This window comes from Phenylobacterium sp. LH3H17 (assembly GCF_024298925.1).
Lineage (GTDB): Bacteria > Pseudomonadota > Alphaproteobacteria > Caulobacterales > Caulobacteraceae > Phenylobacterium.
The window spans coordinates 667,457-723,786 of record NZ_CP101283.1 but is presented as its reverse complement, the minus strand read 5'-3'; the positions used below and the strand labels follow the sequence as shown (position 1 = coordinate 723,786).

Below are 56,330 nucleotides of genomic sequence, written 5' to 3'. Positions count from 1 at the left end.
GCTCCATCTTCATGGCTTCCATGACGAACAGCGGCTGACCGGCCAGCACCGTGTCGCCCACCGCCACCGACAGGCCGATCACCGTGCCCTGGAGCGGCGCGCGCAGGGCCTGGGTGCCCGCGGGACCTTCCGGTTCCTCTTCGTCATCCTCGGTGACGGCCTCGGCCTTGCCGTGGTGCAGGACCGCCAGGGGATCGCTGGCGTCCACCGCCGCCCCGGCGCGCTTGGTTTGGCCCGCCCCCGCGGCCCCCTCGAAATAGAGTTTGGGCGCCTCGCCCGCCGCCGCGAGCCCGCCCATGGCTTCCTCGATGAAGCGGGTATGGACCTCCCCGGCGGCGACGGCGGGGTGAGCCAGCAGGCCTTGCAGGAAGCCGATATTGGTCGCCGCCCCGACGATCTTGAATTCCGACAGGGCCCGGCGCGCCTTGGCCACGGCGACCGGCAGGCCGCCGGATCTTGCATGGACGATCAGCTTGGCCAGCAGGCTGTCGAACCGGGCGCTGGTGCGGTAGCCCGCATAGCCGAAGCCGTCGACCCGGACCCCCGGCCCCGAGGGCGGCTCGAAGGCCGAGAGCGTCCCGCCGGACGGCTTTGCCGAGCCGTCGGCGGACATGGTCTCGAGATTGACCCGCGCCTGGACCGCCACGCCGCGCGGGCTCGGCACCTGCGCCTGGGTCAGGCCCAGGTCGGCCAGCGAGATGCCCCGCGCAACTTCGATCTGTATACGGACAAGATCGAGGCCCGTGACCTCCTCGGTGACCGTGTGTTCGACCTGCAGGCGTGGATTGGCCTCGATGAAGACGATGCGATCGCCCTCCACCAGGAACTCCACGGTGCCGAGGTTTCGGTAGTGGGCGGCGCGGCCCAGGACCACGGCGGCCTCGAACAGCCGCTCGCGGGTCTCCATCGGCAGGGTGTCGGCCGGGGCGATCTCGACGACCTTCTGGCGCTGACGCTGCAGGCTGCATTCGCGGTCCCAGAGGTGGGAGACCACCTGGCCGTCGCCGACGATCTGCACCTCGATGTGGCGGGCGCGGGCCATGAAGGCCTCGACATAGAGCGAGCCGTCGCCGAACGCAGCCTGGGCCTCCGAGGCGCAGCGCTCAAAAGCTTCGCCCAGTTCCGCCGCCGACCGGGCCGGACGCATGCCCCGCCCGCCGCCGCCGGACACCGCCTTGACCATCACCGCCCCGCCCTCGCCCAGTCCGGCCAGGAAGTCCTGGGCCTCGACGAGCGTCGTGCCGCCCGATGTCCCGGGCAGGATCGGCACGTCGCAGCGCGTCGCCAGCGCCCGGGCCGCCCCCTTGTCGCCGAACAGCTCCAGGGTCTCGGGGCTCGGCCCGACGAAGATCACGCCGGCTTCGGCGCAGGCGCGCGCGAAGGCGGCGTTCTCCGACAGGAAGCCGTAGCCGGGATGGATGGCGTCGCATCCCGCCGCCTGGGCCGCCGCCAGGATCTGGGCGCCGTCGAGATAGGCAGCTGGGCCTGAGCCGTTGAGCGCCAGGGCCTCGTCGGTCTTGCGGGTGTGCAGGGAGGCCGCGTCATCCTGCGAATAGACCGCCGCCGTGGCGATCCCCATCTCGGCGGCGGTGCGGGCGATCCGGACGGCGATCTCGCCACGATTGGCGATCAGAAGCTTCTTCACGGAGTCATCCCTGGCGAACGTTTGTTTGATACTGCCCGCCGCCAGGCGTCTCCGTCTATGGCCGTCTAGACGCTCTTAAGCAGCCCCGTGTCGATGGGCAGCTGGCGGATGCGCTTCCCCGTCGCCGCGAAGATCGCGTTGCACAGGGCCGGAATCACCGGCGGCAGGGCCGGCTCGCCCAGGCCGGTCGGCGAGTTGTCCGACTTGATGAAGTGTGTCTCGATCGGCGGCGCGGCGTCGATCCGCATCAGCGGATAGTCGTTGAAATTGGCCTGCACGGCCGCGCCGTTCTCGATCGTGATCTGCTGGGTCAGGGCCCCGGAGAGCCCGTCCAGGACCGAGCCCTCGATCTGATTCAGCGCCCCGAAGGGATTGATGATCTGGCGGCCCACGTCGCAGCCCACCCAGACCTTGACCAGCTCGACGGCGCCGTCGTCGGCCACCTTCACCTCCACGACCTCGGCGAAGTAGCCCAGGTGGCTGAAGTGGAAGCCGACGCCCAGGCCCGAGCCCTTCGGCAGCTTGCGGCCCCAGCCGGACTTCTCGGCGACCAGCTTCAGCACCCCGGCCATGCGGCCGGCGTCATAGGCGTCGCGGCCCAGGGTCCCGACCAGGCCTTTGTCGCCCAGCAGCTTGAGGCGGAAGGCCACGGGGTCCGCGCCGGCCGCATGAGCCAGCTCGTCGATGAAGCTCTGAACCACGAAGGCGATGGCGTTGGAGCCCGGCGCCCTAAGCGGCCCGGTCGGCACGCCGCAGGGCATCAGCGACAGGTCGTAGCGGTAGTTGGGGACGAAGCGGGCGGGGAACTCGTGCGCCGCCATGCCGGCCGATCGGGCGAACTGGCCGTTCTCGCCCAGCGACACGAAGTGGTTCTTCCAGCCGACGATATCGCCCTTGGCGTCGACGCCGCCCTGCAGGAAGTGCCAGCCGGCCGGGCGGTAGAAGTCGTGGCGCATGTCGTCTTCGCGCGTCCAGATCAGCTTCACCGGCGCGCCGACCTGCTTGGCGATCCAGGCCGCCTCGACCATGTAGTCGTTCATCAGCCGCCGGCCGAAGCCCCCGCCACAACGGATCATGTGGATGTGGACGTCGTCGTTGGTTACGCCGAGCGTCTTGGCCACCAGCTCGCGGCCCGGCTGAGGATTCTGGGTCGGCGCCCAGATCTCCACCTTGCCGTCCTTCACCACGGCCGTGCAGTTCTGGGGCTCCAGGTTGGCGTGGGAGATGAAGGGATAGGCGTAGGCCGCCTCCACCGTCTTGACCGCGCCCTTCAGGGCGCCGTCGACGTCGCCGTCATTGCGCTCGGTGCGCAGCGGCGCGCCCTTGGACAGCTCCACGGCCTTGGCCGCGAACCCCGCCGAGGACTGGCCCGAGGTCGGATGCTCGGCCCACTTGATGTCGAGCTTGTCGCGGCCCTTGCGGGCGGCCCACCAGCTATCGGCCACCACCGCCACGCCCGGCAGCAGGCCGTCGAGCGCCGTCCCGCCCTCGACCACGAAGGCGTGGCGCACGCCCTTGACCGCCTTGGCGGCCTCAAGGTTGGCGCTGGCCACCTTGGCGCCGAACACCGGCGCCTTCTCGAAGGTGGCGAACAGCATGCCGGGCACGACCACGTCGATGCCGAACAGCGGCTTGCCGGTGACGATGGCCGGGGTGTCGACCTGGGCGATCGAGCGCCCGATGATCTTGTAGTCCTTGGGGTCCTTGAGGATCAGGGTCTTCAGGTCCGGCGCCGGCAGGGTCGCGGCCTTGGCGGCCAGCGATCCGTAAGTCGCCTTGCGCCCCGAGGCCTTGTGATGCACCACGCCCGAAGCGGTCGTGCAGTCGGCGGCGGGCACGCCCCAGCCCTGGGCCGCGGCGGCCACGAGCATGGCCCGGCCCGCGGCGCCGACCCGGCGCAGCTCATCCCAGTGCAGCGGGGTGGCCGCGCTGCCGCCGGCGAACTGACGGCCATAGAGCGCCGGGTCGGAGGGCGCCTGGACGCTCTTCACCTGGCTCCAGTCGACGTCCAGTTCCTCGGCGATGATCATCGGCAGCGAGGTCTTGATGCCCTGCCCGATCTCGGGGTTCTTGGCCATGATCGACACGGCGCCGTCAGGGGCGATGGAGACGTAGGTGTTGAGCTTGGCGGTGGCAGTCTGGGCGGCGCCCTTGCCGGCCATGGAAAAGCCGAGCAGCAGCCCGCCGCCGGCCGCGACGCTGGTCCTGAGGACTTCGCGCCGAGAGGCGGAGGGGAGGAAGGTTCCGTCGGCCATGACTACGCCTGCGCCTTCTGGCCGGAGGCCTGTTTGATAGCGGCCCGGATGCGGACATAGGTGGCGCAGCGACAGATGTTGCCGCTCATGGCGGCGTCGATGTCCTCGTCATTGGGCTTGGCGTTGCCCTTCAGCAGGGCGGTGGCCGACATGATCTGGCCGGGCTGGCAGTAGCCGCATTGGGCGACGTCCAGCTCGCTCCAGGCGGCCTGCACCTTCTTGCCCACCGGGTCGGCGCCGATGCCCTCGATGGTCACCACCTTGCCGGCGCCGACGCTCTCGACCGGCACGGAACAGGAGCGCACCGGCGCCCCGTCCACATGCACGGTGCAGGCGCCGCACTGGCCGATCCCACAGCCGTACTTGGGCCCCAGGATGCCCAGGCTGTCGCGCAGCACCCAGAGCAGCGGCGTGTCGCCGTCCACATCGGCCGACAGCGACTTGCCGTTGACGTTGAGCTTGAAGGCCATCAAGCGCCCTCCCCTATCTGTTGGGCGAATCCTAGAGGGTCGGCTGGTCCCGCCGCAAGCGGAGGAATTCTATCGCTCCGGGGCCTTCGCCATGGCCGAGACCTCGGCGACGGCCGCCACGATGGCGTCGGGCTGGTCAAACATCATCATGTGCGAGGACTTCGCCACCGGCCGCTGCACGCCGCGGGACGAGCGCGCGGCGACCTCCTGGTGCAGGCCCGTCCAGAAGGCCCGGACCATCCCGCGCCCCGGCTCGGGCAGCTCGTCATAGGCGTCGCCCGCCGTCAGTACGATCAGGGGCATGTCGCCGAACGACGCGCGACCGGCCTCCACCGCCCGCGAGGTCGTGGTCCACAGGCTGTCGAGCTCCGATACCTGGGTGCGCCAGTTGGCCGGGTTCACCGCCTCGGCCATGCGTGCGTCAGCGGCTTGTCCGCTCCGGGGCTTGGGCGTGCAGCGAGCCAAGGCGGGATCATCTGACGGCAGGGCTTTGCGCTCGGCGGCCTCCAGGCAACGGGCGGCGCGCTGGCGGATGGCGGCCAGACTGCCCGCGCCGGGCCCGAAGGCCCCTGCGAACCTCTGCTCCTGGAACTCGACGGAGGTGTCGACCAGCACCATGCCCACCACGTCGCGCGGTCGGCGATCGGCGAGCAGGCGCACATAGAGGCCGCCGGCGGAGTGGCCGACCAGGATGAAGGGACCGCGGATCTTGGCGCGCCTTAAGGCGTGGTCGAGGTCCCGCGCCGTCGCCGCGCCGTCGCGCGGCGCGGGGCCCTCGTCGCTGAAGCCGTACCCCGCGCGATCGTAGGAACAGACGCGATTGGTCCGGGCGATCTTCGGCTGGACCTTCCACCAGGCGAGCGAGGTCGCCGCGAACCCGCTCTCCAGCAGGACGGTGGGGGCGCCCTTGCCCGTACAGCGCAGATTCAGCCGCCGGCCATCGGCCAACCGCACGAGCTGGCCGGGATGGGCCTCCGGGTCCCGCGCCGGGGCGGCGGCCTTGCAGCCGGTGACCGCCAGGCTGGCGAGGCCGGCGACAAGGACCAGGATCAGGCGGGAGCGGGCGGCCATCGGGTCAGACTAGCGTGAAAAGGGCGTGACGCCCGTCGCGATCGCGGCGACGAGCAGGACCAGGCTCAGCGCCACCGCCCAAGGCAGGGTGAACCTCTGATGCTGCGCGAGCTCGACCCGCACCAGTCCCACCAGCAGATAGGTCGAGGGCACCAGGGGCGAGAGCAGGTGCACGGCCTGGCTGGTGAGCGCCGCCCGCGCCATCTCCTCGGGCGCGATCCCATAGGCGCCGGCCGCCTGGCTGAGGATCGGCAGGATGCCGAAGAAGAAGGCGTCGTTGGAGATGAAGAAAGTGAAGGGCATCGAGATCAGGGCGGTGATCGGCGCCATGTAGGGACCGAGGCCCGGCGGGATGGCGCCCACCACGCTGGCGGCCATCGCCTGCGTCATGCCCGTACCGTTCAGGACACCGGTGAAGATCCCTGCAGCGAAGATCAGCACGATCACCGGCAGGATGTTCGGCGCATGGGCGGCGATCCGCGCCTTCTGGGCCTCCACCGACGGATAGTTCAGCAGCAGGGCCAGCGCACTGGCGATCATGAACAGCACCGGCAGAGGCAGCAGGCCGGCCACCAGGGCGGCGAGCAGGCCGAGCGTCAGGGCGGCGTTCAGCCAGATCAGCCTCGGCCGCTCGGTCAGGTCGTTGGCGCGGACCAGATCCTGCGCCAGCTCGGCGTCACCCGGGGCATGGATCCGTCCGTCGGCGGAGAGATGCCGCAGCCGCCGGCGCTCGCCGCGCCCCAGCATCCAGGCCACCAGCAGGACGAAGGCCGCCCCGGCCAGCATGGCCGGGATCATCGGGACGAAGATGGCGGACGGCTCCAGGCCCAGGGCGCTGGCCGCCCGCGCGGTGGGGCCGCCCCAGGGCGTGATATTGGTCACCCCGCAGGCCAGCATCAGCAGGCAGGCCAGGATCAATGGATTGAGTCCCATTCGCCGGTAGAGCGGGAACATCGCCGTGCAGCAGATCAGGTAGGTGGTCGAGCCGTCGCCATCCATGGAGACCAGGAGGGCGAGAACGGCCGAGCCGACCACGATCCGCACCGGGTCGCCGTGCACCACCCGCACGATCAGCCGAACCAGCGGATCGAACAGGCCTGCGTCGGTCATCAGGCCGAAATAGAGGATGGCGAAGGCCAGCATGACCCCGGTGGGCGCCAGGCTCCTGACTCCCTCCAGCATCATCGGCCCCAACGCCGTCCCGAACCCCGCCATCAGGCCGAAGGCCACGGGGGTGACGATCAGGGCCACCAGGGCCGAGACCCGGCCGGTCATGATCAGGATCATGAAGCTCGCCACCATGGCGAAGGCGAGCAGGGTCAGCATCGCCGGGTCATCCGGCGACGGTGGGGAATTCCAGCAGGGCCTGGAAGCCCTCGGGTGCGTAGCGCGGCTCCACCTTGCCGCCCTGGTTGCGCAGGGCCGCCTGCATCAGCCGCGTGCCGAAGCCGGGCTTGCTGGAAACCCCCGGCGCCGGCCCGCCGGCCTCGCGCCATTCGATCCGGGCCACGCCGCCCTCGAGAGCCGACCGGCGCACGCTCACTCGGCCGGCCTCGACGCTGAGGGCCCCATACTTCACCGCGTTGGTGGCCATCTCATGGACCAGCAAGGCCGCGCCGGCCCCCACCTCGGCGCTGATCACCACGGCGTCCAGGTCGGGGGCGAGGTCGAAACGCGCCAGGCCGAAAGGGGCCAGGACCTTGCGCAGCAGGTCTGCGAAGCGCAGCGGCCCGCCGCCGCTCTCGGTGATCAGGTCCTGGGACTGGGCCATGGCCGATAGGCGGGCGTTCAGCAGGTCCGCGTATTGCTCGACGGAGGTCGCGTTGCGGGCCGTCTGGCTGGCGATGGCCATGACGATGGCCAGGCCGTTCTTCGCGCGGTGGGCCATCTCTCGCGTCAACAGGGCCTGGCGTTCCTCGGCGGCGCGGCGTTCGGTGACATCCAGAGACGTGCCGACCACCAGCGCCGAGCCATCCGGCCTCGGCGCGACCCGGGCGTGGGCCAGGATCCATCGGATCCGGCCGTCCGGCGCCACCGCTCGGTACTCCATCGAGAAATCCCCGCCTTCCGGCCGGTCGCGCGCTCCGCGATAGGCCTGGCGGATCTGTTCCCGGTCGTCGGGATGCACGGCCTCCATATAGCCTGCAACGTCGTTCGGCGCGTCGGGCGGCAGGCCGAAGAGGGCCCGGTTGCGGTCCGACCAGAGCAGTTGCTCGCTGCCGGCCTCCCACCGCCAGAAGCCCAGACCGGTCGCCTCCACGGCCAGGGCCAGGTGGTTGCGTTGCTGCTCCAGCTCCAACTCCGCGCGCTTCCGCTCGGTGATGTCGATCTGGATACCGTCCCAGAGGACCGAACCGTCCGGCCACGGAACGATGCGGCGGGTCGCGGCGATACGGTTCCAGCGAACCTCCCCGTTCGGCAGCTTGAAGGTCAACTCGACGTCGAAGGTGCCGCCCCGCGCCGAGGCCTGGGTTTCCGCCAGGGTCATGCGTTCGCGCGACTCCGGCGTGATCAGCCGATAGAGCGCGTTGGGATCGGCCAGGGCCTCGGCCGCGCTCACCCCATTCAGGGCCTGACAGCTCTCGGACACGAAGATGAAGCGTCGCGTGGCGCCACCGGGCGCCACCAGCATCTGGAACGCCATGCCGAGCGACATTGTGTCAGCGAGCGCCCGGAACGGCGGATCGGCCATGGGGGGCGACGTCTCGGCCTTGCCCAACGCTGACACGCTCCCGTCGCCCAATCCTGCCCGATCTTAGGCGCTGCGAACGCCGACGTAACACGAAATGTGATCAGCGATGGCGCGGCTACCGCGAGCCGGCCGCCAGCATGATCTTGTCCGACGAAGGACGGCCGGCGAGGCCGTCGGCGGCCGAGACAGTGATGCGCATCTCGTTGCCGTGCAGCACGGCCGACGGCTTGCGGCCTTCCACCAGCTTCACCTTCTTGAGCCTGGCCAGCAGGCCTTTGCCGTCGGGGCGGCGCGAGATGCGAACCACGGCCTCGGCGGCCACCATGGCGGCGTCGGCCACAACCGCCGAGGAGGCCGGCGAGGCGTCGGCCTCGAAGGGGATCAGGCGCCGCGCGGCGCGGGTGGCCTTGGCGCTGGCCTGGGCAAGACGCTCCAGCAGGGCTTGCGGGCCCATCGCCGGCAGCCGCAGGGTCGGACCGCCGCCCGACAGGGCCGCTGGCGAACCGCCGGGCCGTTCCGGCGTGAAGATGGTGAGGCCGCCCAGGCGGGTGGCCCGCAGCATCGGCTCACCCAGGTCGTTCTTGTAGATGACGTCGCCGCGCGGGGCCGGCTGGGGGTGCAGGGCCCAGACCTCGGGACTGTCGTCGAACTTCAGGTAGGCGCGGGGCTGGCTGCGGTCCAGGACGAAGCCGTCGCCGTCCTGGCTGACATACCGCGCCACAGGCGGAATCGAGCGGCGGCCAGGCGACGGGCGATCACCGAAGAGACCCTCACGCAGAACCTCGGGGCCTGCCAGGGCGGGCGAGGCGCATGCGAGACTTCCCGCCGCGGCGAGCGCCGCGACGAAAAAGGGCAGGTACGCATGCGCCGGTCTTTCGCTCGCCATCACGGGAAGCAGATGCTCCGCGACTGCGGCTCTTTTTGGACTAGGACCGCCAAGCTTTAGCCCGCCATGTACTGGCCGCCGTTGAGCGAGAGGGTCGAACCCGTCACATAGCCGGCGTGCTCGCCGGCCAGAAAAGCCACCATGTCGGCGATTTCCTCACCCTTGCCCAGGCGTCCCACCGGGATCTGGGCGATGATGCTGGCCAGCACGTTTTCCGGCACCGCCTGCACCATTTCGGTGTCGATATAGCCGGGCGCGATGCAGTTCACGGTGACGCCCTTGCGGGCGTTCTCCAGGGCGAGCGCCTTGGTGAAGCCGATCACCCCGGCCTTGGCGGCGGAGTAGTTGGTCTGGCCCATCTGGCCCTTCTGGCCGTTGATCGACGAGATGTTGATGATCCGGCCCCAGGACCGCTCGCGCATCCCCTCGATCACCTGGCGGGTCATGTTGAAGACCGAGTCCATGTTGACCCGGACCACGTCCGACCACTGGTCCGGCGACATCTTGTGGAACACCCCGTCGCGGGTGATTCCGGCGTTGTTGACCAGGATGTCGATGGGTCCGAGCTCGGCGGTGACGTCGTCGACCGCGCGTTTGCAGTCCTCGAACACCCCGACATTGCCCTTCACGACCATGACGCCGAGTTCCTTGGCGCAGGCGGCCGCCGCCTCCTCATTGCCGGAATAACCGGCGGCGACCTTCATGCCATCGGCCTTGAGCCGTTCGCAGATCGCCCTGCCGATACCGCGTGTTCCGCCCGTGACGAACGCCACTCTGGCCATAGTCGCCTCCCGCTTTCAAAAACGACGCCGGTTGATCCGGCGCTCAAGTCAAACCGCTTCGACGCACATGGCCACGCCCATGCCCCCGCCGACACACAACGTGGCCAAGCCCTTCTTAGCTCCCGAACGCCTCATCTCGTGGACGAGCGTGGTCAGGATCCGCGCGCCCGAGGCGCCGATGGGATGGCCGATGGCGATGGCGCCGCCGTTCACATTCACTTTCGCGGGGTCGAGGCCCAGGTCGCGCACCACGCAGATCGACTGGGCGGCGAAGGCCTCGTTGGACTCGATGAGGTCCAGGTCGCTGACCGCCCACCCCGCCTTCTCCAGCGCCTTGCGGCTGGCGGGGATGGGGCCGGTGCCCATGATCTCCGGGTCCACCCCGGCCGAGGCCCAGGAGGCGATGCGGGCCAGCGGCTTCAGGCCGCGCTTCTTGGCCTCGTCCGCACTCATCAGCACCAGGGCCGCGGCCCCGTCATTGAGGCCCGAGGCGTTGGCGGCGGTGACCGAGCCTTCCTTGTTGAAGGCAGGGCGCAGGCCCGAGACGCTCTCCAGCGTCGCGCCGTGGCGGATGTATTCGTCCTGATCGACCACGGTGTCGCCCTTGCGGCCCTTGATGGTGACGGGCGCGATTTCGCCGGTGAACTTGCCGGCCTTCTGGGCGGCCTCGGCCTTGTTCTGGCTCGCCACGGCGAACTCGTCCTGGTCGGCGCGGGTGATCTGCCAGCGGGCGGCGATGTTCTCGGCGGTCTGGCCCATGTGATAGCCGTGGAAGGCGTCGATCAGGCCGTCCTTGGTCATGGTGTCGGTGAACGACATGTCGCCCATCTTGGTCCCGTTGCGCAGGTGGGCGGCGTGCGGAGCCTGGCTCATGCTCTCCTGGCCGCCGGCGATGACGATCCCCACCGAACCGTCGGCGATCTGCTGGGCGCCGAGCGCCACGGCCCGCAGGCCCGAGCCGCAGAGCTGGTTCAGGCTCCAGGCTGGGCTTTCCACCGGGATGCCGGCATTGACCGCGGCCTGGCGGGCGGGGCCCTGTCCCGTGCCCGCCTGCAGCACCTGGCCCATGATGACCTCGTCCACATCGGCCGCCGCGACGCCCGCGCGCTCCAGCGCGGCGAGGATGGCCACCTTGCCCAGTTCATGGGCGGGCAGGCTGGAAAGCGCCCCATTGAACGATCCGACCGGTGTGCGGGCGGCCGAGACGATAACGACATCGGTCATGGCGAGGCTCCTTCTGGGATAAGCGTTCTATCTATCGGTAAACGCCCGATGATGGGCAAGGGGGTGAAATCGCTCGCCTGATTGGAGCGTCCGCTTTCCCAACGCCCTCGCATCCGCGATACTGCATTGCAAGAGTGCGGCGCGCCTCGTGGGGAGGGAGCCCGGCAAAGGGTTTGATATGGTCGACACCCAACACGGGAAGGCCGACGACACTCGTGTCGTCATCAAGAAATACGCGAACCGGCGGCTCTACAATACCGCCTCATCCTCGTACGTCACGCTGGACCACCTCTCGGAGATGGTGAAGCAGGGCGTCGACTTCGTGGTCTATGACGCCAAGACCGGCGAGGAGATCACCCGGACAGTCCTGACCCAGATCATCTTCGAGGAAGAGGGACGCGACGGGCAGAACCTGCTGCCGATCCAGTTCCTGCGCCAGCTGATCGGCTTCTACGGCAACTCCATGCAGGCCTTCCTGCCCAGCTATCTGGAGCTGTCCCTGGCCACCTTCGCCGAACAGCAGGAGCGCCTGCGCACCCAGTTCTCGGCCCTGCCGATCGGCACCGGCATGGGGGCCTATGACGAAACCATCCGTCAGAACCTGGCCATGTTCGACCGGGCGATGAAGATGTTCTCGCCGTTCTCCTACGCCGCCCGCGGCGACGAAGCCGCGCCCGCGACCAAGCCGGACGCCCCGCCCGCGGCGTCCGACGAGACGTTGAACGTGTTGAAGAAACAGATGGAAGAGATGCAGGCCCAGATCGAGAAGCTCGCCAAACGCTAGCTTAACCCGTGGGCCCTAGACTTCAGGCCGTCATGAGTTCGCCCATCGATCCCATCCGCCGATCCAACCTGGTGCGCCGCGCCCAGCGGCCGCATACGGCCGACCGCGAGGACACTCCGGAGGTCGAGGACCGCAGCGTGCCGGCGATCTATGATCCGGCCCCGACCCCGCCGCCCGGCGGCTCCGCCGAGGGCGCCGCGGCGTTCAACGCCCACCTGCTCGGCCAGGACGGCCAGAGGCGAGGCCTGCGCGGCGGCCCCGAGACCCTGGGGGCGGCCCGCAGCGTCTACACCAAGACCGAGTGGTCCGGCCCCGCCGACCGCCGCGCCCGCAAGGGCGGCGTGACCAAGACCGAGATCTGAGACCCTAGATCCTCCCCCAGCGCGGAGCGCGATTTGGGGGAGGTGGCGCGTCGCCCTCTTCGGCGACGTGACGGAGGGGGTTGAAGCCCCCAAAAGCGAGTCAAAGTCCCCCACAATCAGCTTCGCTGACAGCTCCCCCAAAGGGGGAGCATCTAGATTGTCACCGCCCCTTCAGCCGCGCCAGTTCCGCCTCCAGGCTCGCGACCCGCCGCTCCAGGGCCGCGAGCCGCCCGGTCACCTCGTCCTGGCCGGGCACAGGCGTGGAGACCCCGGCGCTATGCGCCACCTCGGCGGCCGACACGCCCAGCAGGTCGGCGAAAATGCCCACCTCCTCGGCGGAAAGTTCCCGTTGGTCCTTGAAGGCGAGCGCCAGGTCGGCCTCGCTCAACCCGGCGGCGGCGGCCATGACCCGCCGCGTCAGGCCGCGTTCGGCCAGCTTTTCCTCGAACCAGGCGACGTCGAAGAACAGCGCCATCAGGCGCGCCCGTCCTGGCGCCGGTCTTGCTTAACCACAGGTGAATCCCGCCTGGACCGGACGTTTCATGATCGCGCTCGCCATCCGCTTCCTCGACGTCGCCGTCGTCACCCTGATCTTCTCGGCGCTCACCTAATCGGGATCGACGCCGAAGCCGACGTCGCGGCGGGCCGTGACGATGGTGACGATGAACCCGGCCAATACGTCCAGCAACACCATCAGGGTCAGCAGGAAGAAGGTCGAGGTCGCGAAGGCCGGGGCCAGCAGGAACTCCACCAGGCATGCCACGAACAGCAGCATCGACAAGGCGTGGTTGACGATGGCCGTCCGCCGGCTGGTGGTGGATTTCAGCAGTTCGATGAACAGCACGATCAAGCCGGCGGCGATGAGGATGTCGCCCAGGGTCACCGGCCACTGCGCCGTCGAGGTCATGGCGATGTTGAACAGCGGCTCGGCCATCCGGATATTGGCCTCCACCGATGAGAACCCGCCCGCCAGGGTCAGGGCGACCAGGTTGTAGGCGAGCACCGGCAGGGCCAGCAGCGGCAAGGCGGCGAACATCGGTGACCCCTCCCCGATTGGGACAGGTCCGAAATTCCGCTGTTTTGGCCCGCGCGGCAAGCTAGCGCTGCTATAGCTCCTCGACCGCTCCCGGCAGCCGCGCCCGCGACTGCAGCCACATGACCCCCAGCAGGTCGGAGAGCGAAGCCCAGAGCCGGCCGAGATTGGTGTACTTCGACACCCCCGTCTGCCGGTGTCGATGGTTCACCGGCCGGAACGCCACACGGTAGCCTTCGCGCATCATCAGGGCCGGCAGATAGCGGTGGATGTGGTCGAAGTAGGGAAGCCTCAGGAAGGCCTCGCGGCGGAAGGCCTTCAGCCCACAGCCGGTGTCGTTGGCGCTGTCCCTGAGTAACGACTTGCGCACGCCGTTCCCGAACTTCGAGGCGAGCTTCTTGGCCCGGCTGTCCTGGCGCTTGACGCGCTCGCCACCCACCAGGACCAGGTCGGCGGGGCCGGCCAGCAGGGCGTCGACGAGTTGCGGCCCGTCGGCCGGATCGTTCTGGCCATCGCCATCCAGGGTGACAATGACGTCGCCCCGCGCCGCCAGGATCCCGGTGCGGATCGACCGGCTCTGGCCGGAATTGGCCCCATGGGTCAGCACTCTCAGCTGCGGAATGGAGGGCTTCAGCGCCATCAGGGCCGCGCGGGTTGCGTCGCGGCTGCGATCGTCGACGAAGACGATCTCGAAACTTCGGCCGGCGAAGGCCCGGGCGATCTCGCGGGCGAGTTCCGGGGCCGCGCCCTCCTCGTCGAAGACGGGGACGACCACGGAAATGTCGGGCTTGATGTCGGCCATGTCTCTCCATAGCGGAAAAGTCGGCGTGCGAAAGGATCGTGCTATCAACGCGGCCATGAGTCTCGAAGCGGTCCTTGAGAGGTACGGTCGCGGCTGGCGGGGTCCCGCCATCGCCGCCCTGATCGCCTTCCTGGCCGGCCTGCCCGGCGTCTTCGCGATGCCGCCGCTCGACCGCGACGAAAGCCGCTTCGCCCAGGCCACCGCCCAGATGCTGGAGACCGGCGAGTTCATCGTCATCCGGTTCCAGGACGAGCCGCGGTTCAAGAAGCCGGTGGGCATCCACTGGCTGCAGGCCGCCAGCGTCGCGGCCTTCTCCGAGGCCGAGGCCCGCGAGATCTGGGCGTACCGCCTGCCCTCGCTGCTGGGCGCCATGCTGGCCGCCGCGGCTTGCGCCTGGGGTGCGAGCGTCTTCTTCGGCGGACCGACGGGCCTGCTGGCCGGGGCGATCCTGGGCTCGACCTTCCTGCTCTCCACCGAGGCCTTCATCGCCAAGACCGACGCGGTGCTGGCGGGAACCACGACCCTGGCCATGGCCGCCCTGGCGCGGATCTACGCCGCCGGGCGCGAGGGCGGAAAGGCCGGCCGCGTCACCCGGTTGCTGTTCTGGCTTGGCCTTTCGGGCGCGATCCTGGTCAAGGGACCGGTGGGGCTGATGGTGGTGGTGCTAACCGCCATGTCGCTCAGCCTCTGGGACCGCAGGTGGCGCTGGCTGAAGGACCTGGGCTGGATCTGGGGCCTGATCATCCTGGCCGCCGTCGTCGGGCCCTGGGCCGGGGCGGTGACGGTCGCCACCGACGGAACCTTCTGGACGACCGCCTTCGGCGCCGATTTCGCGCCCAAGCTGGTCGGCGGCCAGGAGAGCCACGGCGCCCCGCCCGGCTACCACACCCTGCTGACCCCTTTGCTGATCTTCCCGGGCGCGCTGCTGCTGCCCGCGGCCCTGGCGCTCGGCTGGCGCCAGCGCCACGAGCCCGGCGTCAAGTTCGCCCTGTGCTGGCTGGTCCCGGCCTGGATCGTGTTCGAGGCCACCCCCACCAAGCTGGTGCACTACACCCTGCCGACCTATGGCGCCCTGGCCTGGCTGATGGCCGCGGCGGTATTGCGCGCCCCGCTCGGGACCGTAGTTCGATGGGCGGGGATCGCGCTCTCGGTGCTGGCGGGCGGGGTGCTGGCGATCGGCGTCGTCTACCTGACCACCCTCTATGGCGATCCCACCGACTGGCCAGCCGCCGTGCTCACCGCCCTGCTGCTGGTCGCGGCCGGGGTCTGCGGCGCCTGGCTTCTGTGGCGCGGTTGGGCGGGCAAGGCCATCGCCGCGGCCAGCGTGCTTACGATCCTCGGGCACGGCGCCTTCGCCGCGCTCTTCGCGCCGCGGTTGGCGCCGCTCTGGCTGTCGGCGCGCACGGAACAGGCCCTGTCCGAGGCCCGCCTGCTGCCGCGCCAGGGCATCGCACCGGCGCCGGTGGCCGTGGCCGGCTACGCCGAGCCCAGCCTGGTCTTCGCCCTGGGCACACCCACTGACCTGGGCGGGGTCGATCAGGCGGTCGAGGCCCTGGCCGAGCAACGCCCGGCGGTGATCGAGGGCCGCGAGCAGGCCGCCTTCGAGGCCGCCATGAAGGCCAGCCGGGTCAGGGCCCGGGAAATCGCCAGGATCGACGGCCTGGACTATTCAAACGGCGACGAGACGTCTTTACGGCTCTACGCCCCCATCCCATCTGTGAGTCCATGAGCCGCTTTATCCAGATCGTCGAGGTCGGCCCGCGCGACGGGCTGCAGAACGAGAGCACGGTGCTCGACACCGACCAGAAGCTCGAGTTCATCGCCCGCCTGGACGCCGCCGGCGCCAAGCGGATGGAGGTCGTGTCCTTCGTCAATCCCAAGCGCGTGCCGCAGATGGCCGGCGCAGAGGAGGTGATGGCCGGAATGGCTGTGGACCCCGCCCTCTCGCGCATCGGCCTGGTGTTGAATATGCGCGGCTGGGAGCGCGCGGTGGCCGCGGCCTGCGACGAGGCCAATGTGGTGGTCTGCTGCTCGGACGGCTTCGGCATCCGCAATCAGGGCGCCTCGGTGGCCGAGCAGATCGCCGCCATGCACACGATCGCCGAGCGCAAGGCCGCCGAGGGCGGTCCGCCGATCTCGGTCACCTTCTCCACCGCCTTCGGCTGCCCCTTCGACGGGGAGGTGCCGCAGGACCAGGTGGTGGCCCTGGCCGCCGAGGCCGCCGCCGCCAAGGTCGACGAGATCGCGCTGGCCGACACCATCGGCGTGGCCGACCCCTGGATGGTCCGCGCCCGGATCGAGGCGGTGCGCAGGGTGACCGGCGACATCCCGCTGCGCCTGCACTTCCACGACACCCGCAACACCGGTCTGGCCAACGCCTATGCCGGGGTTGAGGCCGGGGTCGATATCCTTGACGCCAGCTGCGGCGGCCTGGGCGGCTGCCCGTTCGCGCCGGACGCCACGGGCAACATCGGCACCGAGGACCTGGTCTACATGCTGGAGCGCGCCGGGTTCGAGACCCGCTACGACATCGGCAAGCTGATCGAGACCGCCAAGTGGATGTCTGGAATCCTCGGCAAGCCGCCCGCCGCCTCGGTCAGCCGCGCGGGATTGTTTCCGCAGTAACGGGCGCCGGTTAGGCCGCCCGTCCCCGGAAGCGCCACATGACAGGGCGCACGACGGCCGTGCAGACGATCAGGGGCGACAGCAGCCAGGCGGTCACCCGGTCGGTGACGCTGACGGCGCGTTTGCGGAAATAGCGGGCCAGGCCGACGCCCTTGTGGAACTCGACTTTCACCGGGCTGGCGTGGCTGGTGTGGCCCAGGTGGATCACCTCGGCCTTGGGCTGGAACAGCACCTCGCCTCCGGCCTCGCGCACGCGCCAGCACAGGTCGACGTCCTCGACATGCAGGAAATAGCCTTCGTCGAAGCCCTGCAAGGTCGCAAAGTCCTCGCGGCGCATGCAGAAGCAGGCGCCGGAGATGGTCGGCACCGCCGCCACGACGTCGGGGGCCGCCTCGTTCTCCCAGTGCACCTCGTAGCGGCGCCAGGCCGGCACGTGCTGGGCCAGGTGGGAGAGGCTGAGCAGGGCGCTGGTGAGCGTGATGTCGCCACGCCGGGCGCCACGCTGCTCGGTGCGGTCGGCGTTCAGCACCCGGCCGCCGACGATGCAGGGCGCCGGCCGGCCCTCGATGGCCCGGACCAGCTCGGCGATGGCGCCGGGCTGCAGGAAGGCGTCGGGATTGAGGAAGACCAGCACTTCGCCCTGCGCCTGGTTGGCGCCCAGATTGGCCCCCCGCGCGAAGCCGACATTGCCGTGGCCGCTGACCAGACGGACCCGGCCGTCGCGCTCGGCCAAGCCCTTCAGGCGCGCGGCCTCGATCCGGGTCGACCCGTTGTCGACGACCACGAGTTCGTCGACCAGGGGATCGGCCAGGACGCAATGCAGGCTCTGCTCGAGGGCCTCGCCGGTCATGTAGACGACCATCACCACCGACACCTTGCGGCGGGGCTTCAGGAAGTCCTGCGTCGGCGAGGGCTCGTAGGCGACGATCGGTGCGGCGATGCCGTTCATCCAGCCTCCCTGGCCCCGACCGCGCCGCGAGCCGCAGCGGTCTGGCCCATGGCGTGTCGAGCAACATCGGGCGCGTCGGCGTCCAAGGCAAGCGTCTTCACGGCGTCAGCCAGGGACAGGATCTGCTGCCCGTCCGATCCGAGACGCCTCAACGCCACCTTGCCCTCCTCGGCCTCGCGTCGACCGACGACGGCGATGACCGGCGTCTTGGCGAGACTGTGCTCACGCACCTTGTAGTTGATCTTTTCGTTCCGCAGGTCGGTTTCGACGCGCAGGCCCGCCGCGCTCAATTCTTGAGCGACCCGCATGGCATAATCATTGGCGTCTGACGTAATTGTAGCGACGACCACCTGGGTGGGCGCCAGCCACAACGGGAACGATCCCGCATAGTTCTCGATCACCACCCCCATGAACCGCTCCATGGAGCCGCAGATGGCCCGGTGCAGCATCACCGGCCGCTGCTTGGAGCCGTCCTCGGCGATGTACTCGGCCTCCAGCCGCTCGGGCAGGACGAAGTCGAGCTGCAGCGTGCCGCACTGCCACGTCCGGCCAATGGCGTCGCGAAGGTGGAACTCCAGCTTCGGGCCATAGAAGGCGCCTTCGCCCCGCAGGCGTTCGATCGGCATGTTGATCGCCTGACGCGCCGCGCGGTCCAGCTTCTCCTCGGCGATGTCCCAGACCTCGTCGGACCCGGCGCGCAGGTCGGGCCGCAGCGCCAGCTTGACGCTGTGCAGCTCCAGCCCGAAGTCGGCATAGACCGAGTTCAGCAGGCGGACGAACTTCGTCGTCTCCTCCTCGATCTGCTCCTCGCGGCAGAAGATGTGGGCGTCGTCCTGGGTAAAGGCGCGCAGGCGCATGATGCCGTGCAGGGCGCCGGAGGGCTCGTAGCGGTGGCACGCGCCGAACTCCGCCATCCGCAGCGGCAGGTCGCGATAGGATTTCTGGCCGAAGTTGAAAATCTGCACGTGTCCCGGACAGTTCATCGGTTTAACGGCCAGCTCTTCGCCTTCCGTCGTCTCGCACGTGAACATGGCCGCGCCGAACTTCTCCCAGTGGCCGGACTTCTCCCACAGGCCGCGGTCCATGATCTGGGGGGCCTTGACCTCCACATAGCCGTCGGCGTCGAGGCGGCGGCGCATATAGGCCTCCACCGTGCGGTAGAAGGTCCAGCCCTTGGGATGCCAGAAGATCATCCCCTTGGCCTCTTCCTGCAGGTGGAAGAGGTCCATGGCCCGGCCGATCCTGCGGTGGTCGCGCTTCTCGGCCTCCTCCAGGCGCGTCAGGTGCGCTTGGAGATCGGCCTCGGTCGCCCAGGCCGTGCCATAGATCCGCTGGAGCTGGGCGTTGCGGTGGTCGCCGCGCCAGTAGGCTCCGGCCAGCTTGGTCAGCTTGAAGGCCTTGCCCACATGCTTCGTCGAGGGCAGGTGCGGGCCCAGGCACAGGTCCTTCCACTGGCCCTGGCGATAGACGCTTATCTCCTCGCCGACCGGCAGGTCGGAGATGATCTCGGCCTTGTAGGCCTCGCCGATCTCCTTGAAGTGCTGGATGGCCTCGTCGCGGCCCCAGACCTCCCGCACGATCGGCTCGTCGCGATCGACGATCTCCTTCATGCGCTGCTCGATGGTCGCCAGGTCGTCCAGGCTGAACGGCGTCTCGCGGGCGAAGTCGTAATAGAAGCCGTCCTCGATCGCCGGGCCGATGGTCACCTGCGTGCCGGGGAACAGTTCCTGCACCGCCTCGGCCATCACGTGGCTGGCGTCATGGCGGATGGTGTCCAGCGCCTCGGGACTCTCGCGCGTCAGGATCTCGAAGGCGCCGCCCGCGGGCAGCGGCCGGTCGAGGTCGTAGAGGGCGCCGTCCAGCTTGATCAGCAGGGCGCGCTTCTCCAGCGACTTGGCGATGGAGGCGGCGACGTCACGGCCCGTGACGCCGTCGTCGTATTGGCGTTTGGAGCCGTCGGGGAAAACAAGGTCGATCATGATTCACATATCCAGTTCCGCGCGGCCGACCCCGGTCCTTTGGGGGTCTTGTCTCGCGGTTGGGGAACGGGGTCGTAGCCCGAACCTCCCCAGGGATGACAGCGACACAGCCGCCGGGCCGCGAGCCAGGAGCCGCGCCAGGGGCCGTGACCGATCAGGGCGTCCGCCGCATATTCCGAACAGGTCGGAAGAAACCGGCATTGGCGCCCGATCAGGGGCGAGAGCGTCAGCTTGTAGGCGCGGAGCGCGCCTCTGACGCAGGTTTCATAAAGGGTCATGCCGGCTCGCGGTCGTGCGATTCAATCGCAGCGATTACGCCGTGCTAGGTCGGCGATCAAGCCGCGCCGGCGGGGCTAGTTCGGGCCGTGGCCTTTCGGACAGCGTCGACGACGGCCTCGAACGCGAGCAGCGTCGAGGCATGTCGGGCGGGATAGTCCTTGACCGGGGCGAGCATCGAGAGATCCGAAAAGCGTCCTGCAGGCGGAGGTCCGCCTTCTTTGAGCATAGCCCGAAACCCTTCGCGGGCCAACTCCAGCTCGGCCAGGCTCGCGCCCATGACGTTGGCGCCCAGCACCGAGGCCGAGGCCTGGCCCAGCGCGCAGGCCTTCACGTCCTGGGCGAAATCGCTGACCACGCCGTCCGCCAGCGCCACGTCGACCACCACCCGGCTGCCGCACAGCTTGGAGATCTTCTCCGAACTGCCGTCGGGCGCGGCGAGGCGCCCGGCATGCGGCAGGTTCGCGGCCAGCTTGAGCAGTTTCGCCGAATAGAGGTCGTCGATCATGTGGCTGATGTAGGCGCCCCGCCCTGGGCGCGCCACCGCGCCTCGGCCTGCGCCTTCAGCGCCTCGTTCATGGCCTGGAAGCCGTGATGGACCTTGCGTCCGATCCGCTTGACCACGCGGGGGCCCAGCATTCCCCCGAAAAGCTCGCCGTTGGAGACGATGCAGCTGGCCACATCCAGGATCTCGATCTCGATGAAGCGGGTATTGTTCACCAGCCCGCCCATCATCCTGAGCTTCCAGTGGAGCTGGTCGTTGGGCACCCACTCCAGGACCACGGGCTTGATCACCTGCGGCGCCTCGCCCTCCAGCACCATGGTCAGGGACAGCTCGGCGCCGATCCGCACCTGGCCCTCGGCCTTCACATAGAGCGGGTTCCAGTCGGCCCAGCCCTCCAGGTCATAGATCAGGTCCCAGATCACCTCGGCCGGCGCCTGCACCCCGATCCGATGCTCCACGCGCACGCCGCTTGGCCCCGCGGCCTTGGGCGCGATATTGAACGTGAACCCCGCCGCCGGGGTGAAGGTCTTGGGTCTGTTCTGATTCAATCCAGGCATCAGGCCTGCTCCTTGATCACCCGTTCTCCGCCCGCCCCGAATATAGGGCGGCCAGATTGTCGAGACCACACAGGGCAATCCAACCAGGCTCCGCACCTCCTAGAGCTTTCCGGCGGACACGCGCAATCTCTTCGAGTTTTCGGTCGCTTCCGCGACGTGCTTGTCGCAGCCGGCTCAGGCGCCTCCCGAGGTCAGCCTCCGCAGCCTAGCCGCAGCCGCACGGCTTCGACCTGCTCGAGCCAGGATGGCAGCAAATGCTTCGGAGGGTTTGCAAGGGCCGCACAGGCTTCGTCGTGCTCTCCCATCCGATACAGGGTGATCGCGAGGCCGATTCTAAGGCGGGCGTTGAACCATTTCGTCTCGCCCCTTCCGAACGACGCCGCCTGGTTTGCGAGCGGTCGACAACTGTCGAGAAACGGCAGCCCGTACGTCACAATCGCCTGCGACAGTTCTCGGGGTCCGTTCGGGTCACGCCGCCACCAATGGTCGGTTCGATCCATGAGCTGCCCGATGCGAACCGTCGCATGATAATACAATCCAGGCGCATCGGGCGGAACGGCCTCATTCCATATCGCGTCGGTCGCCAAGTCCTTGTATGATATGTTCGCGGTCGTCCCCGCTCTCGAGCTGACCTGCAGGTTCACGCAGTCTTCGAAGCCGTCGCGAATTCGAATCCAGTTGCGCCCATTGCGTGTGAAGCCGGCGGGCTGCAGCACGCCGTCCAGCGCGCTTATGTAGGATATCGAACTCACAAGAAGTCCTTGGGATTATAGTAGATCGGCCGCGTCTTGTTACCCGTCTCGCCCAAGTACTTCCTTGCTGCCCTGATGGCAGCCGCTCTTCCGCTTGGCGTGTCCGGCTTCAATTCCATTAGACGGCGCTTATACGGGAACGCTGGATTTCGCGCCGGCGCCCCGACATCGGGCTTGGGCGTCCGCCCGCTCTTGCCGACCATAGTTGGCTCGTAGTCCCAACCCGGCTTACCCTCCAGACGGTCGCGAAGCGCGTCGTGAGCCCTCCGCCCAGCGCGGGTCGCCCAATTGTCGCCGACCCGCCGAAACGGCTCGCGTTCGATCAATTCAAGAGGAAGACGCTTTAGTTGTGGCCCCGCCAAGCGAGCCGCAATCGCGCCAGCACCTTCAATACCCATGATCACAGCGGCGGGAGCGAGCGCGGGAACAGCCATCCAACTGTTCTTTTGGCTTTCCGCGTGAACGACTTTCCGAAGCGCCTCCTGCTCACGACGAAGCTCGGTCAGGTCCTCGGCAGGGCTTGCTGGCTGCGCAGGCTCAGCCCGCCGCACGCCGTTGCGGGCATCTACAATCCTCTGTCGACGCGCGATCCACTCCGCGGTGGTCTCGTCGCGATCATTGCTTCGCGCAAATTGCTGCCCGGCCACACCGATCCCTTCTCGCCTTGATGAAACTGGCCTGAGCGCTCCGCACCTTGCTGGGGCGGACGTGCCAGACTGCAGCTCCAAGTTACCGAAGCAACCTTAGATTGTCAAGAACAAAACAAGAACACGCAGCGCCCCGCGTGGGCCACTAGGGCTGCGCGAAAAGGTATCGGCCGTCGCTAGCTCGGCTCCTTGATCCGCCAGGTCGCCCCCGTCGGCCCGTCCATCACCTCGACATTCAACGACGTGAGCTCGTCGCGGATGCGGTCGGCGGCGGCCCAATCCTTGGCGGCGCGGGCTTCGATGCGCTGGGCGATCAGCCCGTCGATCCGATCCTTCATGCCCTCATCCACCCCGCCCTGGAACCAGGCCTCCGGATCGCCGGCCAGGAAGCCGATCAGGTTGGCGGCCTCCAGCAGCACCTGGCGGTGGTAGCGGGCCTCGCCCTCGGCCCCGTCGCGGATGGCCAAGCGCAGGCGGTCGGCCAGCTCGAACAGGGCCGCGAAGGCCGCCGGCGTGTTGAGGTCGTCGTTCAGCGCCGCCATGAACCGCTGGGTGTCGGGATTGATCCCGGCGTCATAGCCCTTGGCCTCGGGCGCGCTCGCCGTGTCGCCCAGGAATCGGTTGGCGTCCTGGACGGCGCCATAGAGCCGGTCCAGCGCCTTCTTCGACTGCTCGATCAGCTCGCCGGTCCATTCCAGCGGGGCGCGGTAGTGGCCCACCAGCAGGGCCCAGCGCAGGGCCTCGCCCGGCGCCTGCTTCACCAGCTCGTGGACCAGGACGACATTGCCCACACTCTTGGACATCTTCTCGTCGCCGAAGTTCAGGAATCCGTTGTGCATCCAGTAGTTGGCGTAGCCGACGCTGTGGTCGTGACCGGCGCACAGGCCCTGGGCCATCTCGTTCTCATGGTGCGGGAACAGCAAGTCGATGCCACCGCCATGGATGTCGATGGGCAGGCCCAGGCTCTGCTCGATCATGGCGGAGCACTCGATGTGCCAGCCCGGACGGCCCGCGCCCCAGGGGCTCTCCCAGACCGGCTCGTTTTCCTTGGACGGCTTCCACAGCACGAAGTCGGCCGGGTGCTGCTTGTAGGGCGCCACGTCGACCCGGGCGCCGGCGATCATGTCGTCCATCGGCTGGCGCGAGAGCTTGCCGTAGTCGGCATAGGCCTGGGTGTTGAACAGCACGTGGCCTTCGGCGGCGTAGGCCGCGCCGTTCTGGACCAGACGGCCGATCATCGCGACGATGGCGTCCATGGTCTGGGTCGCGCGTGGTTGCTCGGTGGGCCGGAGGGCGCCCAGCACGGCCATGTCCTCGTTGTAGATCGACAGGTAGCGGTCGGTGATGGTGTCGATCGGCACGCCTTCCTCGGCGGCCTTCTTGTTGATCTTGTCGTCCACGTCGGTGACGTTGGCCGCATAGACCACCGAATCCTCGCCATAGAGGCGGCGCAGCAGGCGGAACAGCACGTCGAACACCACCACCGGCCGGGCGTTGCCGATATGGGCGTAGTTATAGACCGTCGGCCCGCACACATACATCGTCACCCGGCTCGGGTCCTTGGGGACGAAGGTCCGCTTCTCGCGGGCCATGGTGTCGTAGAGGGCGAGGGTCATGTGAAGCTTTTTAAAAGTGACGCGGGGTAACGGTTGCCGGACTTGGTCTTGGCCCCATATACAGATCGGGACGACGGGAAGCCACGGTCAGCATCCGCGGGGCTTCACCGTACGTAGATGGGTGACACGCGTCATTCCGGGACCATCGTCCCGGCGCAACTCAGGCCCGGGAAAGAACCGCTCACACATGGACGCTCCTATCCGCGACCGAACCCTGATCGGCGGCGCCGATCTTGATCTTGAAGCCGTGAAGCGCCCGACGCGCGAAGAGGCTATGGAGGCCGTGCGCACGCTGATCGCATGGGCCGGCGACGATCCGCGCCGCGAAGGCGTGATCGACACCCCCAAGCGTGTGGTCGACGCCTATGGCGAATGGTTCGAAGGCTACAACCTCGACCCCGCCAAGGAGCTGTCGCGCACCTTCGAGGACGTGCAGGGCTATGACGACATCGTCATGCTGCGCGAGATCGAGGTGGAGAGCCACTGCGAGCACCACATGGCCCCGTTCCTGGGCAAGGCCTACGTGGCCTACATGCCGACGAACCGGGTTGTGGGTATCTCCAAGCTGGCCAAGGTGGTCGAGATCTTCGCCCGCCGTCTCCAGACCCAGGAGACCATGACCCAGCAGATCGCCGACGCCATCACCGACAGCCTGCGTCCCGCCGGCGTCGCCGTGCTGATCGACGCGGCCCACCAGTGCATGACCACCCGCGGCGTCCACCACCGCCACGTGACCACCATCACCACCCAGTTCACCGGGGTGTTCAAGACCGACGCGACCCTGCGCCAGCGCTTCCTGGATTTCGTGAACCGCTAGGCCTTCTTCGGAAGGGTCGACAGCAGCAGGTTGGCCGTGGCCTCGGGCGAGCCCTCGCCCGTCAGCGCCACGGCCACATAGGCCTGCGTCTCCAGCGAATAGGCGATCACGGCCTTCGCACCCGGCAGGCCGCCCGCGTGGCCAAGCCAGGTGTCCGTCGCGCGCGGATCGCCGGCGGCCAGGTCGCTGACCATGACGCCCAGGCCGTAGTGGGCCGGGCCGACACCGGTCATCGGATAGAGCCGCATGAACCGCCGCCGGGTCTGTTCCGCGCCGTGCAGCCGGTCGGACATCATCGCGCGCCAGAATTTCACCGCGTCGCCCGCCGAGGCCGCCACCGCGCCGGCCGCATAGGGCGTGGTGACGTCGTCGTCGGTTCCGCCGGGCGGCTCGCTGGGGGCCAGGGGCGCCATGCCGGTCACGACCTGGCGCGGGGCCAGGATGTCGGTCTCGCGCAGATCCAGCCGATGGACGATCCGAACCCGCATGGCCTCATGATAGGGCTTGCCGTCCACCGCCTCGATGATCCGGCCCAGGTGGACATAGCCGGTGTTGCTGTAGCTCCAGGCCGCGCCAGGGCAGAAGTTGGCCGGCTGGGCGGCGGCGGCCGCCAGCAACCGCTCGGGCGGCTTGTAGCCGGGCTCGGCGCGCAGGGCGGGATCGTTCTGGAAGCTGTAGAGCCCGCCGGTGTGACCGAGCAGGTCCTCCACCGTGATCCAGGCGGCGTTCCTCGCCTCCGGCGCCCAGCGGTCCAGCGTGGAGTCCAGGCTGAGCTTGCCCTCCTCGACCATCTGCAGGATCGCCGTGGCGGTGTAGGCCTTGCCGACGCTGGCCCAGAAGAAGCGGCTGGGCAGGGGTTCGCCGGGTTTCCCCGCCAGGGTCTGGGTCCAGATCGAGCCGTCGGCGGTCGCCAGGGCGGCGGTGAGCGCCTTGGTCTGCATCTTGGCGGCCGCCTGTTCGAAGGCCGCCTCGAGCCTGTCGCTGGTCACCGGCGCCAGCCGCGAGCTTCCGGCCCTGGCCGCCGCGTCGAACTGCCAGGCGCCGAGCAGGGCGCGTAGCGGCGGCCCGCCATAGGCGACCCGCGCCGCGCAGGGCTTGGGTGGCTTGGGCTTCTTTGGCGCCGCTGAAACCAGGCTGGGAAGCGCCAGGGCCGCGGCGGCGGCGATCACGGTTCTACGGCTGGCGGTCATGCTACTCTCGCGCGCTCGAACGGTTCGCCTCCCCCTCGCCCGCAACCAGGGCTATAGCAAGGCATGAAACAGCCGCTCTTCCCCACCGCCAGCACCAAGGACATCCTTGAAAAAGGCGACGTCCTCGCCCCTCGGTTCGACGCCGCCGGGCTGATCCCGGCCATCGCCGTCCACGCCGAGACCGGCGAGGTGCTGATGCTCGCCTATATGAACGCCAAGGCCCTGGAGCGGACCCTGGCCACCGGCGAAGTCCACTATTTCAGCCGCTCCCGCAACGAGCTCTGGCACAAGGGCGCCACCAGCGGCCAGATCCAGCTCGTCGAGGAGATCCGCATCGACTGCGACCAGGACACCATCCTGCTCAAGGTGACCCCCGAGGGGGACGGCGGGACCTGCCACACCGGCGCGCGCACCTGCTTCTACCGGGTGGTCGAGAACGGCAAGCTGAAGGACAAGCCTTGAGCGTCGTCGAGGCCCTGGAGCGGCGCTAGGCTTCGCTCAGCGCCGACACTCCGCTGGCCTCGCGCTTCACCCGGAAGGTCTTCACCGCCCGTGTCTCGTAGGTCTTCGCCAGGATGGTCGAGACCGCCACCAGCTCCGCCTTGGCCTCGTCGCGGGTCAGGGTCAGCAGGACGAAGCCCTTGGCGGCCTGGTCGCTGAACACGACCTCCGAATTGGCCGCGGCGAACACGTCGCCGACCGAAAAGGACTTGATGGCGTCGCCGCCGCCGGGACTGGTGATCCCTGTGGTCCCGAACTCCACCGCCCGCCGCTCGCCGCCATCGTCGTGCAGTTCATTGGCCCAGAAGGCGTGGCTGTCGCCCGACAGCACGATGGCGTGAGCGCCCGCGTCCTTGACCAGTCCGTACAGCCGCTCGCGGGCGGCGGGATAGCCGTCCCACATGTCCAGGCCGTAGGGCAGGCCGAGCCCCGCCAGGCGTTCCAGGCGCTGAAGGCGGGTACGGCCATTGGGGGTCTCCTTGGCCATCACCTCGGCCAGCTTGGCCTCGCCCAGCTCCTTCTTGAGGCTGGGCGCCATCAGCCGGCCCATCACCACCTCGTTGCCGAGGACCTGCCAGGCGCGGCCGGCCTTCACCGAGTCCTTCAGTGCGGTCCCCAGCCAGGCCTCCTGGGCCGGGCTCATCATCATCCGGGCCGGATCGGCGAGCCTGGCCTTGAAGGCCACCACCTCGGCAGGGCCGCCGGGCTCGGGCAGGTCGCGGTCATAGCTCAGTTGCTTCACGCGCGCGGTCAGCCGGGTCTCTAGCATGAACAGGCTGGCGAGATCGCCGAACTGGAAGCTGCGATGGATGGCCGGGCCGCCGTCGGCCGGCTCGCGGATCGGCATCCACTCGTAATAGACCTTCACCGCGCGCGCCTTGCGTTCTGCCCAGTCGCCCTCGATGTCGGGACTGTGGTTCTGGGCGCCGTCGGAGAAGCTGTCGTTCGCCGTCTCGTGGTCGTCCCAGACCACGATCCAGGGCGCCCTGGCGTGGGCCGCCTGTGACATGGGGTCGGACTTGTACTGGGCGTGACGGGTCCGGTAGTCGGCTAGGGTGAGGATCTCGTGCGGCGGATCGTGCGGCCGCTCCCCGGCCACCGCGGAGTTCATGCCGTAGGAGCCTGGGCCGCCATACTCGTAGATGTAGTCGCCCAGGTGCAGCACGGCGTCGACCCGCGGCAGCTTGGCGATGGCGTCATAGGCGTTGAAGTAGCCGTTCGGGTAGAGGGTGCAGGAGGCCACGGCCAGGACCACGTCCTTGGTGGGTCCGCTTGGCAGGGTCCGCGTGCGGCCCATGGGCGAGGTGACGCCATTGGCCTCGAACTCGAAGGTGTATGATCGGCCCGCGTCCAGCCCGGTCACGTCGACCTTGGCCGTCCAGTCGCGGCCGGGACCGGTCGTGCCCTCCCCGGATTTGGCGCCGCCGGCACGGCGGTCGATGGGGTTCAGCTTCCAGCGATAGGCGATCGCTCCGGCGGCGGGATCGGCCGGGGTGATCCGGGTCCACAGAATCACCCGGTCGGCCAGGGGATCGCCCGAGGCCACGCCATGCTTGAATTCCACCGCCCCGGAATAGGCGCCCTGCGCCATGACGGGCGTCGCCGCAGCCCCAAGACCCAACAGGGCTAGCGCCCGACGTCGATCGATCCGCATCCCGTTCGCACCCTCATGCATTCCAGCTAAGCTCGAACCGAACCTAGTGAAGGAGGATGACGCCCACATGTCCAGCGAAGGCCTGCATGTCCCGCGCGAGAGATTGTCTCCCCGGACTCTCAATATGCACTACGCCATCTCCTCCCTGATCGAGGAGCTCGAGGCGGTGGACCGGTACCGCCAACGGGCCGACGACTGCGACGATCCCGAGCTGAAGAAGATCCTGCTGCATAACGCCCGCGAGGAAATCGAGCACGCCTCGATGGCGCTCGAATGGATCCGGCGGAACGACGGCGAGTTCGACGCCCAGCTCAAGGAATACCTGTTCACCGAGGGCTCGATCACCGGCCGCGAGGAAGAGGCGACCAAATAGAAAATCCGGGGAACCCGACAGCCACCCCCATGGCCTGGGCTCCCCGGACCAGACCTCGGCGAACCGAAGGCTGACTCGGTGTTTGATGTCGGGGTCGGTCACGAGCGGCGCCCGTGCAAGCGGCGCATGGCGCGCCGTCGATCCGCTCCGCGCCGACACCCCCCAGGATATCGGCGCCTTCGAATACCGCCCCGATCGGTTCAATCGGGACACGCGGAGGACGACGACGACGCCCGCGGTGGCGCTAGGCCCCGCCGTCGCCTCCGGTGATGATGATCCGTCGTGGGGTACCGGATCACCGCAGAACTGCTCTAGGCCCGAGGGCGTCACCCCGGCGTCTTGGCCGGGTCCGCAGTCCTGATTTCGGCTCTACCCACGGCAGTGGCCGCGGGAGTGGCTTTCGAAACATCGTTGGTGACGGAAGTGAACTCTGGCTGGGCAGGCGCGACATTGATCACGGTCAACGCGCCGACGAGGCAGGCGACCGCCATGGCCAAGGGCAAGTACTTCATCGTCCGCTTCCTTCCGATGCCGGCGGTCTGCGCCGCCGTTTCGTCGAGACGATGTGTAGATGGGTGCGACGACAGCGCGCAGGTGCAGCGGCGCGCGACGGCGTGCGCAACGGTTGCAGCCCCGAAATCAACCCTGCGCAACGGTCGCACAACAATCGCGCAACGGGTTGCACACGGTTGCGCAACAGTTGCATGTGACGTTGCATTTCAGCGCAGCTGTGGAATCATAGGGACGTCATGCACGTCTCCACGCCTTTCTCAGAGAAACTCGACCTGGTCTTGAAGGCGCTCTCCATGAGTCGGGGGCGTCTCGCCGCGGACCTTGGGGTCGACAAGTCGCTCGTGGGCCGTTGGGCTTCCGGCGCCGTGACGCCTTCGGCGCACAACCTTGAGAACCTCACCAAGCTGGTGGCCACCAAGCGCGACGGCTTCACCATGCTGGACTGGGATCGCGACATTGACGGCCTGGCGCGGGTGTTCGGCCTGGAGCCGACCAACGGCCACGCGGTGCTGGCCAAGGCCAACGGCCAGCATGTGGGCCTGCCGCTGCCGGGCCTCGACCTGGTGCGCATGGTCACCGAGCGCCGCGCTGCGACCTATGAGGGTTTCTGGCGCAGCACCCGACCCTCCATCGCCATGCCCGGGAAGATCTTCCACGACTACGGAATGATCCGCCGCGGCGCGGAAGGACTGTTGGAATTCAAGATGGGGGGCTCGGGCCTGCTGTTCGACGGCTGGATGCTGCCCGTCGAGGGCCAGCTCTTCGCCATCCTGTTCGACACGGTCGGCCAGACCCCGGTGTTCCTGATCTTCAACGGCGTGTCCCTCCACAAGGCCGTGCAACTGGACGGCCTGATCCTGGCCGCCGCGCTGAACGCCGCGCGCACGCCCTCGGCCTATCCTGTGGTGCTGGAGCGGCTGGGCGACCTCAGCGGCGACGTCGAGGCCGACAACGCCGAATATGCCGAGCTGCTGACCCGCGACACCGCCGCCACCGATGAGACGGTGAGCCAGGCGATGCATGACCACCTGATCCGCGACATCGGACCAGGCCCGGCCGCGGCCGGCACCGGCGAGATGTTCCTGCTGTCGAGCTGGGCCAACAGCCTTTCCAAGGGCCTGAGTTCAGGCGGACACCTGCAAGGGTGACGATCCCCGATCCCGAAGACGAGGAGATCGCCTTCGAGGACGCCTCGGCGCGACGGGTGACCCTGACCGCCGAACAGGCCGGAGGACGCCTCGACAAGACCCTGGCCGAAGCCCTGCCCGACCTGTCGCGGGCGCGCATCCAGGCCCTGCTCGCCCAGGGCCAGGTCAGCCGCGACGGGACCACGCTGTCCGACGCCTCGGCCAAGGCCCAGGCTGGCGACTACCGCCTGCTGATCCCCCCGCCCCTGCCGGCCGACCCACAGCCCGAAGCCATCCCGCTGAGAGTGCTCTACGAGGACGCCTACCTGATCGTGGTGGACAAGCCGGCCGGCATGGCCGCCCACCCGGCGCCGGGCAATGAGACCGGCACCCTGGTCAATGCCCTGCTGGCCCATTGCGGGGCGAGCCTGTCGGGGATCGGCGGGGTGGTCCGGCCGGGCATCGTCCACCGCATCGACAAGGAGACCTCGGGGATCCTGGTGGCCGCCAAGACCGACGCCGCCCACCAGGGCCTATCGGCCCTGTTCGCCGCTCACGACATCGATCGGGCCTATGTGGCCCTGGTCCGCGGCGCGCCGCAGCCGGCCAAGGGGACGATCGTCACCCGCCTGGGCCGTTCCAGCAGCGATCGCAAGAAGATGGCGGTGCTGAAGACCGGCGGGCGCGAGGCCATCACCCACTATGTCGTGGAGCGCACCTTCGGCCCTGCCGAAAAGCCCCTCGCCGCGCGGGTTTCATGCCGGCTCGAGACCGGCCGCACCCATCAGATCCGCGTCCACATGGCCTCGAAGGGCTCGCCCTGCCTCGGCGATCCGACCTACGGCTCCGGCCCGCCCGCGGCCCCCGTGCGGGAGGCGATGGCTCAAGCGGCACTGACCCGCCAGGCGCTCCACGCCGCAGTCCTGGGCTTCGTCCACCCGGTGACGGGCGAAACCCTGAGGTTCGAAAGCCCGCCGCCGCCTGACATGGCCACGCTGGAAGCGCTTCTCTCAGCGCTGTGAGAAAGCTTGCGTCCCGGTCGCCTTGATGCCGCCCCCATCCAGGTCTAGTAATACCTGAGTTGAGCAGTCGGATTTTCAGGGCCGTCGGTTTCTCCCAAACCGTGGCCTTACGCCCGGAACGACCCGCACCTATCTGTAGGTCGGAGGGGCGGACGGTCTCGCGCACGCTTGCGCTGAGCGACCCGAAAGTCCGCTAGATATGAGGGGATTTTCCGTGGCCACAGCCCATGCGCTGACCGTGATGTCGCCGGAAGGCGGCCTTAGCCGGTACCTGACTGAAATTCGTAAGTTTCCGATGCTCGCCAAGGACGAGGAGTTCATGCTCGCCAAGGCCTGGAAAGAGCATGAGGATTCTGAAGCCGCCCATCGGCTCGTCACCAGCCACCTGCGCCTGGTGGCCAAGATCGCCATGGGCTATCGCGGCTACGGCCTGCCCATCGGGGAAGTGATCTCCGAGGGCAATGTCGGCCTGATGCAGGCGGTGAAGAAGTTCGAGCCCGACAAGGGTTTCCGCCTGGCCACCTACGCCATGTGGTGGATCCGCGCCTCGATCCAGGAATACATCCTGCGCTCGTGGTCGCTGGTGAAGATGGGCACGACGGCCGCGCAGAAGAAGTTGTTCTTCAATCTGCGCAAGGCCAAGAGCCAGATCAGCGCCTTCCAGGAGGGCGACCTGCGCCCCGACCAGGTCAGCGAGATCGCCACCAAGCTGGGCGTTCTCGACTCCGAGGTGATCTCGATGAACCGCCGCCTGTCGGGCCCCGACGCCTCGCTGAACGCGCCCTTGCGCGTGGACGGCGAAAGCGAGTGGCAGGACTGGCTGGAGGACGAGACCGCCGTCAGCCAGGAGACCTATGTCGCCGAGAACCAGGAGCGGACCATCCGCATGAGCCTGCTTGAGGCGGCGATGACCGAACTCACCGACCGCGAGCGTCACATCCTGACCGAGCGCCGGCTGAAGGATAATCCGACCACCCTGGAAGAGTTGGCCTCCGAATACGGCGTCAGCCGCGAACGGGTGCGCCAGATCGAGGTCCGGGCCTTCGAGAAGCTGCAGAAGTCGATGAAGGCCGCGGCGGAAGCCAAGAACCTCGTCGACGCCTGATCGGCGCTCTTCGTCCTACGATCCGAAGCCGTCGCGGCCCGCCCGCGGCGGCTTCTTCGTTTTCAGGCGATGGCAAGCTGCGCAAGAGCGCGGCGCCGGATGATCAATCCGTGGCCGGAAGTGACCTATCGGTTTCTTTCACACCATTCCGCCTGGGCGGCGCGCGCGGCGGCGCAACATCCTCATCGCGACTGATTGGTGGGGATATTCATGAACACGTCGAACGCCACGCCGCGCACGCTGCGCTACCTCTTGCTCGCCGGCGCCTTGGTCGCGCCGGCCTCCGGCGCCTGCGCCCAGCAGATAGACGAGCTGGTGGTCACCGGCCGCCGCGTCTCTGAGGCCGCGGTCGCCATCGGCACGGATCAGACCACGGCCACGGTTTCGATCACGCGCGAGGCCCTGCTCTCGGCTCCAGCCGGGATCACCGGCCTCAAGATGCTGGAGAGCCTGCCGGGCTTCAACGTCCAGGCCAACGACGCCCTGGGCATGTACGAGTTCGGCAACTCGGTCACCGTGCGGGCCTTTTCCTTTACCCAGATCGGGTTCCTGCTGGACGACGTGCCCATGGGGCGCTCCGACCAGTTCGGCGGGTCGCCGATCTACCGCTACGTGGACAATGAGAACCTTCTGCGGGTCCAGGCCTCGTCCGGCGCGGGCGACGTCAGCCTGCCCAGCTACGCCTCGCTCGGGACCATCGTCGACTACTTCACCACCGCCCCGAAGGAGAACCTGGGGGCGCGCGCCAGCTTCACCATGGGCTCCGACAGCCTGTTCAGGAACTTCCTGCGGCTGGACACCGGCGTCCACGCCGGGTGGTCGGCCTATGTGGCTCGGTCCGACATCCAGTCGGACCTCTGGCGCGGCGCGGGCACCATCGACCGGGAGCACATCGAGGGGAAGGTCCGCTACCAGTTCGAGGGCGGGGCCGATGTCACCTTCCAGGCGGTCTACAATGACTATTTCGACTTCGACTCCCCGGCGATCACCAAGGCCCAGTACACCGGCGCGTCGGTCGACCCCTTCGGGCGCAAGGGACGGTTCTTCCCCTACTTGAACTATGTGCCGGTCCTGACCCCGGCGGCGGCGGGCGTGACCTACTCCAACGCCCTCTACAATCAGTACTACAAGCAGGCGATCAACTCGCGGACCGACTATCTCTACGCCCTGACCGTGAAGTCGCCGGTGGGCGAGGCGATCGATGTCTCGGCCACCGCCTATTACGAGGACAAGCAGGGCTACGGGGTCTCGCCCGAGGCCTACGGCACGTCCCTGTCCAGCCACAATGCCGAGCGGCTGATCATCCCGGGCCTCTTCGCCCCGCGCGGCCTGCAGTATGGCCTCTCCACCATCAACGGCGAGCGTAAGGGGATCACCGGCAAGCTCGAGTGGCGGGCGGCCAACCACACGGTCCAGGCCGGCGTCTGGTACGAGGACGATGACTATCACCGCACCCAGGCGCGCTATAACCATGCTGGCGGCAATCCCGACGGCGCCCCGCTGTTGAGCGAGCCCGTGCACCTGCAGCGCAACTTCGTCTCGACGCGGGAGACCACCCAGGTCTTCGTCAAGGACGTCATCAGCCTGCTGGACGACCGCCTGAAGCTGGACCTGGGCTTAAAGGCGCTCAGCATCGACTACGAGATCAGTGGCGCGCGCAATCCGGGCGACTACATCGCGCTCCGCCGCCCGACCCTCACGGCCAAGTGGAAGGACAATTTCCTACCGCAGGTGGGGGCGGTCTACGACCTGACCGGCCGCGAGCAGGTCTTCGCCTCGTATTCCGAGAACATGGCCCTGCCGCGAGGAGCCGACGACGTCTTCTCCGCGGCCAGCCCCATCGTGCCCGCGCCGGAGGCCGAGACCGCCAAGAACTGGGAGCTGGGCGTGCGGACCAACCGCCCGACCTTCAACGCCTCGTTCGTGGTCTACCAGACCCAGTTCGCCAACCGCCTGCAGTCGTTCTCGTCGATCGTCCCCGGCTCGACGACCACCGAGACCTTCTTCCAGAACGTGGGGCAGGTGGACGCCTACGGCGCGGAATTCTCCGGCCAGTGGAAGCCGGAGCTGTTCGGCGGGAAGATCTATTTCAACGGCAATCTCTCGTACAATCACGCCGAGTTCCAGGACAACTACGCCACGGTCGCCGGCGGGGTGACCACCCTCGTCCCGATCGCCGGCAAGGTCGTGCCCGACTTCCCCGAGTGGGTGTTCCAGGGCGGGGTGACCTTCGAGCCCACCGACTGGGCGTTGTTCAACATCGGCGCGCGCCACATTTCGGACCGCTACACCAACTTCCTGAACACGGAAAAGACGGACGGCTACACCGTCTGGAACGCCTATATGGACATCGGCGAGCTGGGCGAGGGGCCGCTGAGCCGCCTGAAGTTCCGGCTCAATGTCGATAACCTGCTGGACGAGGATTATCTCGGCACGATCAACACCACGACCACCACCCTGGCCAGCTTCCGCCCCGGCCCGCCGCGCTCGGTGCAGCTGACCCTGTCGGCGGAGTTCTAGGCGGCCTGGCCTTCCTCGGTGTCTTCCTGGGGCAGCAGGGCCAGCAGGGGCTGAGCCTCGCGGGCGATCTCGGCCCGGTCCATGACGCCCCGGTCGGCGACGATGGCCAGGTAGCGCTGGAAGTCGGTGGCCATGGCCGCCAGCTTCAGATCCTTCATGCCGTTGGCGGCGCGATGCAGCTCGACCATCTGGGCCAGCATGGCGCGCAGGGCCTGGCGGGGATCGGTGGAGACGGCCGGCACGGCCGACTTCAGGATCTTCAGCGCCTGGATGATGCGGGCCTGGTCGGTGGTCTGGGTGGCGTCCGAGCGGCGCTTCAGAGGGCCGGTATAGTCGCCGGAATTGAACCGCCGCCGGTCGGGGCCGATATACTGCACCGCCTCGACCCAGTCGCGGGGACGCAGGGTCACGGCTTCCAGCCGCCGCAGCAGGTCCCGGGCGGTGTAGGGCTTGCGCAGGAACTCATGCACGCCCGCGTCGCGGGCGGCCATGATCGCCGAGGGCGTAGCCGTGGCCGTCACCATGATCACCGGCGCCATGCGACAGGCGATCTCCGACTTGCGTAGCTGGCGGGTGAAATCGACGCCGTCGACGTCGGGACCCGACAGTTCCACGAAGATCATCTGCGGATTAACCTGGCGCGCGGCCTCCAGCCCCTTGCGGGTGGAGACGGCGTTCCAGAGCTGCACCGGGGCGATGTTGCGCATCAACTCGGCGAGCAGACGGGCGCTGGCGGGCGCCGGATCGATGATCAGCACCCTCTGCATCAGCGGCGCCATCCGCTGGACAAGCTTGAAGTCGTCGTTGAACACGGCCCGGGCGGCTCCGAAGGACTCCGGGACAAGCTAGGCCCGACGTCCTTAAGATCGCCTTGACGGCCGGCCGCTCGATCCCGACCCGATCAGTCCTGGAACGGGTCGCGCACCATGATGGTGTCGTCCCGCTGCGGACTGGTGGAGACCATGGCCGCGGGCGCCCCGATCAGCTCCTCCACCCGGCGGACATATTTGACCGCGTTGGCGGGCAGGTCCTTCCAGGAGGTCGCGCCGGCCGTGCTCTCGCTCCAGCCGTCGATCTCCTCATAGATCGGGACCAGGGCCGACTGGGCCTTCAAACCGGCGGGCAGGTAGTCGAAGGTCTTGTCGCCCAGCTTGTAGCCGACGCAGATCTTCAGTTTCGGCAGGCCGTCCAACACATCCAGCTTGGTGAGTGCGATCCCGTCGATGCCGTTCAGCGCCACCGACTGGCGCACCAGGGCGGCGTCGAACCAGCCGCAACGGCGCGGTCGGCCGGTGACCACGCCGAACTCCTTGCCCACCGTGCCCAGGTGCTGGCCGATCTCGTCATTGAGCTCGGTGGGGAACGGCCCCTCGCCGACCCGGGTGGTATAGGCCTTGACGATGCCCAGGACATAGCCCGTGCCCTTGGGTCCGAGGCCCGATCCCGCCGCGGCCTGGCCGGCCACGGTGTTGGACGAGGTCACATAGGGATAGGTGCCGTGGTCGACGTCCAGCAGGGCGCCCTGGGCGCCCTCGAACAGAACCCGCTTGCCTGACTTCACCACCTCGTCCAGCAGCCGCCAGGCCGGCTGGGCGAAGGGCAGAACCTTGGGCGCGATCTCCTCCAGCGCCGCCAGCAGTTGGGCGCCGTCGTACTCCGGCAGGCCCAGGCCCCGCCGCAGCGGGGTGTGGTGGGCCAGCAGGCGGTCGATCTTGGCCTCCAGGGCGTCGCGGTCGGCCAGGTCGCCGACCCGGATGGCGCGGCGGCCGACCTTGTCCTCGTAGGCCGGCCCGATGCCGCGGCCCGTGGTGCCGATCTTGTTGACCGCGGCGGCCTCGCGCGCCTGGTCGAGGTCGCGGTGCAGGGGCAGGATCAGGCAGGCGTTGTCGGCCAGGACCAGCAGGTCGGGGGTGACGCTCACGCCCTGGGCGCCGATCTTGGCGATCTCCTCCAGCAGGTGCCAGGGATCGACCACCACGCCGTTGCCGATCACCGACAGCTTGCCCTGGACCACGCCCGAGGGGAGCAGGCTGAGCTTGTAGACCTGGTTGCCGACCACCAGGGTGTGGCCCGCATTGTGACCGCCCTGAAAGCGCACCACCACGTCGGCGCGGTTGCTGAGCCAGTCGACGAGCTTGCCCTTGCCCTCGTCGCCCCACTGGGCGCCGATCACCGTCACATTGGCCATGCAGATACGATCTCCCGGCCTGCCGAGCGGGTCCAACCACGCCCTTCGACAGGCTCTCGGCGGGTGGACTGGATCGATTTTAGGAAGCGGTGGCGAGCGCCTTCAGGCGACGGGCAGCCGTTCGGCGGGTGTAGACCAGCGCTGGGCGACCGCGTCAAGTGCTGGCGGATACGCGGGTCAGAAGCTGTAGATCAGCCGCACGCCGGCGTCGTCCATGCCCTGGTTCTTGCCGCTCGAGAACACCTGGCCGTTGGAGATGTGCACCCAGGAGATCTCCCCCGCCCATCGGTCGTTGAACCGGTAGCCGAGGCCGAGCTCTCCCTGGAACAGCACCTTCGAGCCGAAATCGATGCGGGTGTTGTAGAGGTGCAGCCGCCGCTGGATCTCGGCGGGACTGAGACCGGGTGCATTGACCGGCGGCAGGTCGGTCGCGCCGTCGGTATAGGCCAGGCCTACCCCGGGCCGGAAATACAGCTTCTCAGTTATCGCGATCGGCCAAGAAAGGCCCGCGGCGACGAAATTGGAGGTGTTCTCGCTGTTCACCGAGGCGAAGGCGTGGGCCTGGGGCCGGCCGATGGCCGACAGCGCCTCGATCCGCGCGCTGCGCAGGCCGAGCTGCAAGTCGACGCCGTCTTCGCGCCCGGCCGCGCCCAGCCCCAAGCTGTCGCCGATGAATGTCACGTCGTGGCCGTAGACGCCCAGCAGAAGGTCGGCGGCGCTCGCCGGACCGGCCAGCGTCGCCAGCACGGCGCCCGTGAGAAAGATGCGCATCGATGAACCCCCCAGCTCAAGACCGAACCTAGTCGCGTCCGGACGCGGTGCAAGGGACCGCTCGCGTGGGCGATTGGGTCGCGCTATGACGCGGACATGACCCGTCCCCGCTTCCACCTCGCCTTCCCGGTCCGCGATCTGGCCGAAGCGCGCGCCTTTTACGGCGGGCTGCTGGGCTGTCCGGAGGGCCGCTCCAGCGCCGACTGGATCGACTTCGACTTCTTCGGCCATCAGATCGTCGCCCACCTGGCGCCCGACGAGGTCGGCCATCGGTCGACCAGCGCCGTCGATGGCGAGGACGTGCCGGTCCGTCACTTCGGCGCGATCCTGACCTTGCCGGACTGGCAGGCCATGGTCGGAAAGCTGGAGGCCGCGAAGGTGAAGTTCATCATCGAGCCGCAGATCCGATTCGAGGGCGAACCGGGCGAGCAGGCGACCATGTTCTTCCTCGACCCGTCGGGCAACGCCATCGAGTTCAAGGCCTTCGCCGACGACGCCATGGTGTTCGCCAGGTGAGCGTCGGCCTGGCCGAGATCGAGGCCGCCGCGAGGCGGCTCAAGGGCCACGCCGTCGAAACCCCGCTGATCGAGAGCCCGGCGCTCAACGACCGGTTGGGCCGCCGGGTGCTGATCAAGCCCGAGACCCTGCAGCGTGTCGGAGCGTTCAAGTTTCGCGGCGCCTATAACCGCCTGGTCCAGCTCTCGGCCGACGAGCGGACGCGGGGGGTGGTGGCCTTCTCCTCGGGCAACCACGCCCAGGGCGTGGCCCTGGCGGCCAGGCTGCTGGGCATGCCCGCCCTGATCGTCATGCCCTCGGACGCCCCGACCGTGAAGGTGGAGGCCACCCGCGGCTATGGCGCCGAGATCAGGCTCTATGACCGGCTGACCGAGGACCGGGTGGCCATCGCCGCCCAGATCGCCGCCGAGCGCGGCAGCGTGGTCGTGCCGGCTTTCGACGATCCGGACGTCATCGCCGGCCAGGGCACGGTCGGGCTGGAACTGGTCCGCCAGGCCGAAGGCCAGGGCGTCACGTTCGATGTGGTGGTCTGCCCGATCGGCGGGGGCGGCCTGATGGCCGGGGTCTCCACGGCGGTCAAGGCGCTGTCGCCCAATACGGCCATGGTCGGCGTCGAGCCGGCGGGCTTCGACGACACCCTGCGCTCCCTTCGGAAGGGCGAGCGGGTGACGCTCACACCCACGACCCGCTCTCTCTGCGACGCCCTGGAGAGCCCGGCCCCCGGCCAGCTCACCTTCCCCATCCTCCAGAAGACCGTGGCCGACGTGGCCCTGGTCACCGACGCCGAGGTGGCGCGCGCCATGCGCTACGCCTTCTCGGTGCTGAAGCTGGTGGTTGAGCCTGGCGGATCGGTGGGCCTCGCCGCCCTGCTGGCGGGCAAGGTCAAGTCCTGGGGCGACGGGCCGGCCGGCCTGGTGCTGTCCGGCGGCAATGTCGATCCCGAGCTGTTCGCGAAGGTCCTGCGCGAGGAGGTCTGATGATCCGCCCCGCCGCCGCCGCCGACTGGCCCTCCCCGCTCGCGCCCGGCTGCAACGGTCTGGCTTAGAACCGGTCTTCCGGCGCGACCTGCGGCGGCGCCTGGCGGGGGGTCACCAGCCTGGCCAGCTTGGGCTTCAGCCAGCTCTCGAAGTCGTCGACGAACTCATAGACCACCGGCACAAGCACCAGGGACAGCAGGGTCGAGGTGATCAGGCCGCCGATCACCGCCACGGCCATGGGCTGGCGGAACTCCGCGCCCTTCTCCAGGGCGAAGGCGGTGGGCAGCATGCCCGCGGCCATGGCCATGGTGGTCATGACGATGGGCCGCGCCCGCTCGCGGCAGGCCTCGATGAGCGACTCGCGCTGGCCCATGCCCTCGCGCTCCCGCTCGATGGCGTACTCGACCAGCAGGATCGAATTCTTCGCGGCCAGGCCAAGCAGCATCAGGAAGCCGATGAGCGAGGGGATGGAGAGCGAGAGGTTGAAAACCAGCAGGCCGAGGAAGGCCCCGCCCACCGCCAGCGGCAGTGCGGAGAGGATGACGATCGGCTTGAAGAACGACCGGAACAGCAGGACCAGCACGCCGTAGATCATCGCCACGCCGGAGAACACCGCCAGGCCGAAGGAGGCGAACAGCTCCTGCATGGCCTCCAGGTCGCCGGTCTCGGCGGGGGTCACTCCCTTGGGCAGGTCCTTCATGATCGGCAGTTCATCCACCGCCTTGTTGGCCACGCCCATCTCCACGCCGTTGAGCTCGGCCTGGACCGTCTGCTGACGCTTGCGGTTGAGGCGTTCGATCCGGGCGGGACCGGCCTGGAACTCCACATCGGCCACGGCGTCCAGGGTGGTCATGCCGCCCGAGGCGGTGGGCAGGCGCAGGGCCTTGATCCGCGCGATGTCGGCGCGGGCTTCGGCGGGCAGGCGGATGCGGATCGGCAGGCGGCGTTCGCCGTCAGTCAGCTTGGCCACGTTGGCGTCGATGTCGCCCACCGTGGCGACGCGGGCGGCCTGGGCGATGGAGTCCACCGAGACGCCCAGGCGGGCCGCCTGGTCGGCCCGAGGCCGGATGATCACCTCGGGTCCGACGGGCGGGGTGGCCGGACGGGGGTCGGCGATCACGTCCAGGGTCCGCATCTGGCGCTCCAGCTCGGTGGAGGCGGCCAGCAAGGCGTCGGGGTCGTCGCTGGTGAGGATTTTCTGCAGGCCGGCCGATCCCTGGGAGTCCAGGAAGCTGACGCGGGCGTCGGGGATGGCCAGGAGCTCGGCGCGCATCTCCTTGCGCAGCTCGGCCCCCGAGATGTCGCGCTTCTCGTTCAGCAGCACGGTGATGGTGCCCGATCGCAGGTCGCCGCCGCCGCCGCTCATGCTGCCAGGCCCGGCGGAGGCCACGGTCGAGCCCATCTGGGCGAAGACCCCGATGACCTCGGGACGCTTCTGGAACACCTGGTTGACCCGGGCGGCCACCTCTTCCATGTCGGCCGCGGTCGCGCCCGGCGGCCCCTGGACGTTGACATAGACGTAGTCGGGATCGCCGGCCGGCTGGAAGCCCTGCGGCAGCAGGGTGGCCAGGAACAGGGAGCCCACGAACATCACGCCGCCGGCGATGGAGGCGATGATCCGGTGGTCCAGCGCCCATTCCAGGGCGTTGCGGTAGAAGCCCTCGAAGGGCTTGCGCGGGTGGGGATTGGCCGCCGGCTTCATCAGATAGGCGGCCATCAGCGGGGTGAGCAGCCGGGCGACCACCAGCGAGAACAGCACCGCCACCGAGACGGTGATGCCGAACTCGCGGAAGAACTGGCCGGCCATGCCCTTCATGAACGAGACCGGAGTGAACACCACGATGATGGCCGCGGTGGTGGCGACCACCGCAAGGCCGATGGCGTCGGCGCCTTCCATGGCCGCCTGGAACGGGCGCATGCCCTGGGACACCCGCTTCTCGATGTTCTCGATCTCGACGATGGCGTCGTCGACCAGGATGCCGACCACCAGGGTGAGCGCCAGCAGGGTCACCACGTTCAGCGAGAAGCCGAACATCTGCATGAAGAAGAAGGTGGGGATCAGCGACACCGGCATGGCGAAGGCGGTGATCGCCGTCGAGCGCCAGTCGCGCAGGAAGAACAGCACCACCAGGGCCGCCAGGAACATGCCCTCCAGCAGCACGTGCTGGGTGGCCCGGAAGCTGGCCCGGGTCTCGTCCACCGCCGAGAAGATCTTGGTGAAGCTGACGCCCTTGTGGGCGGTCTCCATCTCCTTGAGTTTGGCCAGGACCTTGTCCTCGACCGCCACGTCGCTGGCGTCCTTGGTCTTCATGACCATGACCCCGACCACGGGCCGACCGTTGAGGCGGGCGAAACCGCGCACCTCCGACGAACCGTCGCCGACCTCGGCGATATCGGTCAGTTTCACGTAGCCGCCGGCGCCGGTGGGCACGGTGAACTCGCGCAGCAGGGCCAGGGTGTTGACCGATCCCAGCACCCGCAGGGTCTGTTCGCGCCCGCCCACCTGCACCCGGCCGCCGGGGGAATCCAGGTTGGCGGCGCGCAGGGCGTTGTTGACCTGGCTGGCGGTCAGGCCCCGGGCGTTCATCTTGTCGGGGTCGAGTATGACGTTGATCTCGCGGGTCACCCCGCCCACGCGGGCCACCTGGGCCACGCCCTTTTCGCCCTGCAGGGCGCGGGCCAGGGTGTCGTCGACGAACCAGGACAGCTCCACGTCCGACATGGCCGGGGCGGCCACGGCGTAGGTCATGATTGGCAGGTTATCGAACTCGACCCGGGCCACGGTGGGCTCGTCGATCTCGCGCGGCAACACTGACCGGGCCTGGTCGATGCGCGATTGGACCTCGTCGGTCTTCTTTTGCAGGTCCTCGCCCAGCTCGAACTCGATATTGGTGCTGGAGACGCCCTGGGTGACGGTGGAATAGACGTTCTTGACGTTCGCCAGGCTCGCCACGGCGTCCTCGACGGGACGGGTGATCTGGGTCTCCATCTCGCCCGGCGCGGCGCCGTTCTGCGTCACGGTCACCGAGACCATGGGCAGGGAGACGTCGGGATACATCTTCACCGTCAGCCCGGCATAGGCGAACACCCCGGCCAGGACGAGGGCGGCGAACAGCACCGCCACCGGCACCGGATTCATGATTCCCCAGGCGGAGATTCGCATCCCGCCCGAGCTGTCGTGAGGATTGGGGGCGGTCATCGGGCCTTGCTCGCGGGCTTGGCGGCGACGGCGGCCTCAACGGGCTTGACCAGATCGCCGTCCAGCAAGAAGGCCGCGGCGTTCTGGACGACGCGCGTTCCGGCGGGCGGACCCTTGACCAGGGCGACCAGGCCGCCGCCGCGCGCGCCGGTGGTGATGGCCACGCGCTTGACCTTGTTGGCGGCGTCGACGGTCATCACGCTGGCCCCGTCGGCGTCGTAACGCACGGCGGTCTCCGGCACCGAGAGGCCGACGCCGACCGCGTCCTCGAACTGGGCGCGGCCGTAGCCGCCGGCTCGGATGTCGGAGCGGACCGGCAGAAGGATGCGCGCGACCCCCAGCTTCGACTGGGTGTTGACCTGGGGCGAGACCAGTCGGACATGGCCGACGGCGCTGGCCCCGGAAGGCAGGGTCACGGTCGCGCGCTGGCCGGGGCGCACCCGGGCCAGGTCGTCCTCAGTCAGTTCGGCGGCGAGCTCGATCTGCCCGTCCCGGGCGATGCGGAACCAGGGCGTCCCGCCCCCGGCCGAGAGGTCGCCCGGCCGCACCGTGCGTTCCAGCACCAGGCCGGAGACCGGGGCCGAGACGGCGAGCTTGCCGGCCCGGGTGGTGGCGTCGCGATAGGCCGCGGCCTGGGCGTTGGCCGTGGCGCGCGCGGCGCGGGCCTGGAAGCGGCGCTGGTCCAGCGCCTCGTCGGAGAGCACGCCCTGGCCGTCCAGGCCCTTGACGCGCGCGGCCTCGCGCTCGGCCTGCTCGGCCTGGACCGCGGCCTGTGCGGCCAGGGCCTTCTGCTGCTCGACCTGGGCGCTGATCAGGGCCCCGTCGAGCTGGGCCAGGGTCTGGCCGGCGCGGACATAGGCGCCTTCCTCGACCAGCACGCGGGCGACGCGGTAGCCGGTGACCTCGGGAACCACGGCGGCCTCCTCGCGGGGGATCAGGCTGCCCGAGGCGGTGAGCGCCCCGGTGATCGGCCGGGCTTCCACCCGGACCACGCGCACGGCGCGGGCCTGGGCGGCGGGATCCTTCTTCGGCGGCTCCTTCTTGCCGCAGGCGGCGAGGCCCAGGAGCGAGACGGCGACCGTGACGGTCAGCAGGAGTTTGGATCTCGTCACGTCAGCGAGCCTTCTTGTTGTTGGGGGCGGACGCCAGCGGCCAGCCGCCGCCGAGCGCCTTGTAGGTCTGGACCGCGCGACGCAGGGCCTGGACCTGGGCGCCGGTCTCCTGGGTTCGCACCGCGCGCCATGACTGTTCGGCGCCGAGCGCGGTCTGAAGGTCGGTGAGGCCTGCGTCGTAACCGCGGCGCGACGCCTCATAGGCTCGCTCGGCCCGATCCTCGCCTGCGTCCAGAAGCTCCACTCGGCGGCGGTCGGCGGCAAGCTGGATCATGGCGTTCTCGGCCTCGCCATAGGCGACCTGCACCGCCTTCTCGTAGGCGATGGCGGCCTGCTCGACCTTGGCGTTCTGCACCTTGAGCTCCGAGAGCAGGCGCGGGATGTCCAGCACCGGAACCGTGACGACGCCGCCCAGGGTCCAGCTCTGGATGGTGGCCGAATAGCCGGGCTGCTCGGTCTTCTGGACGCCGATCCCCGGCGCCAGCTTGAAGGTCGGCAGGAACGCCAGCCGCGCATAGTCGCGCCGTCCCAGGGAGGAGACCAGCATGGCCTCGGCCTGGCGTACATCGGGGCGGCGGGTCAGCAGCTCACCCGGCAGGCTGGCGGGGACTTCGGGGACCGCGCCCACCTGGGCATCGACAGCCAGGTTGGTCGTGGGTTCGACGCCGCGGCCGACCAGGATAAGCAGGGTGCGGCGCTGGGCCTGGAGTTCGGCCTCCAGGCCCGCCGCCTGGGCCCGGGCCTGGGCGACGTCGCCGGCCACACGGTCCTCGTCGGATCGCGCGGTGATGCCCCGCTCGACGCGGGTCTGGGCGATCTGGGCCAGGCTCTCCTGGATGCGGACAGCTTCGCGGGCGTCGGCGAGCTGGATGGCCAGACCGCGGGCCTGGAAATAGCTGTCGGCCACGCTGGCCGCGAGGCTGGCGCGGGTCCCCTCATAGTCGAGGCGCGCCGCGGCCATCTCGGCGTTGGCGGCCCGGCGGGCGGCGAACACCCGGCCGAACAGGTCGATCTCCCAGGTGACATCGAAATTGCCAGACTGGCTCTCGCTCTCGCCGCTGGAGGAAAAGCCCGGGATGTTGACGACCGTGCCGTCGATGACCTCGTTCTCGGTCTTCGACGCCGCGCCGCGGACATTGCCCTGGGGCAGGAAGTTGGTGAGCGCCCCCGAGCGCTGGGCGCGGGCCTCCTTCAGCCGCGCCGCGGCCGAGCGGGCGTCGGGGCTGGCGGCCAGCGCCTGATCGATCAGGCCGGTGAGCTGCGGATCCTCGAAGGCGGTCCACCAGGCGTCCAGCGCCACGGCTCCCGCCGGCGGTCCGGCGGGCAGCTCATAGGCGGCGGGAAGACGGGTGTCGACGCCGCGCGTCGAGCCGCAAGCCGCCAGCGCGAGGCAAGCCACGGCCATGGGGCCGGCTGCGAGAGAAGCTGGGCGCATCATTCTTTTCGTCTATCGGGCCCGGGAATCGCCGGCCGGGAAATCCCGGCCTTGGGGAGGCGCGACCTGGGTCTGGGTATCGGCAGTTCTGTACACGGTACGACGTCATGGCGATTGCAGGCCAGTCACATTAAAAAAGCTTAACAATGAGCGGCCGGCTCTCGTAGCGTCAGCGACCTAGCGCATCGTGGGCCTTGGCGCACGCGCCTTTGGTTCCAGGCTTGGGGCGCGACGGTCACACTTGCGACCCGAATGGAGGTGCAAAAGCGGCCTTCCGCCCTCGCATCGCCCGATCTAGGGTCCTGCGGCATTTCCAATCCCCCTTCTGAGTGATCCATGAAACAGTTTCTCCTCGCTGGCGCGTCGGCATGGGCGGTTTTCGCCGGGCAGGCCCAGGCGGCCGATCTCGATCCCGCCAGGATCTCGGGCCATATCCAGGTCCTCGCCTCCGACGCCTTCGAAGGCCGCGGCCCCGCCACCGAGGGTGAGAAGAAGACCGTCGCCTACATCTCCGAACAGTTCAAAGCCGTGGGCCTGAAGCCGGGCGGCGACCTGAAGGACGGCAAGCGGGCCTGGACGCAGGACGTGCCCCTGGCCCGCTTCGAGACCAAGGGTCCGGTGAGCGTCAACATCACCTCGGGCGGGGCGACCCAGAGCTGGACCCAGGGCGAGGAGATCGCCATCCGCGCCGCCCAGACCGGGGTCGACCATGTCAGCGTCAAGGACGCCCCGATCGTCTTCGTCGGCTACGGCGTCACCGCGCCGGAACGTAACTGGGACGACTTCAAGGGTGTCGACCTGAAGGGCAAGATCGCATTGGTCCTGGTCAACGACCCCGACTTCGAGGGCGGTGAAGGCGACTTCGGCGGCAAGGCCATGACCTATTACGGCCGCTGGACCTACAAGTACGAAGAGGCCGCCCGTCAGGGCGCGATCGGCTTCCTGGTGATCCACGAGACCGCCGCCGCCTCGTATGGCTGGGCGACGGTGAAGAACTCCAACACCAACGTCATCTTCGACATCATCCGCGCCAAGCCCGCCGAGGCGCACGCCCCCATCGAGGGCTGGGTCCAGCTCGACAAAACCAAGGCGCTGTTCCAGGCCGCCGGCCTCGACTTCGAGACCCTGAAGGCCCTGGCCAAGACCCGCGCCTTCAAGCCGGTGGCCCTGACCGGAGCGACCATCTCCATCGACTACGCCGTCGACGCCCAGAAGATCGTCTCCAAGAACGTGGTCGGCATCGTGCCCGGCGCCAAACGCCCCGGGGAGACGCTCATCTACTCGTCCCACTGGGACCATCTGGGTGTCGGCCTGCCGGACGCCACGGGCGACCGGATCTACAACGGCGCCGTCGACAACGCCGACGGGATCGCCACGATGATCGAGATCGGCCGCGCGCTCACCAAGGGACGCAAGCCCGACCGCTCGGTTGTCTTCCTGGCCGTGACCGCTGAGGAGAAGGGGCTGCTGGGCTCGGAATACTACGCCGACAATCCGCTCTATCCGCTGGCCACCACCGTCGCCAACATCAACATGGACGCCCTGTCCCCGGCCGGGCCCGCCAAGGACTTCGGCTCGTCGGGCAACGCCGCCTCGACCCTGCAGGACGAGCTGATCGCCACGGGCAAGGCCAAGGGCCGTTCCTACACCCCCGACCCGCGTCCGGAAGCCGGCAGCTTCTTCCGCTCTGACCACTTCTCCTTCGCCAAGCGCGGCGTTCCGGCCATCTCCTTCGGCTCGGGCCGCGACCTGGTGAACGGCGGCAAGGCGGCCGGGGACGCCTACGCCAAAGCCTATACGGCCGACCGCTACCATCAGCCGGCGGACGAGTTCGATCCGAACTGGAACCTGGAGGGTGTCGCCCAGGACGGCGAGCTGATGCTGGACCTGGGCCGCAAGCTGGCCAATTCGACTCAGTGGCCCGCCTGGAAAGAGGGCTCGGAATTCAAGCAAACCCGCGACGCCACGGCGTCACAACGCAAATGAGGCGCTAGATGGCTGGCAAGGGCCTGATCCGGGCCGGGATCGGAGGCTGGACCTTCGAACCCTGGCGGGGCGTGTTCTATCCCAAGGGACTGAAACAGGCCGACGAGCTGAGCTACGCCAGCCGTCACCTGACCACGCTCGAGATCAACTCCACCTACTATTCCAGCCAGAAGCCCGAGACCTTCGCCAAGTGGGCGGCCTCCACGCCGGAGGGCTTCGTCTTCTCGGTGAAGGCCTCGCGGTTCGCCACCAACCGCCGGGTTCTCGCCGAGGGCGCGGACTCGGTGCAGAAGTTCCTGTCCCAGGGGATCGTCGAGCTGGGCGACCGGCTGGGACCGATCCTCTGGCAGTTCATGCCGACCAAGAAGTTCGACCTCGACGACTTCGCCGGCTTCCTGGACCTGCTGCCCAAGACCCAGGACGGCCTGAAACTACGCCACGTGGTCGAGGTGCGGCACGCCAGCTTCGCCGACCCGGCCTTCATCAAGCTGTGCCGGGACCGCAACGTGGCGATCTGCGTCTCCGAGAACGAGAACTATCCGCTGATCCCCGACATCACCGCCGACTTCGTCTACGCCCGCCTGCTGAAGGGTTCCGACGACCTGCCGAACGGCTATCCCGAGGACGGCCTCGACGCCTGGGCCGAGCGGTTCGCGGCCTATGCCGACGGCCAGGTCCCCGGCGACCTGTCGCCCATCGACCGCACCGGCCCGGCCGAAGGCCCGCGCGAGGTGTTCGCCTACTTCATCCACGAGGGAAAGGTCCGCGCCCCGGCCGCGGCCCAGGCCCTGCTGTCGCGGGTCAACAAGTAGGACCGCCAATGCAAAACGCCTCCGGCGGGAGCCGGAGGCGTGAGAGCAAGAATACGGAATTCTTGTTGGTGCGGCTTAGGCGCCGCCCGGGAAGCGCATCGGAACCTTCACGGTCCCGGTCTTGGTTCCCATCGGCAGGGCCTCGGCCACGCAGAGCGCCGCCTTGTCGAAACCCTTGCCCGCCTTGTTGTCTTCCAACACCTTGCAGCCCGAGAGCTTGCCGGCGTCGGCCGTGCACTCGAGCATGACCATGGCCGCATCACGCGTATTGGCGTGCTTGGTCAGGCACTTGCTCATGCTGGCTTGGAAATCGGCCGCAGACGATGCACCGGCGAATGCCATGCAGAGAGCGACACCCCCCACGAGTTTGATGAAATTCTTCATGCCCCACTCCTTTCTAGATAACGGACGCAGCCCCTCTATGCAGGATTCAGGTTAAAGGAATCTGAGTCGGCCAACTGATTTGTAGTTAACACCAAGTAAAGATGCCGCGACCTTTTGGCGCTGTCTTCGCCAGTCTTTATAGACGCCCGCGCGCGCAACCCTCTGAGAAACCGGGTTTCAGTGACGTTTGGTTAGCAACCTCACGCCATGGTGTTCGAAATGCTAATCGTCCTTCTGGGGGATATCGGAAGTGAAGCGCCTTCGGCTTGTGGACTTGCCGCTGATCGTAAAGATCGGCTTCGCACCTGCCTTCGCCTTGGTGATGCTGGCCCTGATGGCTGGCGGCGCCGTGGTCATTCAACGCGGCCAGGCGGCCGACCTTGAGCAGGTGGTTCGCACCGACCTGCCCAACACTCTGAGGCTGCAGAAGGTCTCCGAGCGGATCACCGCCGTCCATGGCGAACTCTACTTCCTCCTGACCCACCAGGCCGCGGCGATCGAAGTCGAAAAGATCGAGGGCAAGAGCCAGGCTCTGCTCACCGAGGTCGACGCGATCACCAAGGAAGTTCAGGCGATCCAGGCCAACGCCCCCGCCTCCCAGAAGAAGAACTTCGCCGACCTGGTGAAGGCCCTGAAGCAGACCCGCGACGCGCTCGACGTCATCGCGGCCATGATCACCACCGACTTCGGCACGGCCGCCGGCTTCGCCGCGCCGTTCGAGGAAGAGTACGGCAATATGACCGGCACCCTGAACAAGATCGTTCAGGCCGGCCAGGCCCAGACCGACGCCAACGCCAAGGCCAGCGAGGCCAGCGCCAACTCGGCCCAGACCATGACCCTGATCGCCGCCCTCGCCACCCTGCTGATCGCCGGGACCCTGGCCTGGGCGCTGACCACCATGCTGCGCAAGGACGTCAAGAAGATCGCCAGCGCCACCGAGGCCCTGGCCCGCGGCGACAACAGCATCGACCTGGCCGCCCTGGAGCGTAAGGACGAGCTGGGCGCCATCGTCTCGTCGCTGACCATCTTCCGCGACAACCAGCTGCACCTGGAGAAGCTGCGCCAGGAACACGAGCAGACCGAGGCCGCCGCCGAGACCACGCGCCGCGAGAACGCCGAAGCCGCCGCGGCCGTCGCCGAGGAGCAGGCCATGGTGGTCAACTCCCTCGCCCAGGCCCTGGACAGCCTCGCCACCGGCGACCTGACCTACCGTCTGGACCGGGAATTCCCCGGCGACTACCGCAAGCTGCGCGACGACTTCAACGCCGCCTCCGCCAAGCTGGAAGAAGCCATGCGCGCCATTGCCGGCGCCACCGCCTCCATCCAGTCCGGCGCGGGCGAGATCAGCCATTCGGCCGACGACCTGTCGCGCCGCACCGAACACCAGGCCGCCACGCTGGAACAGACCGCCGCGGCCCTGGATGAGATCACCGCGACGGTCAACAAGACCTCGGACGGCGCCAGCCACGGCCGCGAAGCCGTCGCCTCGGCCAAGACGGACGCGGAAGAAGGCGGCGTCGTCGTCAGCCGCGCCATCGAGGCCATGGGCCAGATCGAGGGTTCGGCCAAGCAGATCAGCCAGATCATCGGCGTCATCGACGAGATCGCCTTCCAGACCAACCTTCTGGCGCTGAACGCCGGGGTCGAAGCGGCCCGGGCCGGCGACGCCGGCAAGGGCTTCGCGGTCGTCGCCTCCGAAGTGCGGGCGCTGGCCCAACGCTCGGCGGAAGCGGCTAAGGAGATCAAGGCCCTGATTTCGGCCTCCAGCCAGCAGGTCGCCGAAGGGGTGAACCTGGTCGGCGAGACCGGCAAGGCGCTGGAGCGCATCGTCCGCCAGGTCGCCGAGATCTCCAACGTTGTCGGTGAGATCGCCGCCTCGGCCAAGGAAGAGGCGCTGGGCCTCGGCCAGGTGAACACCGCCGTCAACCAGATGGACCAGGTCACCCAGCAGAACGCCGCCATGGTGGAGGAGTCGACCGCGGCCAGCCGCGTGCTCGCCGACGAAGCCCAGGAACTGGCCCGCCTCGTGGCCCGCTTCAAGGTCAACGGCGGCCAGGCCGCCCCGATCGCCCGCCACGCTCCGCCGCCCCAGCGTTCCCATGCCCCGCCGCCGCGTCCGCAGAGCCGCGGGAACACGGCGCTGGCCTCCGCGCCCCACGCCGAGGACGATAGCTGGGAAGAGTTTTAGTACCCGAGGAAGAGTAGCGTATTACGAGGGGTCGCCGAGAGGCGGCCCCTTTTTCCTTGAGCCGACGCGCGCTTGACCGACCCGGCGTCAGGGGCGCGGACTTCCGCCCAGAAATGGGAGGAGACCGCCATGGCGCAACTCAGCTTCGACGACCTGATGTTCAAGCCCGGCCTGATGACCGGCGAACGGATCCTGATCACCGGCGGCGGCACGGGCCTGGGCAAGGTCATGGCCGAGGCCTGCCTGATGCTGGGGGCGGAGGTCTATGTCTGTGGCCGCCGCGGCGGGGTGGTCGAGGCGACCGCCAAAGAGCTGATGGCGGCGCACGGCGGCAAATGCGTCGGCCTGGCCTGCGACATCCGCGTGCCCGAGGCGATCTCGGAGATGCTTGACACCATCTGGGCCGACGGGGGGGCGCTCACCGGCCTAGTCAATAACGCCGCCGGCAACTTCATCAGCCGCACCCAGGATCTCAGCCCCCGGGCTTTCGACGCCATCGCCAACATCGTCTTTCGCGGATCGTTCTTCGTCACCCTGGACTGCGGCAAGCGCTGGATCGCCGAGGGCCGACCCGCCTCGGTGATCTCGATCCTCACCACCTGGATCTGGAACGGCGGGCCCTACACCGTGCCCTCGGCCATGTCGAAGGCCGGCATCGCCACCATGAGCCAGTCCCTCGCGGTGGAGTGGGGCGACTACGGCATCCGCTTCAACAACATTGCGCCGGGCCCCTTCCCCACCGAGGGCATGAGCGCCCGGCTCAACCCCAGCCAGGACCAGGAGACCGGCGGCGCCTATGCCGACATGAGCGGCAATCCCATGGGCCGGGTGGGCGAGATGCGCGAACTCGCGAACCTGGCCGTCTACCTGCTGCACCCGCTTTCGGCCTATGTGAACGGCCAGACCATCGCCATCGATGGAGCCTCCTGGCAGGCCTCGGGCGGCAACTTCTCGCGCATGAGGAGCTGGACCGACGCCCAGTGGACCGCCGCGCGCGAGGCGATCCAGGCGGCCAACGCCAAGGACCGGGCTCAGCGCACGGTCTGATCATGGTTAACCGGGTCTTAAGGCCGGTCGGCGGAGGATCGGGCCATGCGCCTCCTCCCGCTGCTCCTCAGCCTCGCCGTCCTGGCCGCCGGCCCCGCGGGCGCCCAGCAGGTCAGGCCCGCCGCCGAGCCGCAGTTCCAGGGCGGGCGGATCGTGGTACCCGCCACGCCTGGATCGCTGGACGGCCTGGCCAAGGCCACCGACGAGGCCCGTCACGGCGCGGCGAAGGATGCGACGTCCCAGCCGTGGGCCTCCACCCCAACCCCGCTGCCGCCGATGCTCGCGCCGTTGGCCCGGCCGGGCTCGGTCGATGGCGGCGCCTGCCGGCTGTCCTGCGCGCGCAGCTATTATTTCTGCCTGTCTGGTGAGAGCGCCGACGAATGCCCGGCCGCCTGGGGGCAGTGCCGCGCCCGCTGCGACGGATCCAATCTGGGCGTTCCGGCCGCTTGATCTCGCGTCGTGAGCGCAGGAGATTGGCGCGGGGCGTCGCGCGTGACTAGAATGACGCGCGTCAGTTTTATCCGAGTCAGTCTTCCATGCCCGAAGTCGCCTATCTTCCCTCCGGCAAGCGCGAACTCACTAAGGTCGCCAACCGCCAGGCCATCCTGGACGCCGCCCGCGAGGTGTTCGGCGAGCTGGGCTACGACAACGTCACGGTGCGCGACATCATCCGCCGTACCGGCTTGGCCGCGGGGACCTTCTACAACTACTTCAAGTCCAAGGAGGAGGTGTACGTCGCCCTCTCCGACGAGGGCGCGCGCCAGTTCGCACCCATACTGAAGGCCCACCGCGCCCAGTCGGCCAATTGGGAAGAGTTCGTCCACGCCGCCATCCAGGCCTATTTCCTGTTCCTGGCCGACGTGCACAAGAACTGGGAGGCCCAGCGCCCGCCGGGAGAGACCCATCCCCATGTCCACGGCGAGACGCCGGAGATGAAGGCGGTCTTCAACGAGGTGCGCGACGCCATCATCGAGGAGATCGCTCGCGGCGGCGCGCCGGCGGCCGATCCCGACTATGTCGCCGTGTCCTGCATCGCCATCGCCCGCGAGGTTGGCGACAAGATGCTGTCGCGCCGGCCCGTGGACGTCAAAAGCGCCACCGAATTCGCGGTCGCCATGATCCAAGGGGGGCTGAAGGGCCTGCCCAAGGCCAGGCACGATGGCTGACCAGCGCGTTCAGCGTTTCCTGGTCCGCACCCTCCTGTCGCTGCCCTCGCCGATCCTGCGGTTGATGGCCGGTGGCGGCGTTGTCTATGTCGGGGGCCGCACCCTTGATCCCCGCCTCCAGTTCCTGGCGGCCCAGGCCTCGCGCGGCCCGGCCATGACCGGCCTGTCGCCGGAGGAGGCCCGGCGCGCCAATACCCAGGGCCTGGCCGCGCTCAGCGGCGAGCGCGAGCCCGGCGTCCGAGTCGAAACCCTGTCGATCCCCGGCCCGGATGGTCCGATTCCCGCCCGCGCCTATCGACCGGCCATCCAGGACCCCAGCGCCCCGGTCATGGTCTTCGCCCACTTCGGCGGTGGGGTGATCGGCGACCTCGACACCTGTGACGCCTTCTGTTCGATGCTGGCCAAGGTGGGCCACGCCGCCGTGGTGTCGGTGGACTATCGTCTGGCGCCCGAGCATCGCTTCCCCGCCGGCCTGGACGACGTGCTCGCCGCCTATCGTCACGTCCGCGACCATGCGCAGGATTTCGGCGCCCCGCCCGGCCACGCGGCCATCGGCGGCGACTCCATGGGGGGCAACTTCGCCGCCATCGTCTGCCAGGAGATGAAGCGCTCCGGCGAGCCGCAGCCGGCCCTGCAATTGCTGATCTATCCCTGCGTGGACGTGGCCAGCGAGACCCAGTCCATGACCACCTACGGCGAGGCCTTCCCGCTTTCGTCGGCGATGATGGACTGGTTCATGGGCCACTATATGGGCCCGGACGCCGACCCGGCCGACCCGACCCTGTCACCGCTCCGCAACCCTGACGTCTCGGGCCTGGCGCCGGCGATCATCGTCACCGCCGGTTTCGATCCCCTGGTCGACCAGGGCGAGGCCTACGCCAAGCGCTTGGCTGACGCGGGGTCGCCCGTGATCTACCGTTGCTACGACAGCCTGGCCCACGCCTTCACCGCCTTCACCGGCGCGGTCCCGGCCGCCGACACCGCCTGCCGCGAGATCGCGGGCCTGGTGCGGGAAGGCCTGGAGGGACGAATTGCGCGCGCTGGTCGTTGAGGAACTGAAGCCCGATTACGCCGGCTGCGTGGTCAAGGAGATTCCCACCCCCGATCCCGGACCGGGCGAGGTGCGGATCAAGGTCCGCGCCGCGGCGGTCAACTTCCCCGACCTCATGCAGACGCGGGGCGAACACCAGCACAAGCCGCAGGTGCCGTTCATCCCCGGCATGGAGCTGGCCGGCGAGATCGACGCCCTCGGTGAAGGTGTCACCGGCTGGAAGCTCGGCGATGCGGTGGTGGGCGGCGCCCGGATCGGCGGCTTCTCCGAATACGCCGTGACCCCCGCCTCGGCCCTGCGCGCCAAGCCCCCGTCGCTCAGCTTCAGCCAGGCGGCGGGCTACGCGGTGGCCTATCTCACCGCCTATGTGGCCTTCGTCCGCCGCGCCCAGGTCGAGCCCGGCGAATGGGTGCTGGTCCACGGCGCGGCCGGCGGCGTCGGCCTCGCCGCCGTCGACCTGGCCAAGCATCTCGGCTGCAAGGTGATCGCCGCCTCGGCCTCCGACGAAAAGCTGGCGATCATCCAGCGCGAATACGCCCCCGACGCTATCGTCAATGTCACCGGCGGCTTCCGCGAGCGGGTCAAGGAGATCACCGGCGGCCGCGGGGCCGACGTGATCTACGACCCCGTGGGCGGCGACGTCTTCGACGAGAGCATCCGCTGCATCGCCTTCAACGGCCGCATCCTCTCCATCGGCTTCACCTCGGGCCGCTTGCCGGTCATGCCGGTCAATATCGCCCTGATCAAAGGCATCTCGCTGATGGGCGTCCGCGCAGGAGAATACGGCCGCCAACTCCCCGAGAAGGGCCGCGAGAACAATGCCGCCATCTGGGACCTGGCCCCGCACATGAAGCCGCGCGTCCACGCGGAATACGCGCTGGCCGACTGGCGCGCCGCCTTCGACACCCTGGCCGAGCGCACGGTGGTGGGGAAGACGATCATCCGGCCCGATCTGTAGTCTCCGATCAGATCCTCCCCCAGCGCGCAGCGCGATGTGGGGGAGGTGGCTCGGAGCGAAGCGGAGAGACGGAGGGGGTTGAAGCCCACGAACGCGAGTTGAAGTCCCCCTCAGTCGGCTTCGCCGACAGCTCCCCCAAAGGGGGAGCATCTTGTGCGCTTGGGCTGAAGCGGGGCCCCGTGCATATTAGCCGCCATGACCATCGAGAACGACGACGACCTGCAGGGTCTGAAGGCCGCCGGCCGGCTGGTGGCCCGCACGCTGGAAGCCATGGGCAAGGCGCTCGAGCCCGGCATCACCACCCGCGAACTGGACCAGCTGGGTCGCGCCATGCTGGAGCGCGAGGGCGCCCGCTCGGCGCCGGAGATCACCTACAACTTCCCGGGCGCGACCTGCATCTCGGTGGGTCCCGACTGCGCCCACGGCATCCCCGATGACCGCAGGGTGGCGGCCGGCGACCTGGTGAATATCGACGTCTCGGCCGAGCTCGGCGGCTATTTCGGCGACACCGGCGCCAGCTTCGCGGTGCCGCCGGTCACGGCCAAGATCGAGCGCCTGTGCCGCGACGGCCGCCGCGCCATGTGGAGCGGCATCCGCGCGGTGAAGTCCGGCGGGCGGCTCAACGAGATCGGCAAGGCCATCGAGGCCTTCGCCGACCGCAACGGCTACACCCTGGTCCGGAACCTCGCCAGCCACGGGGTCGGCCGCTCCCTGCACGACGATCCGGGCGAGATCCCCACCTGGTACGAGCCGCGCGACAATCGTCGCATCCACGAGGGTCTGGTCTTCACCATCGAGCCCTTCCTGTCCCTGGGCGCCGACTGGGTGGAGGAAGGCGACGACGGCTGGACGCTCACACCGCCCGACCATCAGCCCACGGTGCAATACGAACACAGCCTGGTCGCCACGCGCAACGGGCCGGTGATCTTGACCTTGGCGTAGGCCGCCCCCTACCTCCGCTTCGCCGCGCTGGCGTCGCGCAGCGGCTTGAACTCCGAGCCGGGCTTCCAGTTGGGCCAGGCCGTCGAGTTGGCGGTTTCCTTGCCCATCTCGTAGAGCAGGGCCACGTCCTGCGCCGCGCCGCGCAGGTCCCAGTCCGCGCGCCAGACGTCGCAGGTCTTATGGTAGCAGTTGGCCGTGTAGTCGCTGACCCAGGCCTCGCCCGCCGCGCGGCCGCCCGCGATCAGGTCCTGGCCGCCACCCAGCCCCATCAGCAGCAACACGGGCACCCCGCGCTTGGCCAGGCTGAAATGGTCGGCGCGGTAGAACAGCGCCCGCTCCGGGTGGGCGTCCGGCGTCACCGTGCGGTCCTGGCGTTTCGCCGCCGCGGCGAGCTGGTCTTCCAGGTCGCTCTGGCCGGCCCCGATCAGCACCACGTCCCTGGCGGGCCCCACGGGCTGCAGCACGTCCATGGTCAGGTTGGCGGCCATGGTCTCCAGCGGGACCGTCGGATTGACGCCGTAATATTCCGAGCCCAACAGGCCGCGCTCCTCGGCGGTCCAGGCGGCGAAGACCAGGGTGCGGTCGGGCCGCGGTCCGGCCTTGAAGGCCCGGGCGATCTCCATGACCCCTGCCACCCCGATGGCGTCGTCCAGGGCTCCGGGGCGATCGGTCTTGCCTGACGCATCGGGCGCGCCCAGCCCATAGGCGTCCCAGTGTGCGGAGAACATCACGCTCTCGTTCGGCCGCCTGGCGCCGGTCAGCTTGCCGATGACGTTGCGGCTGACCACCTGGGTGTGGACCACCGAATAGTCGGCCGAGAAGGCGGCGCCCTTCAGGGCCACGGGCTTGAAGGCCTTCGACCGG

Annotated in this window: 52 protein-coding genes (2 of these 52 running past the window's edge); 22 read left to right on the top strand and 30 right to left on the bottom strand. The window is 68.6% G+C overall.

Translation table 11 applies throughout. The features are described 5' to 3' along the window. From M9M90_RS03590 to M9M90_RS03550, 9 genes are all read right to left on the bottom strand, one after another. Positions 1-1,645, bottom strand: partial view of a carboxyl transferase domain-containing protein gene (locus M9M90_RS03590; RefSeq protein ID WP_254835795.1) — the beginning only. It extends 1,697 nt beyond the left edge of the window; only the first 1,645 of its 3,342 coding nucleotides appear in the window; the start codon lies at positions 1,643-1,645; its stop codon lies off the left edge, out of view. 65 nt (positions 1,646-1,710) lie between these two features. Beyond that, positions 1,711-3,900, bottom strand: a complete 2,190-nt coding sequence (locus M9M90_RS03585) for a xanthine dehydrogenase family protein molybdopterin-binding subunit (RefSeq protein ID WP_254835794.1) — start codon at positions 3,898-3,900, stop codon at positions 1,711-1,713. Positions 3,901-3,902: 2 nt separating this feature from the next. Continuing rightward, positions 3,903-4,370: a (2Fe-2S)-binding protein gene (locus M9M90_RS03580; RefSeq protein ID WP_254835793.1), complete on the bottom strand. Its 468-nt coding sequence runs from the start codon at positions 4,368-4,370 to the stop codon at positions 3,903-3,905. 69 nt (positions 4,371-4,439) lie between these two features. Then, positions 4,440-5,441 (bottom strand): alpha/beta fold hydrolase, encoded by a 1,002-nt coding sequence (locus M9M90_RS03575; RefSeq protein WP_254835792.1) that lies wholly within the window; start codon positions 5,439-5,441, stop codon positions 4,440-4,442. A gap of 9 nt (positions 5,442-5,450) precedes the next feature. Continuing rightward, positions 5,451-6,767, bottom strand: coding sequence for a CitMHS family transporter (locus tag M9M90_RS03570; RefSeq protein ID WP_254835791.1), 1,317 nt, complete (start codon positions 6,765-6,767; stop codon positions 5,451-5,453). A 7-nt stretch (positions 6,768-6,774) separates the two neighbouring features. Then, positions 6,775-8,169 (bottom strand): sensor histidine kinase, encoded by a 1,395-nt coding sequence (locus M9M90_RS03565; RefSeq protein WP_254835790.1) that lies wholly within the window; start codon positions 8,167-8,169, stop codon positions 6,775-6,777. Between the two features lie 79 nt (positions 8,170-8,248). After that, the gene (locus M9M90_RS03560; protein ID WP_256549227.1) at positions 8,249-9,019 is read right to left on the bottom strand and encodes a DUF4908 domain-containing protein; all 771 of its coding nucleotides are present in this window, start codon (positions 9,017-9,019) and stop codon (positions 8,249-8,251) included. 56 nt (positions 9,020-9,075) lie between these two features. Next, positions 9,076-9,801 (bottom strand): beta-ketoacyl-ACP reductase, encoded by a 726-nt coding sequence (locus M9M90_RS03555; RefSeq protein ID WP_254835788.1) that lies wholly within the window; start codon positions 9,799-9,801, stop codon positions 9,076-9,078. A gap of 48 nt (positions 9,802-9,849) precedes the next feature. After that, on the bottom strand, positions 9,850-11,025 hold the full coding sequence (locus M9M90_RS03550) for an acetyl-CoA C-acetyltransferase (RefSeq protein ID WP_254835787.1): 1,176 nt from the start codon (positions 11,023-11,025) through the stop codon (positions 9,850-9,852). A 178-nt stretch (positions 11,026-11,203) separates the two neighbouring features. On the opposite strand from M9M90_RS03550, the gene phaR reads away from it, so the two are divergent. Together phaR and M9M90_RS03540 are read left to right on the top strand one after the other, a co-directional pair. Beyond that, the gene (gene phaR / locus M9M90_RS03545) at positions 11,204-11,809 is read left to right on the top strand and encodes a polyhydroxyalkanoate synthesis repressor PhaR (RefSeq protein WP_254835786.1); all 606 of its coding nucleotides are present in this window, start codon (positions 11,204-11,206) and stop codon (positions 11,807-11,809) included. Positions 11,810-11,841: 32 nt separating this feature from the next. After that, complete coding sequence (locus M9M90_RS03540; RefSeq protein WP_254835785.1) at positions 11,842-12,171, top strand: hypothetical protein; 330 nt, start codon at positions 11,842-11,844, stop codon at positions 12,169-12,171. Between the two features lie 160 nt (positions 12,172-12,331). On the opposite strand, the gene M9M90_RS03535 is transcribed toward M9M90_RS03540, so the two are convergent. From M9M90_RS03535 to M9M90_RS03525, 3 genes are all read right to left on the bottom strand, one after another. Further along, positions 12,332-12,646 carry a helix-turn-helix transcriptional regulator gene (locus tag M9M90_RS03535; protein WP_254835784.1) on the bottom strand — a complete coding sequence of 105 codons (315 nt, stop codon included), beginning with the start codon at positions 12,644-12,646 and terminating at the stop codon, positions 12,332-12,334. A 132-nt stretch (positions 12,647-12,778) separates the two neighbouring features. Further along, positions 12,779-13,207 carry a hypothetical protein gene (locus M9M90_RS03530; RefSeq protein ID WP_254835783.1) on the bottom strand — a complete coding sequence of 143 codons (429 nt, stop codon included), beginning with the start codon at positions 13,205-13,207 and terminating at the stop codon, positions 12,779-12,781. A 70-nt stretch (positions 13,208-13,277) separates the two neighbouring features. Next, entirely contained in the window at positions 13,278-14,006 is a 729-nt protein-coding gene (locus M9M90_RS03525; RefSeq protein ID WP_254835782.1) for a glycosyltransferase family 2 protein, read from the bottom strand. Positions 14,007-14,061: 55 nt separating this feature from the next. Between M9M90_RS03525 and M9M90_RS03520 the strand changes: the two genes are divergently transcribed. Both M9M90_RS03520 and M9M90_RS03515 read left to right on the top strand, forming a co-directional pair. Then, positions 14,062-15,735 (top strand): glycosyltransferase family 39 protein, encoded by a 1,674-nt coding sequence (locus M9M90_RS03520; protein ID WP_254837214.1) that lies wholly within the window; start codon positions 14,062-14,064, stop codon positions 15,733-15,735. Further along, entirely contained in the window at positions 15,732-16,631 is a 900-nt protein-coding gene (locus M9M90_RS03515; RefSeq protein ID WP_254835781.1) for a hydroxymethylglutaryl-CoA lyase, read from the top strand. The genes M9M90_RS03520 and M9M90_RS03515 overlap by 4 nt, the downstream gene beginning before the upstream one ends. Before the next feature lie 10 nt (positions 16,632-16,641). Here M9M90_RS03515 and M9M90_RS03510 read toward each other — a convergent pair whose 3' ends face one another. The 8 genes from M9M90_RS03510 to cysS all read right to left on the bottom strand — a co-directional run bounded on the left by M9M90_RS03510 (position 16,642) and on the right by cysS (position 23,912). Continuing rightward, positions 16,642-17,580: a glycosyltransferase family 2 protein gene (locus tag M9M90_RS03510; RefSeq protein WP_254835780.1), complete on the bottom strand. Its 939-nt coding sequence runs from the start codon at positions 17,578-17,580 to the stop codon at positions 16,642-16,644. Next, positions 17,577-19,559, bottom strand: coding sequence for a threonine--tRNA ligase (gene thrS / locus M9M90_RS03505; RefSeq protein WP_254835779.1), 1,983 nt, complete (start codon positions 19,557-19,559; stop codon positions 17,577-17,579). Before thrS ends, M9M90_RS03510 begins: the two co-directional genes overlap by 4 nt. After that, on the bottom strand, positions 19,556-19,837 hold the full coding sequence (yidD, locus tag M9M90_RS03500) for a membrane protein insertion efficiency factor YidD (protein ID WP_254835778.1): 282 nt from the start codon (positions 19,835-19,837) through the stop codon (positions 19,556-19,558). The genes thrS and yidD overlap by 4 nt, the downstream gene beginning before the upstream one ends. Before the next feature lie 56 nt (positions 19,838-19,893). Then, positions 19,894-20,343 carry an iron-sulfur cluster assembly scaffold protein gene (locus M9M90_RS03495; RefSeq protein ID WP_254835777.1) on the bottom strand — a complete coding sequence of 150 codons (450 nt, stop codon included), beginning with the start codon at positions 20,341-20,343 and terminating at the stop codon, positions 19,894-19,896. Next, positions 20,340-20,897 carry an SRPBCC domain-containing protein gene (locus tag M9M90_RS03490; protein ID WP_254835776.1) on the bottom strand — a complete coding sequence of 186 codons (558 nt, stop codon included), beginning with the start codon at positions 20,895-20,897 and terminating at the stop codon, positions 20,340-20,342. Before M9M90_RS03490 ends, M9M90_RS03495 begins: the two co-directional genes overlap by 4 nt. A gap of 191 nt (positions 20,898-21,088) precedes the next feature. Then, positions 21,089-21,613 carry a DUF4304 domain-containing protein gene (locus M9M90_RS03485; RefSeq protein ID WP_254835775.1) on the bottom strand — a complete coding sequence of 175 codons (525 nt, stop codon included), beginning with the start codon at positions 21,611-21,613 and terminating at the stop codon, positions 21,089-21,091. Between the two features lie 32 nt (positions 21,614-21,645). Next, entirely contained in the window at positions 21,646-22,296 is a 651-nt protein-coding gene (locus M9M90_RS03480) for a hypothetical protein (protein ID WP_254835774.1), read from the bottom strand. A 176-nt stretch (positions 22,297-22,472) separates the two neighbouring features. Next, entirely contained in the window at positions 22,473-23,912 is a 1,440-nt protein-coding gene (gene cysS / locus M9M90_RS03475) for a cysteine--tRNA ligase (protein WP_254835773.1), read from the bottom strand. Between the two features lie 187 nt (positions 23,913-24,099). On the opposite strand from cysS, the gene folE reads away from it, so the two are divergent. Beyond that, on the top strand, positions 24,100-24,729 hold the full coding sequence (gene folE / locus M9M90_RS03470) for a GTP cyclohydrolase I FolE (protein WP_254835772.1): 630 nt from the start codon (positions 24,100-24,102) through the stop codon (positions 24,727-24,729). Here the strand turns inward: folE and M9M90_RS03465 are convergent. Next, positions 24,726-25,919: a serine hydrolase gene (locus tag M9M90_RS03465; protein ID WP_254835771.1), complete on the bottom strand. Its 1,194-nt coding sequence runs from the start codon at positions 25,917-25,919 to the stop codon at positions 24,726-24,728. The genes folE and M9M90_RS03465 overlap by 4 nt on opposite strands. A gap of 63 nt (positions 25,920-25,982) precedes the next feature. On the opposite strand from M9M90_RS03465, the gene hisI reads away from it, so the two are divergent. Beyond that, positions 25,983-26,381: a phosphoribosyl-AMP cyclohydrolase gene (gene hisI, locus M9M90_RS03460; protein WP_254835770.1), complete on the top strand. Its 399-nt coding sequence runs from the start codon at positions 25,983-25,985 to the stop codon at positions 26,379-26,381. A 25-nt stretch (positions 26,382-26,406) separates the two neighbouring features. Here hisI and M9M90_RS03455 read toward each other — a convergent pair whose 3' ends face one another. Continuing rightward, positions 26,407-28,011 carry an alkaline phosphatase gene (locus M9M90_RS03455; RefSeq protein WP_371876894.1) on the bottom strand — a complete coding sequence of 535 codons (1,605 nt, stop codon included), beginning with the start codon at positions 28,009-28,011 and terminating at the stop codon, positions 26,407-26,409. 130 nt (positions 28,012-28,141) lie between these two features. On the opposite strand from M9M90_RS03455, the gene M9M90_RS03450 reads away from it, so the two are divergent. The 5 genes from M9M90_RS03450 (at position 28,142) to M9M90_RS03430 (ending at position 34,734) form a co-directional block, all read left to right on the top strand. Beyond that, on the top strand, positions 28,142-28,447 hold the full coding sequence (locus tag M9M90_RS03450) for a ferritin family protein (RefSeq protein ID WP_371876893.1): 306 nt from the start codon (positions 28,142-28,144) through the stop codon (positions 28,445-28,447). An 806-nt stretch (positions 28,448-29,253) separates the two neighbouring features. Further along, entirely contained in the window at positions 29,254-30,108 is an 855-nt protein-coding gene (locus tag M9M90_RS03445; RefSeq protein WP_254835767.1) for a helix-turn-helix transcriptional regulator, read from the top strand. A gap of 26 nt (positions 30,109-30,134) precedes the next feature. Then, the gene (locus tag M9M90_RS03440) at positions 30,135-31,109 is read left to right on the top strand and encodes an RluA family pseudouridine synthase (RefSeq protein ID WP_254837213.1); all 975 of its coding nucleotides are present in this window, start codon (positions 30,135-30,137) and stop codon (positions 31,107-31,109) included. A 214-nt stretch (positions 31,110-31,323) separates the two neighbouring features. Further along, a complete protein-coding gene (rpoH, locus tag M9M90_RS03435) occupies positions 31,324-32,214 on the top strand; it encodes an RNA polymerase sigma factor RpoH (RefSeq protein WP_256549226.1) in 891 nt (296 codons plus the stop codon). 210 nt (positions 32,215-32,424) lie between these two features. After that, on the top strand, positions 32,425-34,734 hold the full coding sequence (locus M9M90_RS03430; RefSeq protein WP_254835766.1) for a TonB-dependent receptor: 2,310 nt from the start codon (positions 32,425-32,427) through the stop codon (positions 34,732-34,734). Here the strand turns inward: M9M90_RS03430 and M9M90_RS03425 are convergent. The 3 genes from M9M90_RS03425 to M9M90_RS03415 all read right to left on the bottom strand — a co-directional run bounded on the left by M9M90_RS03425 (position 34,731) and on the right by M9M90_RS03415 (position 37,693). Continuing rightward, positions 34,731-35,546 (bottom strand): PleD family two-component system response regulator, encoded by an 816-nt coding sequence (locus tag M9M90_RS03425; RefSeq protein ID WP_254835765.1) that lies wholly within the window; start codon positions 35,544-35,546, stop codon positions 34,731-34,733. The two genes, M9M90_RS03430 and M9M90_RS03425, sit on opposite strands and share 4 nt — an antisense overlap. A gap of 89 nt (positions 35,547-35,635) precedes the next feature. Continuing rightward, complete coding sequence (locus tag M9M90_RS03420) at positions 35,636-36,922, bottom strand: adenylosuccinate synthase (RefSeq protein ID WP_254835764.1); 1,287 nt, start codon at positions 36,920-36,922, stop codon at positions 35,636-35,638. 177 nt (positions 36,923-37,099) lie between these two features. Further along, complete coding sequence (locus M9M90_RS03415) at positions 37,100-37,693, bottom strand: acyloxyacyl hydrolase (protein ID WP_254835763.1); 594 nt, start codon at positions 37,691-37,693, stop codon at positions 37,100-37,102. A gap of 96 nt (positions 37,694-37,789) precedes the next feature. Between M9M90_RS03415 and M9M90_RS03410 the strand changes: the two genes are divergently transcribed. Both M9M90_RS03410 and M9M90_RS03405 read left to right on the top strand, forming a co-directional pair. Next, a complete protein-coding gene (locus tag M9M90_RS03410) occupies positions 37,790-38,209 on the top strand; it encodes a VOC family protein (RefSeq protein ID WP_254835762.1) in 420 nt (139 codons plus the stop codon). Continuing rightward, entirely contained in the window at positions 38,206-39,186 is a 981-nt protein-coding gene (locus tag M9M90_RS03405) for a threonine/serine dehydratase (RefSeq protein WP_254835761.1), read from the top strand. Before M9M90_RS03410 ends, M9M90_RS03405 begins: the two co-directional genes overlap by 4 nt. 64 nt (positions 39,187-39,250) lie before the next feature. Here the strand turns inward: M9M90_RS03405 and M9M90_RS03400 are convergent, their stop codons facing one another. Genes M9M90_RS03400 through M9M90_RS03390 form a run of 3 tightly spaced genes read right to left on the bottom strand, consistent with a single transcriptional unit; the run spans position 39,251 to position 44,902 of the window. Further along, positions 39,251-42,325, bottom strand: coding sequence for an efflux RND transporter permease subunit (locus M9M90_RS03400; protein ID WP_254835760.1), 3,075 nt, complete (start codon positions 42,323-42,325; stop codon positions 39,251-39,253). Between the two features lie 56 nt (positions 42,326-42,381). Beyond that, entirely contained in the window at positions 42,382-43,497 is a 1,116-nt protein-coding gene (locus M9M90_RS03395; RefSeq protein WP_254835759.1) for an efflux RND transporter periplasmic adaptor subunit, read from the bottom strand. 1 nt (position 43,498) lies between these two features. Next, positions 43,499-44,902 carry a TolC family protein gene (locus M9M90_RS03390; protein WP_254835758.1) on the bottom strand — a complete coding sequence of 468 codons (1,404 nt, stop codon included), beginning with the start codon at positions 44,900-44,902 and terminating at the stop codon, positions 43,499-43,501. Positions 44,903-45,268: 366 nt separating this feature from the next. Here M9M90_RS03390 and M9M90_RS03385 point away from each other — a divergent pair, with 366 nt between their 5' ends. Both M9M90_RS03385 and M9M90_RS03380 read left to right on the top strand, forming a co-directional pair. Then, the gene (locus tag M9M90_RS03385; RefSeq protein WP_254835757.1) at positions 45,269-46,918 is read left to right on the top strand and encodes a M28 family metallopeptidase; all 1,650 of its coding nucleotides are present in this window, start codon (positions 45,269-45,271) and stop codon (positions 46,916-46,918) included. Positions 46,919-46,926: 8 nt separating this feature from the next. Further along, positions 46,927-47,730 carry a DUF72 domain-containing protein gene (locus M9M90_RS03380; protein ID WP_254835756.1) on the top strand — a complete coding sequence of 268 codons (804 nt, stop codon included), beginning with the start codon at positions 46,927-46,929 and terminating at the stop codon, positions 47,728-47,730. Positions 47,731-47,805: 75 nt separating this feature from the next. Here M9M90_RS03380 and M9M90_RS03375 read toward each other — a convergent pair whose 3' ends face one another. Beyond that, positions 47,806-48,027, bottom strand: coding sequence for a hypothetical protein (locus tag M9M90_RS03375; protein WP_254835755.1), 222 nt, complete (start codon positions 48,025-48,027; stop codon positions 47,806-47,808). Between the two features lie 337 nt (positions 48,028-48,364). Between M9M90_RS03375 and M9M90_RS03370 the strand changes: the two genes are divergently transcribed. The 7 genes from M9M90_RS03370 to map all read left to right on the top strand — a co-directional run bounded on the left by M9M90_RS03370 (position 48,365) and on the right by map (position 55,466). Then, complete coding sequence (locus M9M90_RS03370) at positions 48,365-50,302, top strand: methyl-accepting chemotaxis protein (RefSeq protein ID WP_254835754.1); 1,938 nt, start codon at positions 48,365-48,367, stop codon at positions 50,300-50,302. 129 nt (positions 50,303-50,431) lie between these two features. Next, on the top strand, positions 50,432-51,349 hold the full coding sequence (locus M9M90_RS03365; RefSeq protein ID WP_254835753.1) for an SDR family oxidoreductase: 918 nt from the start codon (positions 50,432-50,434) through the stop codon (positions 51,347-51,349). 45 nt (positions 51,350-51,394) lie between these two features. After that, a complete protein-coding gene (locus M9M90_RS03360) occupies positions 51,395-51,799 on the top strand; it encodes a hypothetical protein (protein WP_254835752.1) in 405 nt (134 codons plus the stop codon). 86 nt (positions 51,800-51,885) lie between these two features. Next, entirely contained in the window at positions 51,886-52,515 is a 630-nt protein-coding gene (locus M9M90_RS03355; RefSeq protein ID WP_254835751.1) for a TetR/AcrR family transcriptional regulator, read from the top strand. Continuing rightward, positions 52,508-53,566, top strand: a complete 1,059-nt coding sequence (locus M9M90_RS03350; protein WP_254835750.1) for an alpha/beta hydrolase — start codon at positions 52,508-52,510, stop codon at positions 53,564-53,566. The genes M9M90_RS03355 and M9M90_RS03350 overlap by 8 nt, the downstream gene beginning before the upstream one ends. Beyond that, positions 53,547-54,524, top strand: a complete 978-nt coding sequence (locus tag M9M90_RS03345; RefSeq protein ID WP_254835749.1) for an NADPH:quinone oxidoreductase family protein — start codon at positions 53,547-53,549, stop codon at positions 54,522-54,524. Before M9M90_RS03350 ends, M9M90_RS03345 begins: the two co-directional genes overlap by 20 nt. A 195-nt stretch (positions 54,525-54,719) precedes the next feature. Then, positions 54,720-55,466: a type I methionyl aminopeptidase gene (gene map, locus M9M90_RS03340; RefSeq protein WP_254835748.1), complete on the top strand. Its 747-nt coding sequence runs from the start codon at positions 54,720-54,722 to the stop codon at positions 55,464-55,466. Between the two features lie 8 nt (positions 55,467-55,474). Here the strand turns inward: map and M9M90_RS03335 are convergent, their stop codons facing one another. Next, positions 55,475-56,330 carry the 3' portion of a M28 family metallopeptidase gene (locus M9M90_RS03335; RefSeq protein WP_254835747.1) on the bottom strand. 797 nt of this gene lie beyond the right edge of the window, so the window shows 856 of its 1,653 coding nt (coding positions 798-1,653); its start codon lies off the right edge, out of view — the gene reads right to left on this strand; the stop codon is at positions 55,475-55,477.

What these genes read in the sequence shown, in the direction of transcription:
- M9M90_RS03585 (WP_254835794.1), bottom strand. Translation starts at nt 3,900, where the DNA reads ATGGCCGACGGAACCTTCCTCCCCTCCGCCTCTCGGCGCGAAGTCCTC.
- M9M90_RS03580 (WP_254835793.1), bottom strand. Translation starts at nt 4,370, where the DNA reads ATGGCCTTCAAGCTCAACGTCAACGGCAAGTCGCTGTCGGCCGATGTG.
- M9M90_RS03575 (WP_254835792.1), bottom strand. Translation starts at nt 5,441, where the DNA reads ATGGCCGCCCGCTCCCGCCTGATCCTGGTCCTTGTCGCCGGCCTCGCC.
- M9M90_RS03570 (WP_254835791.1), bottom strand. Translation starts at nt 6,767, where the DNA reads ATGCTGACCCTGCTCGCCTTCGCCATGGTGGCGAGCTTCATGATCCTG.
- M9M90_RS03560 (WP_256549227.1), bottom strand. Translation starts at nt 9,019, where the DNA reads ATGGCGAGCGAAAGACCGGCGCATGCGTACCTGCCCTTTTTCGTCGCG.
- M9M90_RS03555 (WP_254835788.1), bottom strand. Translation starts at nt 9,801, where the DNA reads ATGGCCAGAGTGGCGTTCGTCACGGGCGGAACACGCGGTATCGGCAGG.
- M9M90_RS03550 (WP_254835787.1), bottom strand. Translation starts at nt 11,025, where the DNA reads ATGACCGATGTCGTTATCGTCTCGGCCGCCCGCACACCGGTCGGATCG.
- phaR (WP_254835786.1), top strand. Translation starts at nt 11,204, where the DNA reads ATGGTCGACACCCAACACGGGAAGGCCGACGACACTCGTGTCGTCATC.
- M9M90_RS03540 (WP_254835785.1), top strand. Translation starts at nt 11,842, where the DNA reads ATGAGTTCGCCCATCGATCCCATCCGCCGATCCAACCTGGTGCGCCGC.
- M9M90_RS03535 (WP_254835784.1), bottom strand. Translation starts at nt 12,646, where the DNA reads ATGGCGCTGTTCTTCGACGTCGCCTGGTTCGAGGAAAAGCTGGCCGAA.
- M9M90_RS03530 (WP_254835783.1), bottom strand. Translation starts at nt 13,207, where the DNA reads ATGTTCGCCGCCTTGCCGCTGCTGGCCCTGCCGGTGCTCGCCTACAAC.
- M9M90_RS03525 (WP_254835782.1), bottom strand. Translation starts at nt 14,006, where the DNA reads ATGGCCGACATCAAGCCCGACATTTCCGTGGTCGTCCCCGTCTTCGAC.
- M9M90_RS03520 (WP_254837214.1), top strand. Translation starts at nt 14,062, where the DNA reads ATGAGTCTCGAAGCGGTCCTTGAGAGGTACGGTCGCGGCTGGCGGGGT.
- M9M90_RS03515 (WP_254835781.1), top strand. Translation starts at nt 15,732, where the DNA reads ATGAGCCGCTTTATCCAGATCGTCGAGGTCGGCCCGCGCGACGGGCTG.
- M9M90_RS03510 (WP_254835780.1), bottom strand. Translation starts at nt 17,580, where the DNA reads ATGAACGGCATCGCCGCACCGATCGTCGCCTACGAGCCCTCGCCGACG.
- thrS (WP_254835779.1), bottom strand. Translation starts at nt 19,559, where the DNA reads ATGATCGACCTTGTTTTCCCCGACGGCTCCAAACGCCAATACGACGAC.
- yidD (WP_254835778.1), bottom strand. Translation starts at nt 19,837, where the DNA reads ATGACCCTTTATGAAACCTGCGTCAGAGGCGCGCTCCGCGCCTACAAG.
- M9M90_RS03495 (WP_254835777.1), bottom strand. Translation starts at nt 20,343, where the DNA reads ATGATCGACGACCTCTATTCGGCGAAACTGCTCAAGCTGGCCGCGAAC.
- M9M90_RS03490 (WP_254835776.1), bottom strand. Translation starts at nt 20,897, where the DNA reads ATGCCTGGATTGAATCAGAACAGACCCAAGACCTTCACCCCGGCGGCG.
- cysS (WP_254835773.1), bottom strand. Translation starts at nt 23,912, where the DNA reads ATGACCCTCGCCCTCTACGACACCATGGCCCGCGAGAAGCGGACCTTC.
- folE (WP_254835772.1), top strand. Translation starts at nt 24,100, where the DNA reads ATGGACGCTCCTATCCGCGACCGAACCCTGATCGGCGGCGCCGATCTT.
- M9M90_RS03465 (WP_254835771.1), bottom strand. Translation starts at nt 25,919, where the DNA reads ATGACCGCCAGCCGTAGAACCGTGATCGCCGCCGCCGCGGCCCTGGCG.
- hisI (WP_254835770.1), top strand. Translation starts at nt 25,983, where the DNA reads ATGAAACAGCCGCTCTTCCCCACCGCCAGCACCAAGGACATCCTTGAA.
- M9M90_RS03455 (WP_371876894.1), bottom strand. Translation starts at nt 28,011, where the DNA reads ATGGCGCAGGGCGCCTATTCCGGGGCGGTGGAATTCAAGCATGGCGTG.
- M9M90_RS03450 (WP_371876893.1), top strand. Translation starts at nt 28,142, where the DNA reads ATGTCCAGCGAAGGCCTGCATGTCCCGCGCGAGAGATTGTCTCCCCGG.
- M9M90_RS03445 (WP_254835767.1), top strand. Translation starts at nt 29,254, where the DNA reads ATGAGTCGGGGGCGTCTCGCCGCGGACCTTGGGGTCGACAAGTCGCTC.
- M9M90_RS03430 (WP_254835766.1), top strand. Translation starts at nt 32,425, where the DNA reads ATGAACACGTCGAACGCCACGCCGCGCACGCTGCGCTACCTCTTGCTC.
- M9M90_RS03420 (WP_254835764.1), bottom strand. Translation starts at nt 36,922, where the DNA reads ATGGCCAATGTGACGGTGATCGGCGCCCAGTGGGGCGACGAGGGCAAG.
- M9M90_RS03415 (WP_254835763.1), bottom strand. Translation starts at nt 37,693, where the DNA reads ATGCGCATCTTTCTCACGGGCGCCGTGCTGGCGACGCTGGCCGGTCCG.
- M9M90_RS03410 (WP_254835762.1), top strand. Translation starts at nt 37,790, where the DNA reads ATGACCCGTCCCCGCTTCCACCTCGCCTTCCCGGTCCGCGATCTGGCC.
- M9M90_RS03400 (WP_254835760.1), bottom strand. Translation starts at nt 42,325, where the DNA reads ATGAATCCGGTGCCGGTGGCGGTGCTGTTCGCCGCCCTCGTCCTGGCC.
- M9M90_RS03390 (WP_254835758.1), bottom strand. Translation starts at nt 44,902, where the DNA reads ATGGCCGTGGCTTGCCTCGCGCTGGCGGCTTGCGGCTCGACGCGCGGC.
- M9M90_RS03385 (WP_254835757.1), top strand. Translation starts at nt 45,269, where the DNA reads ATGAAACAGTTTCTCCTCGCTGGCGCGTCGGCATGGGCGGTTTTCGCC.
- M9M90_RS03380 (WP_254835756.1), top strand. Translation starts at nt 46,927, where the DNA reads ATGGCTGGCAAGGGCCTGATCCGGGCCGGGATCGGAGGCTGGACCTTC.
- M9M90_RS03375 (WP_254835755.1), bottom strand. Translation starts at nt 48,027, where the DNA reads ATGAGCAAGTGCCTGACCAAGCACGCCAATACGCGTGATGCGGCCATG.
- M9M90_RS03365 (WP_254835753.1), top strand. Translation starts at nt 50,432, where the DNA reads ATGGCGCAACTCAGCTTCGACGACCTGATGTTCAAGCCCGGCCTGATG.
- M9M90_RS03360 (WP_254835752.1), top strand. Translation starts at nt 51,395, where the DNA reads ATGCGCCTCCTCCCGCTGCTCCTCAGCCTCGCCGTCCTGGCCGCCGGC.
- M9M90_RS03355 (WP_254835751.1), top strand. Translation starts at nt 51,886, where the DNA reads ATGCCCGAAGTCGCCTATCTTCCCTCCGGCAAGCGCGAACTCACTAAG.
- M9M90_RS03350 (WP_254835750.1), top strand. Translation starts at nt 52,508, where the DNA reads ATGGCTGACCAGCGCGTTCAGCGTTTCCTGGTCCGCACCCTCCTGTCG.
- map (WP_254835748.1), top strand. Translation starts at nt 54,720, where the DNA reads ATGACCATCGAGAACGACGACGACCTGCAGGGTCTGAAGGCCGCCGGC.